Here is a 57,671-nt window from a genome sequence, read left to right as displayed (position 1 = left end):
CCGAACGGCGGGCAGCCGCCAGAGAGGCTGCCACTCTGGCCGATTCCAGCACGCTGAACGCTTCCCGCACCGCGCTGCGCGAAACGGCAAGACGTTTGGCCAGATTGCCCCCGCCGCAAACACCTGATTATTGCGAATATATTGAATATGTTGGAAGGAGGCGCGTCAACGCCATCCATCCTATTGCATCCACAGCCTGAACAACCCCTCCGTATAGCCGAGGTTGTACATGTAATACAGGCCAAACGCGGCACTGATCCCTCCTGTCATTTTCGTCAGCACGCGGCTTATCTCGATGTTTTTCGCGCTGATCACGAAGGGAATCCCGATGATCGTCGTGGTCAGGAGCATGCCGATAATGGTGCCGGCACCGAACACCAGGATATACAGGGCGCCTTCCCATACACTGTTCACCGCAGCCATTGTCCACAGGACAAGGGCAGCGCTTCCCGCCAAGCCATGAACCAATCCGATCAGCAAGGACTTCCAGTACGACACCCGTTCATGCTGGTGATCATGGGACTCGCTCTGTTCATGCGAGTGAAAATGTTTGTGCGGAACCCCATCATGTTCGTGCTCATGCACGTGGATTTTCCTTTTCTTATAGGGAAAGAGGCTTGTGATGCCCAGGTAAACAAGCATGATACCGACAAGGAACTCCAGAGACATTGACACTTTTTCGGGGATTCCGTTCTTTACCAGAAGGAATACCATGCCGACGACAAAAAGTGTGGCGGTATGTCCAATTCCCCAAAACAAACCGGCCAACGATGCATTCCACAATCGCTTCGTCTGCGTGGCGACCGTGGATACGGCTATCACATGATCCGGTTCAATCGCATGTTTGATCCCCAAGACAAAGGCAACCGCCAACACCGACAACAAACTTGCTTCCATAACGCGATTCCGTCCTCTCTCCCATTTATCATGTAAAGGATTTTCCGCTGTGTTGGTCATAACGCAGCTTCCGCAGCGACTGCAGGTATCGAGTCATCTGTAACGCCTCTCGTTCACGAAAAGGGGCAGCCATATCTTTCCTCCTCTTTCCTTGTTTTCACCATGATAAACGTTTTGTACATGTTGCGAAAGAGAACACAGGGGCGTTTTTTATCTGCCTGCGATTCCCAACGATTTCAAACCGCCCGATAGGTGACTACCCTATTTTCATGCGTGAAGGCTGACGGCCTATGCAACCGTGTCAGAACGTGAATATACAGGTATGGTAATGCCAGAATCAAGAAAAGAGGGTGACGTGAATGTACTATTATCCTGGACAATGGCCTGATCAATCGTCCGAACAATGGTCCGCACAATCGCCATCTGATTGGTCGGCAGAATCGCAGGAACAATGGTCTTGGCCAGCACAATCTCCAGCACAATTTCCGCCGGGTCGGCGACGCTGTCCGGACTTTTGCAGACGCTGTCCTCCAGAATGCTGCCGCCGTCGCAGGAGAAGAAGTTACTGACCACCGCTGCAACGTGCAAGCAGCGAACAGGTCGGACACCCTTGCTGCTGCAGCCGTAAGCAGGTGATGGTTCCGGCCGAAGCAGCCCACATGGATGGTGGAGCCACATCCCGCCCAAAGCGGGTGTGGCTCTTTTTCCCTCTCTCTCATTTGCAGCCGGCTATGCCTTTGCCACGTTGACTCGTCCCGAAAAGAAGGTGGCTCCGCCGCCCATATCCGCGAGACGGTCCGGCGTGAGCGCGTTCACCAACCGTTTCGTTCCCGGCATATCCGCCCAGAGCCCCTGGCTTACCACTACGCCGGGCAGCACATTTTCCCCCACAGAGGCGACCAGTTCACACTCGCCACGCTCGTTCCAGATCCGCACGTTATCCCCGTTTTCGATTCCGGCCCGTGCAGCATCGGCGGCATTCATGTGCAGCCGAGGCATTTTTTCCAGTTGAACGTGCTTGTCATTATGGGAGAAGGTCGAATTCAGGAAGTTGTGATTCGGCGCCGGAATAAACAAATACGGATAATCCCCGTCGTCGGCAAGCGGTGCATACGTTGGCAGCGGCGGGTATCCTTCCCGCTCCATCTTTTCCGAATACAGCTCGATTTTCCCGCTGGGCGTAGGGAGGCGTCCCGGGAACAGGGGTTTTACATTCGCCTTGACATACTGCTTCTCGACAAGCGTTTCATAGTCGATTCCTTCCAGATACGGGTTCCGGTGGTTGTGAAGCGCCTGACGAATCAGCTCTTCGTCCGTATCCTGAAACGCCTGGTCATCAAACCCCATCGCTTTCGCCAGCAGGCGGAACACCTCCACATTGGACTTGCTTTCTCCATACGGCGGAATCACCGGCCGCTGCAGGTGGATGAAGTGATGCCAGTAGGAGGTGTAAAAATCCGTGTTTTCAAAGGAAGACGTCGCCGGAAGCACGAGATCGGCATACACGGCCGTCTCCGTCAGGAACATGTCATGCACGACGGTAAACAGATCGTCCCGGGCCAGTCCGCGGCGCACCTTGTTTGCTTCCGGGGCCACTACGGCCGGGTTGCTGTTGTACACAAACAGCGAACGTACCGGCGGGTCAAGCTCAAGCAGGGCGCGGCCAAGCTGATTCATGTTGATGACGCGCGTCTGTTTGTTTGCAAGCAAATCGGGGCGCTGCAGCGCCTGCTTGTTGAACAGCAGGTATCCGCCGTTTCCCTTGATCGCTCCGCCTCCTTTTTTCAGCCATTGGCCGGTAAGGGCGGGGAGACAGGCAATCGTCCGTATGCACATGCCGCCGTTGTCATGATGCTGCAGCCCGTTTCCGATGCGGATAAAGGAAGGGGATATCTGGCCGTACATGCGGGCCAGCCGGACAACATCCTCCACAGGAACACCCGTAATGGCGGAAACGGAAGCGGGATCGTACTGCTTCACATGCTCCCGAAGCTCCTCATGCCCCACGGTATATTGTTGAAGAAAATGTTCGTCCACCATGTTTTCGGCAAACAGGACATGCATCATGCCAAGGGCAAGCGCGCTGTCCGTCCCGGGCATAATGGGAATAAACCAGTCTGCCCAACGGCCGGTCTGGTTTTTGTGCACATCGATCACGACGACCTGGGCCCCGTTTTTGCGCGCTTTCTCGGCAAGCGCCACCTGGTGCATGTTTGTGCTGACCGCATTGATCCCCCACATGATGATCAGCTTGGCATGAACCGTATCCTCGGGGTCCGTCCCGAAGCTGCCGCCCATGGTATACTCGTACCCTTTTGTTCCGGCCGAGGTGCAAATCGTTTGATCCAGCCTGCTTGCGCCCAGGCGGTGAAAAAACCGGCGGTCCATCGATTCCGCGCTGAGCCTGCCCATGTTGCCGTAGAAACTGTACGGCAGGATGCTTTCCGGCCCCTCGGTCCGAATCAGTTCCTTCCAGCGGGCAGCGATCGTTTCAATCGCTTCCTCCCAACTGATTCGTTCAAATTTGCCTTCCCCCTTGGCGCCGATGCGCTTCAACGGATATGAGAGCCGTTTTGGGTCGTAGATCCGCGCTGTCATGTTGCGAACCTTGTTGCAGATGGCTCCCTGGGTGACGGGATGGTCAGGATCCCCCTCTATTTTCACAATCTTTCCATCCTTTTTGTGAACAAGCAGACCGCATTGATCAGGACAATCCAGCGAGCAGACAGACGGAAAAACTCCATTCGGCTGATTGGCGTAGTGCTCCACGGTGCATCTCCCTTTCACGTTTGAACGATTGAAAACAACTGCTTCCGATACGCAGTTGACCTGTGTGACAATCACGAATATTTTGCTTCTTTGTTCATCTTATCACGATACGCGCTCCATTTCGCACCTGTCAACACCATTGTCGCATACGGCGCCTGCCGTATCCGCTCCCGCCCGGTCGGCGCTGCTCCGGTTCGCTTTGACAATACGCCGTCAGACGCCGCACTCAGGCCCGAACGCTTCATTGCTTCCATGTACGGGGTGGGATATGATGAAGGGGAATCCGGACATGAAAGGAGCAGGCTGATGACGATGACACCAAACCTATCGTCAATCTATTTTGAATTGAAGGTGGTTTCGGACGGCGTGTACGCCGCCATCGCAAAGCGGGGCACGGGTGCGGTGGGCAACGCCGGGATCATCGATCTGGGTGAGGAGACGGTGCGCTCATGAGCACGATGCACACGCCCGTCAGCCACCCGCGGCCTCCCATCAGACTGCCTGCAAACACGGCTGCAGTCCCCACCAGCATTGTGCCAGTCATCTCGACAGCCCGCTGCCGTATCGTGCCGCCGGACGAAGCCCCACTCACGACCATGGCACCGAAGGAAGCCAGCAGTCCGAGTCCCGCATGTCCGCCGCGATGCCAAGAGCAATCGGCCCGGCCATCCCCATCATCCCTGCCACGATTTGCGGAAGATCGACCGAACCATCCTTTGACCCATGCAGCATGCCGGCTGTCATCGCCTTCACAAAGCGGTGCCGCAAAGCCGCATCGTGTTTGCTGTCCACTCCCCGGGTTTCCTGCTTGTTTGTCACCATGATTCCCCCAACTTCCGAACAAGACGTTTCAGACACCTCCATCATATAAAAAACGCGGAAGCCCGAACATAAAAACGTTCGAGACTGCCGCGTTTTCCTGTACGATCGATTCCCGCCAGGCGGGCGCTTTTCCGCGAAAAAGGCAGCCTTCACCTGTTCCGTCGGTCGCGCTGAATCATCGGGGAGTCCTCCGCTTTCTTTTTCTTGCGCGTTCTCAAAAACGTGGGACGCGTTTGCAGCTTTTTCATCGGAATTCGAACCAGCATATCCGTCCAATCCCGCATACGCAGCGGCGAAAGCGGAGCCAGATAGGGAACGCCGAAGGAAACAAGCCGGGCTACATGGGCGTGGATGAGGAGCAGGCCCAGGATGAATCCGTACGTCCCCAAAAAACTGCTGCATACCAGCAGGAAGAACCGCAGGATCCGGTACGTGATGCCGAGATAATACACAGGCGCCGTGAAGGAGGAGATCGCGGTCAGCGCGACAATGACAAGCGTCACGGGACTGACCAGGTTGGCGTCTACAGCCGCCTGCCCAATCACAATCCCGCCGACGATGCTTACCGCCTGTCCGACCGGCTTGGGCAGCTTGACGCCGGCTTCCCGTATGATCTCAATGATGAGTTCCATGATAAAAATTTCCATAAAGATGGGAAACGCTACCTTGACACGCGCGGCGTCCATGGAGATGAGGAGCCGGGTGGGAATCAGCTCCGGGTTGTACGCGACCAGCGACAGGTACAGCCCGGGCGTCGTGATGCTGAGAAACAGGGCGATCATCCGCACGAAGCGGATCAGCGTGGCGTACTGCCAACTGGTGTAGTAATCGTCGACGGTATCCAGCAGTTGAAAGAACGTGATCGGCAGAAGCAGCGCATATGACGCCCCCTCGACCATGACGGCCACGTTTCCCTCGATCAGATAGGAGCAGACGACGTCAGGCCGTTCGGTGGGGCGCAGTTGGGGAAACAGGGAGAACGAGTCGTCCTCCAGATATTCCTGAAGCTGCATCTGGCCGATCAGGCTGTCTGTTTCGATGCAGGAAAGACGCTGCCTCACTTCTTCCACGATGCTCGGATTGGCCACGTCTGTTAGGTACAATACGGCGGTTTCCTGCTTCGTCCGTCTTCCCACCATGACGGATTCCACCCGCAGATACGGGTCGCGCAGGCGCTGGCGAACCAGTCCGATATTGGTGTTGAGGGCTTCCACAAAACTTTCTTTCGGGCCAATGACGCTAATTTCCGTCTCCGGCTGCTCGATGTTCCGGCCGTTTTCCTTCTTGACTCCCACAGCCAACCCGGCTGTCTCGCCGTCCACCAGCAGCAGCGCTTTGCCGTGCAGGATCTGCTCGATCGCGGTCTGCCAGTCCTCCACCCGATGTATGTCACTTGCGGACACGATGCTCTCCTGGATGAGCAAGAGCAGGTCTCTCTCCTCCTTGTCCCCGGTCAGGTGGGACGCCTGAGCGGTCGGGAGCAAGCCCGCTCTCTGCTGCAGGGGCGTTATCACCTGCCGGTTCAGGCGGTCGGAATCTGCCAGACTGCGCAGGAAGAACAGGCTGACACTCCTGTCCAAACACGTGAGGTGGCAGGCGGCAAAATCGCTGCTGCCGCCCAACCGCTCCGTCAGCTCCTCCGCGTTTTTGACCAGCGACGCGTGAAGGGCCGTTTTCCCGATCGTGTTCACCGCTTGTTTTTCGCGTAACAGAAACCGTTTCGATCTATCCACCGATTTGCGCCAAAACAGGTTGAACTTCATGGTCGTTTGATAGCTGTCCTTCCACATATCCCGTAATAGGCATAGTATTGCTTAATGGAAGTTCTTCTATCATGTGAAAGGGATTGGGTCGGCTGCGTCTGGCTCCGCCTCATCCATGCTAACCTTTCCATTTCAAGTAAGAGGAAACGGCATAGTTCATTCGTAAACCAAGCCCATTCAAACAAAAAAAGGCCCTTGTCAGAAAGATTTCAAGGGCCCCGTGCAGCCAATGGTCAACGCCTGGCCAGAGAGCGGGCCATGGTTTCCCCGCCTCCACATGATTCCCCGAGTACAGAGCAGTCTCCTTTCCAAAATCGGACGAAGCGACAGTCGATCTCGTTTACGGCAGCATCCAGGCGAGGATGTTTGTCTGCAGGTAGGTCAGCACGCAAATGATCAGCAGGAGCAAAACGCTGTGCTTAAACGTAAACCGGAACAGATCGGCGTCTTTTCCCGCCAGCCCCACCGCCGCACAGGCGACGGCGATCGATTGCGGCGAGATCATTTTGCCTGTGACACCGCCGCTGCTGTTGGCTGCGATCGCCAAGGCCGGGTCCATGCCCAGTTGGATGGCCGTCACCTTTTGCAGACCGCCGAAGAGCAGGTTGGACGAAGTGTCCGATCCCGTGAGAAATACCCCCAGCCAGCCCAGGATGGGCGAAAAGAACGGGAACAGGATCCCTGTCGCCGCCAAGGTCATCCCCAGGGTCGTGCTCATCCCGGAGGCGTTGGCCACATAGGCAAAACCGACGACGGAGGCGATCGTCACGATGGCAAACCGCAGTTCGCTCAGCGTCTCGCCAAACGTCTTCCCCCACTCTCTCCAGGAAAGGCGGCCGATGAACTTGGTGATGACCGCCGCAAACAGGATGGCCGTCCCTGCCGCCACCAGCAGTTCGAGCTTGAACACCGCGTCGATCGGCTTTCCGTTCGCGCCGATGACAAGCTGGTGCAATCCGGGAACCGGCGGCGAAAAGGTGAGGGCCTTGCCGATGGGATTGATGGCAGACAGAAGCGCGTTGGCCCCTTCGTATTTGCCGATCAACGCCTTTTTTACCGAAGGAATCCCCCACAGGGAAATCAGCGCGGTCAGCACCAAAAACGGCGACCAGGCGAACAGAACCCGCCCCGCCGAATGGGTTTCCCCGTTTTTCCCTCCCGACGGCCCATCCCCCCCGGCCGTTCCCGCTCCGGCCTGATCCGCTTCAAAGCGGAAGATCGATCGGGGCTGCCACACCTTCAAAAAGAGCGTCAGGCAGACAATCGAAACCAGGGCGGAGAGGATATCGGGAAGTTCCGGTCCCATGTAGTTGGAGGTGAAAAACTGCGTGACCGCAAACGAAATGCCGGAAACCAGAATGGCGGGCAGCACTTCCATCGTCCGCCGAAACCCGCACATCAGCACGACGAGATAAAACGGTACAAAGATGGAGAGCAGCGGCAGTTGGCGGCCGACGATCTGGGAAATGTCCATGGCCGGAATGCCCGTCGGACCGGAGACGGCGATGATGGGCGTTCCGATGGCACCAAAGGCGACCGGCGCCGTGTTGGCGAGAAGGCAAATGCCCGCCGCATAAAGGGGATGAAAGCCGATCCCGGCCAGCAGTGCCGCCGAGATGGCGACCGGCGCTCCAAAGCCGGCCGCTCCTTCCAGAAAGGCCCCGAACGAGAAGGCGATCAGCAGGGCCTGCAGGCGGCGGTCTTCCGTAATGGACACAACGGACGAACGAATGATGTCAAACTGCCCCGACTTTACCGTCAGCTTATACAAAAAGACGGACGCGATAATAATCCAGCCGATCGGCAGGATTCCGTAAACGGCGCCTTGAATGGCAGACATGACAGCCATGCCGACCGGCATCCCGTACACCAGGATCGCGATCAGCACAGCGACCAGCAGCGTAGTCGAACCGGCCACATGTCCCTTCATTCGTTTCACGGCCAGCGCCCAGAAAAAATAGAGAATCGGGATCAACGCCACCAGGGCGGAGAGACCCAGGCTCCCTCCCACCGGGCTGAACATCTGTGACCACGTCATCATAACGCCACACCCTTAATTCAGAATAGTTTGATAATTCAACGGATCTCAACTGGTGCCGCCCTCATTTCCGCGCAGCGGCCCGGTTTGGGAAACATTTTGTCCGGATTGAGCAGATTCCGCGGATTGAATACATCGCGAATCTGCAGTTGGGCCTCCAGCTCGTCATCCGTAAAGACGTACCGCATCTCCTCTTTTTTCTCGATCCCTACTCCATGCTCGCCCGTGATTGAGCCTCCCGCGTCCGCGCACACCTTCAGCACTTCCGATCCCACCCGGACCGCCAGTTCCGTTTCGCCCGGAATTCTGGCGTCAAACAGGATCAGCGGATGCAGATTGCCGTCCCCGGCGTGAAACACATTGGCGATCCTCAGCCCGGAACGTTCGCTGATCTGCCTGATTTTCTCCAGCACTTCCGGCAGCCGACTGCGCGGAATGACGCCATCCTGCACGAGATAATCGGGTGAAATGGAGCCCATCGCGGGGAAGGCCGTTTTCCGGTTGGCCCACCATCTCGCCCGTTCCTCCTCGGTCGCGGCCACCTTTACCTCCGACACCTTTCTGCCCTGGCAGACGGACACGATCTTTGCAATCTGATCGTCAATGCCGGCGGCAATCCCGTCCACTTCGATCAACAGGACCGCTTCCACCCCCTTGGGGTGCCCGACCGGATACGTGCCCGCTTCCACGCCTTCGATCGCCGTTTTGTCCATCATCTCCAGCGCCGCAGGCATGATGCCGGCAGCCACGATGTCGGAGACGGCCTGGCTTGCTTCTTCCACGCTGTCGAAATAGGCGAGCACCGTCTTTTTCCCTTCCGGATTTTTCAAGATGCGCACCGTGATCCGGGTGACGATCCCCAGGGTTCCTTCCGATCCGGTCAGAAGCCCCATCAGGTCGTAGCCCGGCGCATCGGGAACGCCGCCGATTTCCGCGATCTCTCCGTTTGCCAGCACCACCTCAAGGCCGAGCACGTGGTTGGTGGTCACGCCGTACTTGAGGCAGTGGGCCCCACCCGCGTTTTCCCCCACATTGCCGCCGATCGTGCAGGCGTATTGGCTGGAAGGGTCGGGGGCGTAATAGTAGCCTTTGCCCGCTACGGAATTGGTCAGTTTCAGATTGACGAAGCCCGGTTCCACCACGGCCAGACGGTTTTCGTAATCGACGTGAAGCAGCCGTTTCATCTTCACCAGGCTGATGATCACTTCGCCGCCCAGCGGTACGGCTCCGCCGCTCAACCCGGTTCCCGCCCCGCGGGGTATGAACGGGATGTTTTGGTCGTGCAGATACTTCACCACCGCGGCAACCTCATCCGTGCAGGACGGAAAGACGACGGCCCGCGGCGGGTGTTTGTGCACGGTGTAGCCGTCGCACTCGTAGGCCGCCAGATCCTCCCGTTGATAAAGGACGGAATCCGCTCCCACAATCCGGGCCAGTTCATGGACAATCGGGTCGATGGCCGGCATGGGTCATTCCCCCTTTTCCGCTTCCGATTGGCCCGCGGCCTGCCGCGCTTCCCGCTCGTACGACCAATCCAGCAGTTGTACGGTATGGACGATTGCTGCCGTTCGCCCGTGCTTCCTCGCTCCCATCATCAACTGCAGCATGCAGCCCGGATTGCCCATCGCGAGCAGATCGATCTGATCGGGAACCGCTTTCATTTTCTCGTCCAGAATTTTGCCGGCCATCTCGGGGTTGGTCAGATTGTAGATGCCGGCGCTGCCGCAGCAGCGGTCCGCGAGCTCCATCTCGATCCACTCCACACCCGGAATCTCACGCAGAAGCTGCCGCGGCTCGGAGCGCACGCCCTGCCCGTGGGCGAGATGGCAGGCATCATGATACGCCACCCTCGCCTCCACCCTGCCGCGCGGTTTCTGATAACCGCGGGCAACCAGGAACTGGGAGATGTCTTCCACTTTCTCCGCGAAGCGAACGGCCTTGTCGTGATACTCGGGATCGTTGTGCAAAAGTTCGGGGTATTCCTTGAGTGCACACCCGCAGCCCGCCGCGTTCACGACCACGCTCTCCACATCCGCCGCCAGAAACGCGTCGATGTTTTGTCTGGCCAGCGCCTTGCCCTGCTCCCGGTCGCCCGCGTGAATGTGAAGCGCTCCGCAGCATCGCTGTCCGCGCGGCACTACCACGTCGTACCCGTTTCGGGTCAACACGCGTATCGTCGCCGCATTGATCTCGCCGAACATCACGTCCATCACGCATCCGGCGAGCAGGGCGACCCTCCCCCTGGCCGAGCCTTCCGCCGGAATCACCTCCGGGTGCGTTTTCATGACGGGATCGGAGACAGCCGGCAGGACGCGCTCCATCTCTCGCAGGTGCCTCGGGAGCAGATTGAGCAGCCCCGTTTTTCGGAGGAACGACTGCAGGCCGCTTTTCTGGTACACCTTCATCAGTTTCCCCAACACGTGCAGCCGGGATGGATGCGGAAACACGCCTCTCAGGAAAAAGGAATGAAGGAACGCTTTCCACCCCGTGAGCGGAATGGCCTTGCGAATCTGTCCGCGTGCGGCCTCAATCAGCGATCCCACCTGTACGCCGGACGGGCAGGCGGTTTCACAGGCGCGGCAGTCCAGGCAGGTAAAGACAGGGTTTTCGAAACCCGCAGAGATGGACAGCTTCCCTTCCGCCACGGACTTGATCAGGTGAACCCGGCCGCGCGGGGATTGCTGCTCATGCCCTGTCTCCAGATAGGTGGGACACGACTCCAGACAGAGCCCGCAGTGAACGCAGGCGGAATACTTCTCCTCGTCCGGCGGATCTTCCCACCGATAATTGCCTTTTGCATGAGATACAGGCGCACTCACGTCAGATCCCCCCTATGAATCGGTTTGGGTTTAACACACGACGCGGATCGATGGAGCGCTTGATGCCCTCCATCAGGGAAAAGGCGGCAGGTTTTCGCCCCCACACGTCCAGCTCTCGCCTCCGTTCGAGCGAAGCGTGCTGCACGACCGCATACCCTCCCCTGCTTTCGGCCAGCGAGCGTATCTCTGTCAGGTACGAAGCAAAGAGCGTCGGGTTTCCCGTTACGTAGACGCGGGTGATGCCGTGACCGACCCCGCCGTGGGCCTGGGCGTCCAGGCCGTACCGCTCGCCAAGGTCATGGCAGGCCCTGACGATTTCGAGCACATCGAGGTTTTTGCTGCCGATTTTTACCGCCAGCGTTTCCTCGCGATCCCCGGAAGAAACGCCGGAGGGGGGCAGTCGGGCAAAACGCATCCACCACTCTGCGGCTTCCTCCTGTTCCCATGACTGGATCTCCGCATCTGCCGGCAGTCGCGCCTTTACCCACTCTTCCTGATAGCGGACTGCTTTCTCCTCATCTTCAAAGGCGATCGCCAGCGCATACCCGTGCCCTCCATTCATGTTCCGGTGGACAGCGGGACTGAGGAATTCCATCGAGACGGGCTCCAGCAGGGAATCGAGGAGAGAAACGGCAAAGGATCGGATCAGGGTAAAGTCGGAGCGGGAGAATGCGAGGAGCAGCAGGGTTTGAAAGGGCGGGAGCGGGCGCAGTTTCATCGTGATTTCGCTCATGACGCCCAGCGTCCCCATGGAGCCGATAAACAGCTTGTTCATGTCGTAGCCGGCTACATTTTTCACCACCTTGCCGCCTGTTCGAATGAGGCGGCCATCGGGATAGACCACGCGCATCCCGATGACGTGGTCCCTGGCCGAACCGTACCGCAGGCGCTTCGGCCCGCTGTCATTGGCAGCCACGACGCCCCCGATGGTCGCCTGTCGGGGCCAGTACGGATCGAGCGGAAGCATCTGGCCATGGGCAGCCAGATGCGCATTGATCTCCTGGATGGTCGTCCCGGGCTTGACCGTCACGGTCATGTCCCCCGGCGCGTATTCGGCAATCCCCCGGCAGTCGGAGAGACCGAGCAGAATGTCCGCTTTTTCTTCGGTCCCGCCAAAGCCTCTTTTCGTCCCGCCGCCCATCGGAATGACGGTCCACCCCTGTTCGTGGGCCGCCCGCAGCACAGCCGCGATCTCTTCTTCGGATTCCGGAAAGACCTCGTGCGAGCCGTGATTGCCGAGGACGTGGGATGATTCCGCCGCCGGCCGTATTCTTCCCGTACCGATGACCTGTGTGATCAGCGCCGCGTCCATGTTCCTCCCTCCCTTGCACGCAATGTCATAACGTTCCGTTCAACAAGGCTTCCACATGGGCCAAATGCTCCACCATCGCCTGTCTCGCCTGATCCGGTTCCGCATCGCGGATGGCCTCGAACACGGCCACATGCTGCTGAAAAATCGTCCGCTCCTGCTCGGCATCGGCCAAAATGATCCGGTGGCAGTCCATGATCCCCTTGCGGATCGCCGACGAAACGGTCTGCATCAACTGCACGAGGTGCTCGTTTTGCGTGGCTTCCGCGATGGCGAGATGGAAGTCGAGATCCGCTCTCCACCCTTCCAGCGTATCCGCCTGGGCCAAACGCTCCAGCGCCTCCTTCATCCTGTTCAGGTGGTCCGTTTCGCGGTGAACCGCCGCCAACTCGGCCGTCCCCGCCTCGAGGATTTTCCTCACCGCAAACAGATTGCGGATATCCTCTTTGCGCACGAGACTGACGCCCTGAAAGACCCGGGAACAGTCAAACTGGCAGACGAATGTGCCGTTGCCGTGGCGGACTTCCACCATTCCTTTTCCTTTCAGCGTCGTGATGGCATCGCGGACAGCGGTTCGGCCCACATCAAACAGTTGGCACAATTCCCGAACAGATGGAAGCTTGTCGCCGGGCCGCACATGTCCTGCGGTAATCCACTGCTCAATTTGGAGAGCCACCCTGTCGGAAATCTTCTGGCTGTCGATTTTGGCCGCTTCCATCTGCTCACTCCTTCCTTACTCCAGTACCTCATAGCCGGGGAGCGTCAGAAACTCGACGAATTCATCGGCCAGGACCAACTGGGTAAACAAACGGGCAGCCTGCTCGTAGCGTCCCGCCTCATACGCCTCCCCGCCGATTGCCTCCCTGATCTTCTCCAGCTCTTCGTCCCGGATCTGTTCTGTCAACGCGGCCGTAACCTTCCGCCCGTCATCGAGGATGCCTTTCGGATGGCGAATCCACTGCCAGACCTGCGCCCGCGAGATTTCCGCGGTCGCGGCGTCTTCCATCAGGTTGAAAATGGGAACGGCGCCGGAACCGTTCAGCCAGGCCGCGATGTATTGAATGGCGACGTGGATGTTGGTGCGGAGCCCCGCTTCCGTGATGGGCCCTTCCGGAACCGCGAGCAGCTCCCCGGCTGTCACGTTCACGTCTTCCCGCTTTTTCTCCACTTGATTGGGGGCAGGCATGTGCTCGTTGAACACTTCCATCGCGACAGGCACCAATCCCGGATGAGCGACCCACGTGCCGTCGTGTCCGTCGCGCACTTCCCGGAGTTTATCCGCCCGGACCCGTTTCAGGGCCTCCTCGTTTGCCGCCGGATCGTGTTTCACCGGAATGTGGGCGGCCATTCCGCCCATCGCGTGGGCATTGCGCTTGTGGCACGTCTGGATGGTCAGGAGGGAATACGCCCGCATGAACGGGACCGTCATGGTCACGACCGAACGATCGGGCAGAATCACATCCGGGTCGCGGCGAAACTTTTTGATGTAGCTGAAGATGTAGTCCCAGCGTCCGCAGTTGAGTCCGGCCATGTGCTCCCGCAGCTCCCAGATGATTTCGTCCATCTCGAAAGCGGCCAGAATCGTTTCGATCAGGACGGTCGCCTTGATGGTTCCCCGCGGGATTCCCAATTGATCCTGGGCCCAGACGAACACGTCGTTCCACAGCCGCGCCTCCAGATGGCTCTCCAGTTTGGGCAGGTAAAAATAGGGGCCGGAACCATTTGCGATCAGCGTTTTGGCATTGTGGAAGAAATAGAGCCCGAAATCGACCAGACTGCCGGACGCCGCTTTTCCGTCGATCAGCAGGTGCTTTTCATCGAGATGCCAGCCGCGCGGCCGCACGATCAGAGTGGCTACCTGATCCGTAAGGGCATACGTCTTGCCTTCGGGACTGACGTACCGGATCGTGCGGTTGACCGCGTCCCGCAAATTGATCTGCCCCTGGATGGTATTGGCCCACGTCGGCGAATTGGCATCTTCCAAATCGGCCATAAACGCTTTTGCTCCCGAGTTCAAGGCGTTGATCACCATCTTCCGGTCTCCGGCGGGCCCGGTTATTTCCACCCGGCGATCCTGGAGATCCGCCGGAATTGGCGCAATCGTCCACGAACTCTCGCGAATGTGCTTCGTCTCCGGCAGGAAATCAGGCTTTTTGCCGGCGTCCAGTTCCGCCTGCCGCAGGGCCCGCTGCCGCAAAAGCGCGTCCCGCCTCTCGGCAAATGTCCGGGTCAACCCGGCCACAAACCGCAGGGCCTCCGGCGTCAAAATCTCGGCAAACGCCGGCGTAACCGTCCCGGCAATCTGCACTCCGTCCAACTGTTGTCCTCCTACCGCCACCATTGTCCTCACTCCATTCCTGATGGGGAATCAAATCCTGTTCAGTTATCAGATATGTGATGAGCGGAAAAATCATGTCACGTGGTTGCTCCAGACCACGCCGAAAAAAAAGCGCGCCAGGATCAACTGTCCCGGCGCACTCTTTGCGCATGCCCGTCCATGCAGGCCAACACGCCTCAAGGCTTCACCGTTTTCTTTCGCAGGATCGCGGGATTGATGTTGACCGCCGCCTGGTACGCAACCCCAAGTCGTCATCGGCATGAGCCGCCCGTCGCCGGTATCCCATGCGTCTGCGCCGTTTGGCTTTTCCTCACCATCGAATGCCTTCCCTATCCCTGTGTAGAAACGGAAGATGGAACGCGATGGGCAGTCCGGGTGAGCAGCAATCCAATCACGCCGCACAAGATCAGCCCGACGCCTGCAACCTTGTAACTGTCAGCCGCTCCCAGCCACCCGATCAACGCACCGGCCAGCAGGCTGGAACCGGACTCACCGATGAAGGCGGTCGTCGATTGCATGCTGAACACTTTGCCAAGCCGGTCGTTGGGCACAGAGTTCTGCACGAGCAGAATCTGCGGCATATCGATCAACGATTCCGCCGCGCCGGCCAGGAAGGCGAAGCCGACCGCCAAGACAAACATGTCTGTGGAGCCGATCAGGAAATAAAACACGCCCCAAAGCGCCCAGCCGCTGAAAATGACCCTTGCGAATTTCTTGATCTGGACTTTGCCGAGCAAAAGCGTCATCAGCAAGTTGCCGACCGCAAACGCGCTCAAAATGATCCCATACCCCTTGGAGCCCATGTCCCACACCTGATCGGAAAGAATGGGAAGGCCCAAACGGTCAAGACCGACAATCAGACAAAGACCCACGCCGAAGAAAAAGATGGACCAAAACAGCGGACGAACGGTTTTGACGAAGAGGTACGTGTCATAGATGTCCCGGAATACCGATACGTGCACATTCTTCTTTTCAATCGGCGGTATCTTGGTCGGCAACAGGGCCAGGATCGAGACGACGTAGCTGGCGGCGGTGATCAGATAGATGAAAATCGCGCTGGTCTGCGCGATCAGCACGCCCCCGATCATCGGCCCGATGGCGCGCATCAGTTGGAAGGACGCCTGCATGAACGAGTTGCCCGCCGACCAGAGTTCCTTCGGCATAAAGGTCGTAAGCGACGCCCTCATCGCCGGGAAGAAGAAGCATCGCACCGTACTGAGGACAAATGCCGTAATCGCCAGATTCCATACGTGCAGCAGATCGAGCCAGTAGAAGAAGGGAACGGTGAGGAGGGAAACGAGGCGGATGATGTCCCCGTACACCATCACGCGTTTGCGGTCCCAGCGGTCGGCATAAGCGCCGCCGATTAGTCCGAAGAAGATGTACGGTGCCGATGTTGCGAGAACGACAAGGCCCGCGATGAATGAGGAGTTGGTCATTTTGTAGGCGAGCCAGAAGAACGCAATCTGGTACAGGGAGTCCCCGAAATTCGCGGTCGTTTGGCCGATCCACACCAACACGTAGTTCGGGTTTGCGAACAAATGCTTATACCCGGCTTGACCTTGAGCCATGGGATCATCCTCCTCAGCTTCAGATGACAATGTGCCCCTCCTGCACCTCGGCTTCGTCAACAAACTACGTCGGCGATCCTGCGCCCTTTGCACAGATGCAATTTTTCCCTAATCTTACATCTTGTCCAAACTGTTGTGAAGTCCATTTTTTGCCGCTTCTTGGCCTTTTTTTCGACATCCCAAACAGAAGGCAGGGCACATCATACCGAAACCTGCAAAACAGACCCATTCCAGACGGTCTGGTGACGTTCCCCAGTAAAGGTCTTTCTGCAAGATCCTCTGGTCGAACATCATCTGCTCCGATTCAACAAACCCAAACAAAGAAGGCCAGCCGGATGCTGTCCGCTGACCTTCTTCTGTTCACGCTTCGTCCCGAGCCTTGCTGCATGGAAGGGAAAGGGGCTGCCCGTTCCCCGCTCACCTGCCTACCTTTTTACAAGCACCCAGACGATCTCACACGCCTCATCGCCGTCGTTATACGCCCAGTGGGCTTCGCCCGCAGGGATCAGGGCGGCGTCACCAGCCGACAGCCGGTATTCCTTGCCACCCACCCCCGTAATGATCGATCCTTTTACGACCAGGGAATACTCATCTTCCGCGTGGCTGCCCGTGCCATGCAGGGGAATCCTTGCCTGAGGCGGGATGGTCACCACCCCGAATGTGGCTCTGCCGCCTTCTATGTGTGTTTCCGAAAACAATGTCTTGATCAAGACGTCCGGGCGGTCATCCGCTTTTACGGAATCCGCGTTCACAACGATCATGCCCGTTCCTCCGATTTTGCTGTTTGCCGTTGCGAGGTGACACCCTCCACTTCAAATGTGTGCGGATTGAGCACAATCCCGTAAATGTCTCTGGCCTGTTCCACGGAAATATAGCCATTCTTCGCATCCCAGGCCACTTTTTCCGCCGGGCGGTTCAGCGGATTTCCGTATCCGCCGCCGGTAGCGGTCATCAAGCGAACCACATCGCCCTTGTTGAGCGGGAAACGGGCACACTTTCCAAACGGACCGGCGACTTCCCCGTTCGCCTTGACAATAACAAACTCATTGCGGGACCCGTCATGCCCGCCGTTGAATCCCCATGGCAGGAATTTGTGACGTCCGAAGGTAGCTGTCACCGTTTGCCCGTCGCTCATTGCCCGGTAAGCGCGGACAACGCCGCAGCCTCCCCGGAATTCGCCGGCACCCGCGCCGTCCGTTCGAAGGCTGTATTCATCGACCATGATGCCGTAGCGCGTTTCGGCCACTTCCACCGGGACGTTGTAGGTTTCACCGTCACCGATGCAGAACTGTCCCGATGCGCCGTCCAAGCCGTCTCCGGCCCCCCACCCGCCGACGGAAGGCTCCACGATCAGGAACGGCTCGTTCGTATCCGGGTGGATACCGGACAGCACCACACCGCAAACGGACAATAAGTGTCCGGCGTTCAACCGGTGAGGAACAACCGGCGCGAGCGCCTTCCAAACCAGGTCGGCCCCGTACAGCATCGTTTCCCAATACGTCGATACGGCAGCCGGACGTTCCGCGGAGAAAATGGAGCGGTCATCCGCGATGACTTTCAGCGGGCGGAACACCCCATCATTCACATCTTGAGAAGGATTGGTCACGGCCAAGAAAATCGTGCGCACGGCGGAGACAAGCGCGGTATAGGAACAATTCACCGGACCGAGCACTTGCGGATGGCTTCCGCGGAAGTCGCAGATGAACTCGTCATCCGTGATGGTCACCTTCACCTGCACGTGGAAAGGCCCGTTTCCAAGCCCATCGTCATCGATGAAGTCCTGCGCTTCAAACGTACCCTTGGGCAGCTTGGCGATTTCCTTCAAGGCGAGCTGTTCGCCGTGCCGCAAGAGGTGGTCAATCGAATCCATCACCACGTCCTTCCCGTACTTGTCGCATAGTTCACGGAAGCGCTTTTCGCCGGTACGGAGTGCGGCCACCTGCGCCCACATATCCCCCAGCGACAAATCCGGGAAGCGCACATTTGCGGCGATGATGTCCACCAATGCCTGGTTCAGCTTGCCTTCATCGAACAGCTTCACGCACGGGAATTGGAGCCCTTCCTGGAAGATCTCGGTCGAATCCGTTGTCCATGATCCCGGATCTTTTCCGCCTACCTCCGTCCAGTGCGCTTTGTTGGCGGAAAAGGCCACCAGTTCCCCTTCATGGAAAATCGGCATCACAAGCCCGACGTCGGATAAATGGGACCCTCCACCCCCGTAGGGATCATTGATGATCAGAATGTCGCCGGGTTTCAGCTCTCCTTCTTTCCCGAACTTCTCCAAGGTTTGCTTCACCATAAAGGTCAGCATCCCGATAAACCCGGTAACCCCGTTTCCCTGGGTCAATAGCTGCCCCTTTGCATCGGTCAACCCGCTCGCAAAGTCAAGCACTTCATAGATGATCGGGCTCATGGATGTCCGGGCGAGCGTGTGAAACATCTCGTCCCCGATGGCAATCAACGAGTCTTTTACAATCTCGAGTGTAAATTGATCACGCTTCACTTTCGTCTCCGTCATGCCGTCACACCCCCGTGTCAATGATCAAGTTGCCGTACTCGTCTACAACCAGGCGCTGCCCCGGATACATGACCGTGGAAGAGGATGGTTCTTCGACAATCGCCGGTCCTTCGATGACACTGCCGGCGTTCAGCACTTCTCTGGCGTAGACCTTGGTGTCGATCCATCCATGCTCTTCGAAAAATACGGGGCGAACCTCCTTCAAGGCTTGTTCCGCATTGTCCCCTGCCTGTTCCAGCCGCGCGATCTCCGGCTTTTGCACCACACCGAATGCGGTTACGTGCAGGTTCACGATTTCCGTGGGGGCCCCCTCCAGTTTAAAGGTGTAGTGCTTCTCGTGAAGATCATGGAAACGGGCCACCATCTCCTGAACAGCCGCTTCATCCATGACGCCGTTCGGCACCGGAACTTTCACGGCATGCTCTTGGCCCACATAACGCATGTCGGCATAGCGGACAAACAATACGCTGTCTTCGGCAACTCCCTCCTGGGCGTATTGCCGTACGGCTCCTTCCTCCAGCCGGCTCCACTCACCGTTCAATTCCTCCACGTTCAACCCGTTCACCCGACGGATGTACGTTTGAATGTAGTCATGCCGGAGATCGGTCATCAGCATGCCCCACGCGGAGAATACGGAAGCAGCAATCGGAATGATCACTTTCTTCACGCCCAATTCCCTGGCCAGGGCCAAAGCGTGCATCGGACCGCCGCCTCCGAATGCCACCAGGGAAAACTCGCGGGGATCGTACCCTTTGCGAACGGAAATCAGCTTTAACGCATTCAGCATGTTGGAGTTGGCGATGCGAATGATGCCGAGAGCCGCCTCTTCTACGGAGATGCCAAAATGACGGGCCACCTTTTCCTCGATCGCACGCTTCACCGCATCCATATTGACTGTATGTTGAAAATTTTTCGGAGATAGACGTCCGGTTACGAGATTGGCATCCGTTGTCGTCGGATTTTCGCCGCCGCGACCGTACGCGACCGGCCCCGGCATGGCACCGGCAGATTGCGGTCCGACTTTCAGCGAACCGGCATCATCGATCCAGGCAATGGACCCTCCGCCGTTCCCGATTTCCACGATGTCCACCACGGGAACCTTGATTGGATAGCCGGCATTGCGGTCATCACGCTCAATCTTGTAGTCCGTCGTCACCTTTACTTCGCCGCCGTCGATCAAGGAACACTTGGCGGTCGTTCCGCCGATGTCAAAGGCGATGATGTTGTCTTCCCCAAGGATTTTCCCCAACATGGCTGCACCAAAAATTCCGGCTACGGGCCCGGACTCTACCATATTGATGGGGGTTTCTTTCGCTTGTGCAAAGGTAGTCGTTCCGGAATTGGACTGCATGATGTACTTGTTTCCGGTCACCCCGATCTCCCGGAGGTGCTTGTCCAATCGATCGATATAAGAAGAGGCAATCGGTTTCACATAAGCGTTCAAGACAGCCGTGCTGGTACGTTCGTACTCCCGCCACTCCTTGGTTACCTCGTGAGAAGCGGTTACGGCCACTTCCGGCCAAACCTCCTTGATCACTTGCACCGCCAACATTTCATGAGCAGGATTCGCATAAGCGTGCAGGAAGGAAACGGCGATGGCTTCGACGCCTTCGTTGCGCAGTTGTTCGACGGCCGCCTTGACCTCGTCCACCGCCAATTCGCGCAGTACCTCTCCCTTGTAGTTCAACCGTTCGCTCACTTCACAGCGCAGATGACGCGGGACGAAAGGCGTCGGTTTCTGATAGCGCACATTGAACAAATCCGGGCGGTTGCCGCGAGCGATTTCCAGAACATCCCGGAAGCCCTTCGTGGTGATCAAGCCGGTTTTCACCCCCTTGCGTTCCGTCAGGGCATTGATGATGACGGTCGTGCCATGAATAAACGCAGTGATCGCTTCGGGAGAAATCCCGCTCTTTCGAATGACATCCATCACGCCTTGTTCAAAGTGGGGCGGAGTCGTATCGCTTTTCGCGGTTCCGATCCGACCGTTTTCATCCAGATAGACAAGGTCCGTAAATGTTCCTCCGATATCAGTTGCTACCCGCATAAAAACCACCTTTCTCACCGTAGTCGCAAACATATGGGAACCCGGCTGTTTTTAAAAAATAACCGGTGTCAGCACGCAAAGGATCTTGGACGTCTGGTTGAGAGGGTTGGACCAGAAATGCGGCAATTTGGACGGGAAATGGATCGAATCGCCGGCTTTCACCAGATACTCGTGTCCATCCACGTGAAAAATCACCGCCCCCTCCAATACGTAATAAAATTCCTCGCCAGGATGGTTGAACACATTGTCCTGAATCATGTTCGGTGACAGGGTGACAAGGAGGGGCTCTAGTTCCCTGCCGTAAAAGTCGCCTCCCAGACGGGTGTATTCGGCACCGGAACCCTCAATCCGAAACGGCTTTTGACTTTCCGCCTTGACGACAAAATTTTGATTGCTTTCATTCTCAAAAAAGGCGGTAATCGGAACCTCGAAGGCATCCGCGATTTTCTTCAGCGAAGTAATCGCCAGGGATGTCGTTCCCCTTTCCACCTGGGAAAGAAAGCTGACGGATAATCCGGTTTTTTCGCTAAGATCCTTCAGCGTGAAATCGTGATGTTTGCGCAGTTCTCTAATTTTTTTGTAAATTTCGTCCATGGCATCTCCTATTTGATCATGTATGGTTCTTGAGCATTAGTATATCTCACAATAATTGAAACATCAATTCAAAAAATATCACTTTATCGTAATTTTTTCGATATAGACATAATTGCAACAACAAGAAAGTGGATAAACCCTCAATCACCCGCTTGTGCCACCCCTTTTCCGCAGACCAGGGGCACGCTTTCCGATTACCGCAGGATTTCGCCTTCCATTTCCTTCAGGAAGAGGCTGGCTACAAACGTCACCACCAGGAAGGCCGAGATGAAGGAAACCGTCGCCCAAAAGCTGGTATGTGCCGAAAGCATGGCGCCGATGACGCTCGGAGCAATCGCGTTGGCGACGCGCTGACCGGTAACTCCAATCGAATAGCTGACACCGCGAACTTCTGTCGGATAGAGTTCCGCCATCCAGGTATCCCATACCCCCCATGCTCCCAAGCTAAAGAACGACAGGACAAAGTTCCACAGATACAATTCCGTCATGGTGCTTGCGGAGGCAAAACCAAACCCTCCGATCGCGGCAAAGAGCACAAATGCGGCCATTACTTTTTTGCGGCCAAACGTTCCGGTCAAGTAGGAGGAGGCCATGTAGCCCGGGAACATAAACAAGGCGGACAGCGCCATGAAACCCAACCCTTGCGGAGTGCTCAGCCCCTTATTGGCCAGAAGCACCGGCATCCACGAGGAGAGAGCCCAATATCCCCACGAGAAACAAAAATTGATGATGATCTGCAGAACGGTTGGACGAAGGAAGTGCCCTTTGAAGATCTCGACAAACGACCCTTCCTTCACATCGTCCGCTGCAAGTTCGACCTGATCCAATTCCGTATCCATCCTGCCGGCGGAAAGCCTGCGAATGCACGCTTTGGCTTCCGCCTGGCGACCTTTGAGGGTCAGCCAATACGGGGATTCGGGGACAAGCGCTGCTACCACCAGGAACCAAAGACCGGCAAGCGAACTGATCCCGATCACCCAGCGCCAGCCCAGATCCAGAAACAGATACGTAACGCCGATGGCGATCAAGAATCCCACCGGCCAACCGGAAGCCAGGTACACCGTCGCTTTCCCGCGCGCTTTTACCGGAAGCAATTCTTCAAAGTAAGGAAACGTCGCGACCAGTACACCCGACAGACCCACCCCCGACAGGAAGCGCAGCCACCAGAGCATTTCATAGTTGAGGGAGAACGCACTGGCCAACGAGATCGCTCCGTACAGAATCAAACTGAAGATCATGGCGTTTTTCCGGCCGTATCGATCCACCAGTTTCCCCCAGATCAGACAACCCGGAATCATGCCGAGGAATATGGAGCCGATCAGCGAACCGATTTGCGCTTCGTCCAACTGAAATTCCGCGCCGATCGAAGCGCTGGCGAGAATCACAATCATCATCTCCCAGGCTTCAATGACAAAGGAGAAAAACAGCGCCAACCCCGCTTTCCAATGCCGGCTTGTCACCGGCATGTGTTCAAAAAGTTCTCCGACCCGCACGACTCTTTTGGGCTGCACGTGCGGCAACGCTTGATGACTCATGATGATCTCCTCCATTCATCCGTTTTTAATCATGCGAGTATTTTGAATTGTGATTATTGTATGATAGTTACTGTATCATTTCAATAATTCTTGCTATACCATAAAAATTTTTATAAATAAGAATTTGTTTTTTCTTTACCAAAAAAATGACCCTTCCGAACAAGAAGGGTCAGACTGCTGATCGATGTACCGGTTTCCCAAGATTCCATACCGTCTGAATCAGCCGGTTCATCACTTCATGATATTTCCATTTGTGTTATCATCTTTGTAACGCTGATACGTATTGAAGGTGACGGTTGATGCTTTTTGAACTATCCATCGTCTTGATTGTCATTGGATTTATTTTCTCCACCTTGTTCGGAGGATTCGACAGCTTTTCAAGTAGAACCTTTGTCGGGAACCTGCTGATTCTAGCCGGGTCACCGGAAGCACTTGAACCGTTTCGTGCAACCCGTTTCACATGTGTGGTAGATTCATTGGATGAATATGTCACATACTTTACGCAATTGGGGTTATCATTCATCCGCCAGCCCAAGCAAGTTCCTACGGGGAAAAACATGACTGTCCAACATCCTGATGGGACAATCGTCGAATATGTGGAACATACCCACGCGTAACGATTCTCTTTTCCTTCCGGGCATAAACAGGGCCCCCGAACGAAAGCGTTCGCGTGTGTTCGTTCGGGGGAGGGACAGAGCGGACGGCGGAAACGTGCTCCTTCTCCGCTGCACACGCAAGCAGCGATGCCTTTCGGTTCTTATCTGGTTCCTTTACGTTATTTCTTTCAGTTGTTGATGCTCAATGACATAGATATGATCCGCTACACGCTCAACAAACCTGCGATCGTGTGATACGAGAAGGACAGTGCCTTCATACCCTTTTATAAAGCGTTCCAACGCTTCAATGCAAAACACATCCAAAAAATTTGTCGGCTCGTCCAACACCAGCACATTGTACCTTCCCAAAAAAAGCTGACACAATACCAAACGGATCGCTTCGCCACCGCTTAGATCGCGCACATTCTTTCTCAAGTCATTTCCCGTAAAGTTCATGGCGTGAAGGACTGCACGAATCCGGCCTTCTTCATAGTCGCTTCGTTGTTTCATATATGCAAGTACGGTTTCCTCTTTCTCAAATTGATAGCCCGTTTGTTCGTATGCTCCGATGACAACTTTGGGAGATAGGATCACCCCTTCACCTTTTTGGATGATATGACGAAGGAGCGTTGTTTTCCCGGAACCATTTTTTCCGGTAATCGCGATGGTGCTGCCTAACGGAAACTGGAAACTGGCTTCTTTGAGCAGGATCTTCTCCCCTGCCTGCAACGTCAATCGATCCGCCATAATCGGAAACTTATTGTGTAACGTTAGCGCGATTGGTTGAGGAAAAGAGAGTGTTTGTTCCTGCTTGGGCGCTTCTACTGCTTCGAGTTGCTCCACGCGCTGCTCCATCGCTTTTGCTGCGCGCTGCATCGCCTTTTGGCTCGTATCTTTTGATTTTGTCATAAACATTTTGTTGGCCTTTGCTCTGGTTTCCTTTTTTGACATCCGGTGATTGGCCTGCGTAATGGTTTCCGCCTTTTTCCTTTTCTCCTCTGCGGCCTTTAACAGGCGCGCTTTTTCTTTTACGTACTGTTCGTACTGTTCCTGCTGCTGTGTTCGCCTGCGTTCTTTTTGTGCGACGTAATCCGAATAGTTTCCGGCATATTCCATGACATGACCGTCCTCGATTTCCCAAATTTTCGTGACGAGTTGATCCAATACATAACGGTCATGACTCACAAGAACGAGTGCACCATCATAATGAGTCAATTCCTCTATGAGAAGCTGTGTGCCCTCTGCGTCCAGATGAGTGGTCGGCTCGTCGATCAACAAGCACTCGTGATAGGTGGAGAACAATTGGGCCAGCTTCATACGCGTTTGCTCGCCGCCACTTGCATGCGCCATTTCTGTCCGTGAGACAGAAAACCTCCTGGACAGCTCATCATCCGCTTCTCGTTCATCCGGCTTTGCCATTTGCGCGAAATAGGCGGCATCCACATATCGGATGACCTGCCCTTTATCCGGTGCGATCTGCCCAGCCATCACTTTCAATAACGTACTTTTTCCCGCCCCGTTTTTTCCGACAATCCCGATTCGATCAAACTGATGCACGGCCAGTCGGGGGATGGCTAGTACCACTTGATCCAAAAACGTGACTTCAACATTTTTCAATTCGATGCATACTTGTCCCATTTTTTCACTACCTCCAGTTTCCTTTCATTCCGCTTGCTTCCTTGATCCCACCGAGAACGGTTACCTCCACGGCGGTCCGATCCTCAAATAAAAAAATCACAGGCGATCTGCCTGTGATTCAGAGTAAAGGGAAGACCCATCCGTTTCAGAACGGATGGACGTCAAGAGTGCCGTCACCAACCACCCCTCCTTTTTGCTGCACAAAAGGAGGGAACCTATACAAAAAAGAAAGGCAGATCCATCTGCCTTTCTGTACATTCCATCTTTTTCCATTCAACTTGAGAATTATGAAAAAAGGGCAGACTGGTCCCGTTTACTCTGCACACACAAGCAGAGCCTTTGAACAGTATTTACTTACTTGTTCAAAGTCGGGAAACGCAATCTGATGAAGCACATGTTTTCATAATCCTCCTTCAGCAACATGAAACATTGGGGTTATTGTAGAGCTCCTTTTCGAAAAAGTCAACCCCTGCGCACATCCACAACCTCAGCCAAGCGTCGCAACCAGTGAGTCGAGCATCTTGGTCCAGGCGTCCTCGGTGCGGCTCCGGTAGTCTGCCCAGTCCGGGGCCAATTGGTGGGTCAAGGTGAGCTCGCACCCGCTCCCCCGCGGAACAATGTCGACCATCACGCGAGAGCTGTCGATCGGGTCCGGCGCAACCGCCCAAGTGAACACGAGACGGCGGGGACGGTCGATCTCGAGGTACTCGCCTATGTGGTCGATTTCAACGCCCTGCCGCCGTACAACAAAGGAAAATGTGCCTCCCACTCGCGCGTCGGCCGCAATCTTCACCACTTCTTCTTCACGGATGGCGGGTCCGAACATCCATCTGCCGATCATCTCCGGGTTCAGCCAGGCGTCAAACACGCGCTCCGGCGATGCGTCAAAGCGCCGGGTAACGCGTGCATAGACATGGGATTCAGTGTTCATGCAAATTCTCCTTTCTTTTCAGGGGGGCGGATCAGTCAACGCGCAAACGACGAGCGCGCTGCCTCACATCTGTACACAACCCTCACCTATCATCTTACACAATTCTACCCGTTCATTGTTGACCCGGCGAAATGTGGTTCGCGTGTATCACTACCTCTGCAGCCACGGTTATTCTCCCAAAAACATTGGAATCATAGGTGATTCAGCAGGTGGAGGGCTGGCGCTCGCCTTGCTGTTACGACTCAAGGAGTTGCATACAGAATTGCCGGCAGCGATCGGCTTGTTGTCGCCTTGGGCAGACCTGAATCTTGGCGGAGATACCATGACCACCTTGTCAGAAGATGATCCCATCTTGCGGAAAGAACAGTTGTCAGCATGTGCGAAGTTGTATGTCCAAGAAGAAGATGTCCAGAATCCGCTGGTTTCACCGGTGTATGGAGATTTCACAGGATTTCCGCCCATGATGATGATTACCGGCAGCCGCGAAATCCTGTTGAGTGATACGCTGCGTATCGCACAAAAGGCGCTGAACGATCAGGGCGGGGGCCGTTTCGAAATAGTTGAAGGACTCTGGCACGTCTTTTGCGCAAATCCCTCCTTGCCTGAAAGTCATGATGCCATCGGAAAACTGGCTTCGTTCTTTGCCAAGCACCTCACACAGGAGGGATAATCAACCAGAAGCCAGGCGCCGCTTTGGCGGGCTCACGGACATGCGGGAGGTTGAACAAAACGGTGGGGAATCCGTCATGCCAGCAAAATTAGGATGAGCCTGACGGGCAACAGTCGGGGACTGGGCGAATAATCTGCTTGTGACTACAAAGCGCAAAAGGATGGTTCGCTGTGATTCCCATGTATCCGTATTACAGTTATGAGACACGCTGCCGGCAGGTGCCGCTCACCTTCCCGCCGCAGCATCAGGACGTGCAGCCCGGTTTGGAGTATCTGATGAACCCGCTCCCGATCTCCGACAATCCCGAATACAAGGGAAGCGGAAAGCTGGCTGGCAAAGTCGCCATCATCACCGGAGGCGACAGCGGTATCGGCCGCGCCGTCGCGATCGGCTTCGCCAAAGAAGGGGCGGATACGGCGATTGTCTACCTGTATGAACGCGAGGACGCCGAAGAGACCAAGCGGCTGGTGGAGTGTTACGGGCGCCGCTGCCTGTTGATCGAAGGCGATTTGCGCTGGCCCGCTTTTTCCGCGGAAGTGGTACGACGAACACTGGAAAGGTACGGGCGGCTTGACGTGCTTGTTTTGAACCAAGGCGTTCAGTTCCCGCAGGAAAGCATCCTGGACATTTCCAACGAGCAGCTCGAGAATACGTACCGCACCAACATTTTTCCGCATTTCTACATGACGAAGGCAGCGCTTCCTCACCTGAAGCCGGGGAGTTCCATTATATCGACGTCATCCGTAACCGCTTATGCGGGTGCCCCTTTGCTTGTCGATTATTCCTCGACAAAAGGGGCGATCGTCTCATTCACCCGTTCATTGGCGCTCCAATTAGTCAGCAAGGGCATCCGGGTCAACGCCGTGGCGCCCGGCCCGATTTGGACTCCGCTCATCGTCTCGAGCTATTCGGCCGAATACGTCAAAACGTTTGGTTTGGAAACTCCCATGAAACGGGCCGGACAGCCGTTCGAACTGGCACCGACCTACATTTATTTGGCGTCAGATGATTCATCCTTCGTAACGGGACAGGTGCTTCACGTCAACGGCGGCATCATGACGGAAACCTGAACAGGAAAAGGCGTATTCGATCGGACTGTCATTTTACCGCAATCCGAACATCATAATCGGGAGCGCACCCTTGGCCAGCGAATCAAAAAGCACGACTGCATCATGGGTACACCAACAGGAGAAATCGGGGGAATGGACATCAAAGCCCTGCTCGGACGAGAAGGGCTTGATTTTTTATTCGCAGGCGATTCTTCATCTCCTTACCCGGTTGCGCCCCATCGCGAAAGAAAAGATTCTTTTACTTTTAACGGACACTTGTATGGCTAAAACAAGGGATCATGACGTCGCTTCCGCTTTCGATTTATAAATCGAATTACAAGGGAAATGTGATAGAAGAGAAGCGATGGGATGATAAAGATAAGATAACGATCTAAATCGAATACTCGATGAAGAACATTTTCGCTGTTCATCAGCAAGAAAATCAACGCCACTGTTATACCCGCCAAGGTAAACAAGCCCACCTGCATGAAATACCTTTTCACCTTGGAGCGGATGAATATTTTTTTATCAATGGATTCTATCAATAGGGAAAGTGGAATCCCTGCAACGATTGTAATGGGAACTGCATAGATTAAATAAATCATCAGTAAACTGGAAAATGTGAAATAGTAAGTGTGTTCATCACGCTCGTGACCAGGCGTGTATTCCATAAAAGCAAGCAGTAGGCATAAACATAAGGATGTGAGTAGAGCCGACAAGAGTTTGTTTACCATGTTCCTCCTCCTACTCCCCGTTAAATGGGCGATACGCTCATCCTCTGAATCCATCGTGGCAGGGGTACAGGTGTCGTTCAGCTGCAGCTTCCCTTGATTGGGCAAAGGCGGCTCTTCCTGCGCAGATCGATGTTTCTGAGGTGGGCGGCATCGAAGGAGAACCGCCCGACATACTGATAGATGCCGAGATAGCGGAACGCCACGAACGAAATTTGGAGGACCAGTCGGATGATAAGGAACAATGTGTTGCGCAATACTGCCCATTCGTTCTCCTATGACCAGGGATTCCCGATAAGCCGAGGCCCCTCCTCCGTCCGAAGCAACATCGGGGGATCATCGCGGGAATATTCGATCAAGGAAATGGCTCCCTTCGGTGTCTCGAGCTGTGGATCGATCCTCACCGGGGACTTGCTGAGCTCGCAGACAATTTGTTTCGCTGTCTCCACAGACAGAAAATGGGGCGCACGCACAACTATATCCACGTCGCTCTTGTCGGTCACCGTGGGCACGCCGCTGGCAAGCTCAAAACCGACGCTGCCTGTTGGTCCCCAGGAAAGGTGATACGTCAAGAAAACGTCCTCGATGAAATCAAGTACGCGCAGCGCTTTAATCCGCTGATAGCGCGGGCTCTTTTTCCAGGCTTTTTGCGAAACGAATTGTTCGGGCGCAACATGCAGAGCGACCGCATTCCGTTCCAGGAAGGCTGCGATTCGTTGGGTCCGGGACTTCCCGCGAATTCCCACGGGGATTTTCCCGTTTTCAATGGGAGCCCGGCGCACCACGACAAAGGGAGCAAGCGTCAGCGCTTCGTTCACCCATTCAGGTTCAGTCGGCCTTGTGACCAGTCGGGTGATATCTGTAACGCGCAGCAAATCGTGCGGCTTTACATCCATTGCTCGGCCAACCTTTTGCGCACCAGGATGGAAGCGGCTCGCCCACCCTTTTGCGCCTCATCAGAAGACAGACGACTGCTCAAATCACGTGAAGCGGAACGTGCGCTGATGATCGCCTCGCAGAGTTTGGCCTGGATGACCGCCCGATCTTCTTCCCCTGGCGCATCGGCATTCACTCCCTCAATCAGTGCGTGCAAGGCTCCCAGCGTGGAAAAAGAACGAATGTCGTACGCAATGGCCGGTACCTTTTTCGCTGCTTCTTCCAGTTCCTCCAGATGGCGCCGGGTAATCCGAGCGGCCGACTGTTTGGACATGACGTGCACGTGAACGGCGTGATCGTCAATCGCCAGAATGCGGTTTGCCTGGAGGCCATGTGACAGGAACGCTCCGGATATTGCGTGTCCCACCAGCAGCGCGATGACGGGATGGCCGGCCAATCTGGCAGTCGCATACGCATCTACTGCCGCTGCACATGCCTGGTGAATCCCCATGAGTTCTTCCAGATACCCGTATGCCTGACTCGGCACGTCTACAATCGCTACGATCGCGCGCCGATCTCCGTCCTGATCCGCTTCAACCGCTTCACGGACGTATTTGGCGAGGGTCCACCCCTCTTCCAGTCCTACCTCCCCTTGACGTGCACGAGGGAATCGGCTGACCGGATTGGGTACGACCGCGATGTAGCGAACGCGTTCCTCTCCGATCCTCGCATCTGCGCACAATACGGACGGCACCTCTCCAGCCAGGGGCTGTGATCGACCTGTCAACAGGTTGAACCACACACGCCCTCTGCTTGCCAACTCCCCGTCTTTCGGCGATGGTTTCGTCCCTTCCCTTCTTTTGTGCGTATAGCTGTTTCCGCCTTTCACTTTGTTCCACATCTCGCGGAATCTCACAGGCGTCATCGGTTGAGCAGGGTCAATTTCTCGTAACAGCGAACCGTACAGATCAACGTGGGAACTTCGCGGTTTGTCGTGACATCCTTTCTCACATGCAGCATGGATCGCTTTGCGAATCGCGTCGACATCATCTTCTACAAGTTCATCCACAAACCCGGCAGCATGGCGCTGGGCCCCGCCGATGGTGTTCCAAATCAGTTCCCGATCACTTGCGTCAAATTCTTCGATGCCGGCCTCCTGCTCGATCACCTCCGGACCGTTCAGGCCAATCCGGCCTTCTCGTGTCATGATGAGCGCACTGCACAAGCCCGCGGTAATGGACATGCCGCCAAACGATCCGATTTTCCCCGGGATCACGCCGACCACAGGGACATACCGGCGGAGCGCGACAATGGCCGCCTGGATTTCAGCAATGCACAGCAGACCATAATTGGCTTCCTGAAGACGCACGCCACCTGTATCCAACAAGAGCACCGCACGGGTCCGAATCCCTTTTTCGTTGTCGCGAAGAGCAAATTCCAATGCGCCGGCAATTTTGGAACCGCTTACCTCTCCGATGCCTCCCCCCTGGAACTTTCCTTCTATGGAAATGACAACTGCCGGCTCTCCCGCGATTTTTCCCCGTGCCACGATAACCCCGTCGTCACTTTGGGGCACGATGCCCTGCATGACCAGGTGCGGGGATTCCACCCGATCAAACGGTCCCACGATTTCCCGAAAGGTGCCTCGATCGAGAACGGCTTTTGCTCGGTTTCGTGCGTCACGTTCAACAAAACTCTCCTTGATTCTCCTCATGGCCGCGACTCACCTCCAGTGCCTGGGCCAATCTCATTGTCACAACGCCTGGCGTCGCACCAAAGTCGTTAATGGTGACGGTTGCCGCCACGTCATTCGCAGAGAAAAAACGGTCCAACACCAATTTCCACGTGTCGCCAAACCCTTCACATCCCGTTCGCACCACGATGTGCGTACGGGGTTCCGGTGACGGTTCGAGTATAATTTCCAAATCCCCGGATCCGACCACACCGACGTGTGCACGACGGGGGACTGTCTTGGCTGCCGGATATTCGAACAACAAGGTTTCCACCTTTCGCACCTCCAACTATTGGATATGTGTGTTGGCTACACATTCGCCGCAACGGTTTCGTTTGAAACGGGGAGACCGTCCGCATCACGGTGCAGCCGATCAAGAAACAAGGTGGCGGCCAGCAGATCAGCGCTGCCTCCCGGTGAAGCATTCCGTTCCAGCAGCGCGCGATCCAACCGGTGAAGTGCCTTCCAGCCTGCCGCAGTGGATACCCCGCCAAGCGCTGCAATCTCCTTTGCCATTTCCTTTGCGGTCCGCAAGGCGGCCATCCCGCCTCTATGCAGCAAACAGGTGTCATCGAGATGGGCGATAAGGGCCACCAGCGCATCCAACCGTGCCAGATGCTCCGGAATCCCTTGCTTCCGCGCCTGGTGCAGCGTTGGCAGAGCGATCATTGTCACATGGGGAAATCCCTGCTGAGCCTCTCCCTTTGCCCCCGTTACGCCGTAACGCAGTTGTACACGCGCGCCATTCGTACGCTGGTCGGGTGCATAACGATCCGGATAGCGGGCGAGTTCTCCCGCTGTTCGGGCGATATCGCAGGGAGATGCTCCCGGTAGAAGCATGGCAGCACCAGCGGTCAGCAATCCGACTGCCCAAATGGCTCCTTTATGGGTGTTTGTACCGCCCGTTGCTTCCAGCATGATTGTTTCGCCATGGCGTCCAATTTCGGCAATTTCCTCACGAAGAATCTGACTGGGCGTTCGTTGAAAAGCGGCGCGAGCGATATTGGCAAACGTACTTCTCAACGCATGGGCAGAACGAATCATAAGCTCAAAATGGAGGTCGGTGTGAGCTCCTGCATTCTGTTTATCCACAAGGCCCGGTTTCGGGGTAAGTTCGGCCTCCTCGATGAGAGCCGCAACCGCCCGTTGAGCTAGATATTCGCTGCATGCAGCGGCAGTGTGCCACATCAATCCATCCCCCCTTTACCAACTGCGAAATCGAGCCGGCGGTTCATACAATCCGCCGGACCAGTCCACCAAGTCTTCCACACTCTTCGCTGCAAGCAGGGACCGCTTTGCATCCGTACGGCGTATCCCCAAATCTTCCGGAAAGGCAATGAGGCCGTCCCTGCGCAATTGTTCCGTACGTGTTGAATCGTGCTCCAACCCGATCGGGGTGACGCCGGCAATCGCGGCGATCGCCTGGCGTCGTTCTTCCAAGCTGTTTGCTCGATACAAATATGCGATCCCTTCCTCGGTTACAACATGGGTGACATCCTCCCCGTAAATCATGACCGGCGAGGTTGCCAAACCGGCCTCTTGGCCAACGTGAAGAGCGTCCAGGGATTCAACGAATACCGGACGGTTTGCTTTTTGAAAGGTCTCCACCATTTGGACCACGAGCTTTCTGCCTCTGGCAAGCGGGTCATCCGATGTCATCATGTTCAACCAGGCCGGAGATGAATGCCGCCGACCGCGGGGATCATGTCCCATGTTGGGTGCTCCGCCGAATCCGGCCAGCCTTCCTGCGGTTACTGTCGAGGAGTTTCCGTCCCGATCCATTTGGAGTGTCGAACCAATGAAGAGGTCAACGGCGTACTGACCGGCCACTTGTGAAAAAGCCCGATTGGAGCGAAGACTGCCGTCGCGCCCGGTAAAGAAAACATCCGGCCGCGCCGCGATGTATTTTTCCATCCCCACTTCTCCCCCGAAGCAGTAAACACTCTCGACCCAACCGCTTTCAATCGCGGGGATGAGTGTAGGGTGGGGATTCAACACCCAGTGTTTGCAAATTTTCCCCCTGAGCCCCAACGACTCTCCATACGTGGGCAGCAATAATTCAATGGCAGCCGTATTATAACCGATGCCATGATTGAGCGACTGCACCTGATGGCGTTCATAAATCCCGCGAATGGCCATCATGGCCATGAGAATCTGAATGTCCGTAATATGACGGGGGTCTCTCGTAAAGAGAGGCTCCAATTGGTAAGGGTTGTCGGCCACGACGATAAAATCAATCCACGATCCTGGAATATCTACGCGCGGCAGCTCATCTACCAATTCGTTTACCTGCGCGATCACAATTCCATCGCGGAAGGCCGTCGCCTCAACAAGCACAGGCGTTTCCTCGGTATTGGGACCTGTATACAGATTCCCGGCTCCATCCGCCTTATCAGCGGCTATTAACGCAACAGAAGGAATCAGGTCGACAAAGAGCCTGCCATACAATTCAAGATAGGTGTGGATGTCGCCCATTTTCAGCTTCCCGTCTTCCAGCATCTGGGCGACGCGCAGACTCTGCGGTCCGGCGTAAGAAAAATCAATGGTTTCCGCGATTCCCTTTTCGAAAATGTCCAGGTGCTCCGGTCGAGAAATACTGGACATGATCATGTGCAGCCGATTCACCTTGCCTGGGTCTACGCGGGCCAAGGCTTTCGATAGAAAAGTGGCCTGTTTCTGGTTGTTTCCTTCCAACACAACCCGATCGCCGGGGATTAGAAGTAATTCCAACGCTTCCACAATGTTGTCGGTGGGAATCACTCGCCCCTTCGTTACTCTTGCGGCTCGGGCAAGGCGCTCTGCTTTTGCGTCACGACGGGTGGTCCACGATTTTTCTTGTCTGGATCTCTGATTTACCGGGTGCATGCCCCAACTCTCCTTTCCGTTTCTGCAGCTCACGTCACTCATCACTCCATGGTCTTTTCGCGTTTTACCAGGATACTGGAAGTTTTGATACCGCTGTCTGAGACGGAAACGGCGCGTGCTGCGGGAAAAGCTTGGCGGGCAAGGTCTGTCAGCACCCGACCAGGAGGCATTTCGATGAATAACCGAGCTCCCATTTCAAAAAGGAGTGATGTTGCTTCGTGCCAACGGACAGGATGGGATATGCCAAGCGCCAAATCTTCTCGAATCGCTTCCGGATCTAGTAAAGCACGGGCCGTGCGGTTTCCCGCATAGGGAATGTCAGGTCGACGGAACGGTATCGTTTTGAGTGCAGCGGCAAGTTCGGCGGATACAGACTGAAGCAATCTGCAATGGGAGGGAACCTTTACTTTCAGGAGTTCGGCCTTTCGGGCTCCTTCTTTCCGGGCCAACGCAAGAATTCGTTCGATCCCGCGGATGGACCCGCTGATCGTAATCTGGTCGGGGGAGTTTCGATTCGCGATAAACACAGGGGCATCATTTGTGACATGTTTTTCCACAATGGTAGCCAGTTTTCGTTCCTGAATGCCGACAACAACTCCCATCCCATACCCCTGCGGATACGCTTTTTCCATCAGTTCTCCACGAAGTTTCACCAATGGTACAGCATCCCGAAAATGCATCACATTTGCCACCACGGCTGCACCAAAGGCTCCTACGGAGTGACCGGCCGCCATATCCGGTTGTGCCCCTTCTGCCACCAATGCACGGGCAGCGGCCACTCCAGCCACCAGCAGAGCAACCTGTACGGCAACCGTGGAGGTCAGCGCTTCCTTGCTATCCCATACCAGGATGTTTTCATTCAGGGCTTCACTGGCTTCATCCAGCGTCTCAGCCACTGCCGGATGACGGGGGAGATTGTGAAGCATACCAGGCTGCTGCGAGCCTTGGCCGGGAAATAAAAATGCGGTACTCACGCAACCCCCTCCTGTTCCTAGATCAGGTCCAGTTCCATCCGGTCGATCGTCGACCGAAATGACGAAAAAAGAAGTGATTCGGCCATCTCCTTATGGCCTGATGCCGTCGGACTGCGCGCTTTTTTTGAGACGTTTTTGAATGCTCGCGATGACGTCATGATTATGTTTGTACAGGATTTCTGCCGCTTCCGAGATCTTCCCGCTCTTTAAGAGATCCACGATGATCGCGTGTTCAGCGACAGATTTCTCAATGTTTCCTTCGTTCGCAAAGGAAACGCTCTGTATGCGCAGGAGAGGAAATTCCAGGCGCGCATACAGGTTTTTGATCACGTCACTTTTGCTCATTTCGATGATGCACATGTGAAACGCATGATTGAGCCGCGTGTAATTGCCTATGTTCTTCTCATCCTGCATCTCCTGCAGGATGTGCTCCATGTCGGCAATCCGTTTCGGATCGACGCCATATTCCGCCATGCGTTTCATTGCCAGCGTTTCCAGTGAAATGCGAATCTCAAGCAGATCGTAGATTTCCGTTTCGCTGTATCCTTTTACAACGGCGCCTTTTCTTGGAATTCTTTCAACCAGTCCTTCTAATGTCAGTAGAAAAATCGCTTCCCGAACCGGCGCTCGACTGGTGCCGTATTCTTCTGCATACGTGTGCTCGATCAATTTTTCTCCGGGCTTCAGTTCTCCGCTGATAATTTGTTGCGCGATATGCTCCGCAATCTTGTTCGAAAGCGCCAGCTTGCTCAAGTCCAGTGTATTCATTCTCCTGACTCCTTTGATGAAAACATCCGTCAGTCGTAGTCGACTGTCGATTATCTGATGCTATTGTATACCGACAATACTGAATTTTCAATCCATTTGTTATCGAATATTATGAAATGTTAGTAAATTTTTAATATATTGACTATTTAGAACGATGGTGGTATTTTTTACATTGTCGACAATCGACCTTCGCCACCGGCACATCAGGAGTCGCCATCGGGTATTTCATCCTCAACGGAACGAAAGGGAGGTAGCAAATGTGCCCATGACGCAATTGAAAGCGGTTACATTTCCGGGTTTTCATTTTTCCTGTAGGGGGAGTCTCACATGAGCTTTGAAGTCATCGCCATCCTCATCCTTTTGACGATGTTCGTGGTCGGCGCGATGCTGCCCATCAACCTCGGCATCATGGGCTTCGTGGCCGCTTTTGTCGTCGGTTCGCTCATCAGCGGAATGAAAGTCGCGGACATCTTTCGCGTCTTTCCAGCCGACCTGTTCGTAACGCTTGCAGGCGTGACCTACCTGTTTGCCATTGTGCAGAACAACGGTACGGTTGACCTGATCACGAAATGGGGGCTCCGCATGGTCAGAGGCAACCGCGGCCTCATCCCATGGGTCATGTTTGCGCTGAGCACCCTGCTTACCAGCGTCGGCACGTTGGGGCCTGCCACTGTTGCGATCCTTGCCCCCATCGCGCTGCGGTTCGCCGCCCAGTACAGCATCAATCCGATTCTGATGGGCGTATTGGTTGTGAACGGATCGGTTGCGGGCTACTACTCGCCCCTGAATCCCTTGGGGTTGATCGTCAACGGGATGATGGAAAAGGTGCAGATCTCCCATTCGCCAGCGATGCTGTTTGCAAACGGGCTAATCTTTTGCACCATCGTCTCGGCGCTTGTGTTCGCCGCTTTCGGCGGGTTTCGCTTGCTGAAAAGTGCGGCCGCCGTTCAGGCTGCTGATGAAATCGCGACTGCAGCGGCAGACCACTCGCGAAATCGTGAGGACGGGTTTACGCTGTATAAAGGCGTTACGCTTGCGGGCATCGTCATTCTTGTCGTGCTGGCTCTCGCGTTCCAGGTACACATCGGATTTGCGGCGTTCGCGATCGCGTTGGTACTGGCATTGCTGGCTCCCAAGAAACAAGCCGGGGTCCTCGGGCGCATGCCATGGTCCGTCATCCTGATGATTTCGGGCATCGTGACGTTCGTGGGCGTCCTGGAAAAGATCGGTGCCGTCGACTACGTGACCGAGCTCATCGCCAGTGTGAAGAATCCCGTAGTCGCCGCTCTCGCAGCGTCGTACGTGGGCGGGATTGTGTCATCCTTTGCCTCCACGACAGGCTTCCTCGCGGCCATCATTCCGCTTGCGGCACCCATTATTCAGGACCCGACCATCTCATCCATGGGCGTCATTTCAGCGATTTGCATCGCCACCGGCATTGTGGATGTAAGCCCCTTCTCGACAAACGGATCGTTAATCCTGGCGAACGCGCAAGGCGTTGAGGAGCGTGTATTTTTCAGGTAGCTCTTGATCGTTTCCGCTCTCCTTATCGCTTTCGGACCAGGGCTCGCTTGGGCGATATTCGTATTGATCGGCGGATGATTCAAAAGGCGATTGCCTTCCCCTCGTGGATGAGGGAGACAATCGCCTTTTGCAGACGAATTGGCGGTCAACAGCCTGTTTTTCCGGTTACGGGTCCTATCCCCTATTCGTTAATACCCTGTTTGTTGATCAACAGCCGTCTTGGTGACGATTGCTACGCCAGCGCTTGTGCCGATCCGATTGGCTCCCGCTTTGATCATCGCGAGGCAATCTTCATAGCCGCGTATGCCTCCTGAAGCTTTCACTCCCACATCAGGTCCAACGGTTTCGCGCATGATGCGGACATGCTCCGCAAGCGCTCCGCCGGTTCCAAATCCCGTCGATGTTTTGACGAAGTCAAGGCCTGTTTCCCTCGCCAACGTGCACACCTGAACGATCTGTTCTTCGGACAGATAGCAGGTTTCCAGAATCACCTTGATCACAAGAGGCGTTTCGCTGTCGGAACGAAGCCGAACGAACCGTTCCATTTCCCTTCCGACGCTGGCATATCTGCCGTTTACGACATCGGTGATGTTGATGACATAATCGATTTCATCCGCTCCGTCCCTGATCGCCCGGCTTGCCTCGAACAGCTTCGTTTCCGCAGTTGCTGCCCCGAGCGGAAACCCAACCACCGTGCAGATTTTTACACTTGTTCCTTGTAAAGCGGCGCGCGCCAACGGCGAAATAGTCATCGCGTTATGCCCCCGTCGCTGTCGTATCAATGGGCTGGTTTTGCAAGAAACGCTCCACCTCTTCTCTGGACGGCATGGCAGGAGCGGTGCCGATTTTCGTCACAGAGAGAGCGGCCACTGCGTTCGCATATCGAAGCGCCTGGCGGATGCTGCGCCCTTCCGCTAAAGCATGGGCCAACCCGCCGTTAAACGCGTCTCCGGCGCCAGTTGTATCCACCGCATCCACGTGGAAGCCGGGGTATAAAATACCTGATGGGCCGCCCTCGTAATAATAGCATCCTTTTTTTCCAAGGGTGATCACGACATGCTTCACACCCCTCCGGTAGAGAACGGAAGCCGCCCGGTATGCGCTCTCTTCATCCGTGATTTCGATTCCGGTTAAGAGAAAGGCTTCCGTTTCGTTGGGGGTGATGTACGTGACGCCTTTCAAGAGCTCCTCGGGAATCGGCTGGTACGGGGCTGGATTCAGAATCACCGGCACGCCGTATGTCCCCGCCAGCTCCAACGTTTTCCGTACCGCCTCCATGCTGGTCTCAAGCTGAACAAGAACGACTGTCGAGCGCTTGATCATCTGCTCTGCCTGCGCCACATCCTCCGCCGACAGCTTGCCGCAAGCTCCCAAAGCAACCACGATCATGTTCTCCCCGTTATCGTCCACGGCAATCAAGGCTGCACCGGTTGCTTCCGCATCATCAACAAACACATAATCCGTTGAAATGTGTTCCGCCTGGAAATGTTTCACGGCCGCCTGACCAAACGGGTCATTTCCGACTTTTGTCACCATGCACACCCGAGACCCTTGTCTGGCCGCCGCTACGGCCTGATTCCCGCCCTTTCCGCCGGGCCCCATGCGAAACGGGCCTCCCAGGACGGTCTCTCCCGGTTTCGGCATGTGCGGAGTGCGGCTCATCAAATCTACGACGTAACTCCCGACAACGGTAATGATTCCACTGCTCACTCCCGATCACTCCCCTGTGTTATCTCGTTTTCACCTGGTCGATGTTCTCCTTGGTAACCAATGTGGAGTCGAGAATGACCGATTTTTCCACCGACTCTCCCTTGGAAATGGTCACGGCCGTCTGTACGGCTTCTTTTCCCAAGAAGAAGGGAGGTTCAGCAATCGTGGCTTCCAGCTTGCCCTGGCGGATCGCGTCCAATGCCGGATCAACCGCATCGCAGCCGATCACCGTGATTTGATCCAAACGCCCGGCTGCTTCAATGGCTGCAAGGGCCCCCAGCGCCATTTCATCATTAGCCGCATATACTCCATCGATTTCCGGGTTCGCTTGCAGAATGTTTTCCATGACGCTTAACGCCTTGCCGCGGTCAAAGTCGGCTGCTTGCCGGGCAATGATTTTCATGTCGGGGTATTTGGCAAGTACTTCGTTAAATCCCTTGCTTCTGTCGCGCGCTACATTGGTTCCCATGATTCCCTGGATTTCCACGATGTTCCCTTTTCCGTTTAAGGCTTTGGCCAGAAATTCTCCGGCGATGTTTCCGGATTTGATCGCATCAAAACCAATGTGGGTGACCACTTCTCCCCCGTTCGATTGACGGTCGATGGTAAATACCGGAACCTTCGCATCATTCGCTTTTTTCACGCCTTCCACAATGGCGTCGCTGTCGGCGGGATCAATAATCAGCACATCCAGGTTTTGCTGCAGAAGATTTTCCACGTCCGCAAGCTGTTGACCGGGATTGTTCTGGGCGTCCGTGACCACCAAATCGATGCCCAGCTCTTTTGCCTGCGCTTCCGCTCCTTCCTTTACAGCAACGAAAAAGGGATTGTTTAGCGTATTCATGGCCAAGCCCACTTTCAGTTTTTTTCCTTCCGCCGTCTGAGGCCCGTTCGCGGCTGTTTCTTTTTGTTCGGGGCCTCCGCAGCCGGCAAGCAGGAACGTGAACACGAACACGAAAACGAGAATGGAAACGACACGTTGTTTCATGTGAACCCCTCTTTTCTTTCATTATTAAGCAATTTTCAATTTTGCAAATGTACGGTCGGCCAGCACGGCCGCCAAGATGACCAGCCCTTTCACGATGCTTTGGTAAAACGGGGAAACGTTCATTAAATTTAAAACGTTGTCTAGAATCCCCATAATCAACGCACCGATCAGTGTCCCGGCTATCCCTCCCTTCCCGCCTGCCAGACTTGTGCCGCCGATGATAACGGCAGCAATCGCATCCAGCTCAATGCCCGTGCCGGCCGTCGGTTGGGCGGACATTAATCGGGACGTGTACACAATGGCCGACAAGGCAGAAAGCAGACCGCAAATTCCAAAGACAGCCACTTTGATCGTATTCACCGGAATCCCCGATAAACGGGACGCTTCTTCATTGCCGCCGATCGCATACACATATCGTCCAAAGCTGGTGTTGCGCAGAACCCAATACAGGGAAGCGTAGAGGAAGAGCATGATCAAAATGGGCAAGGGAATTCCCAGCATTTTACCGTTTCCGATATAGCGGAAAGATTCATGGCTAACCACCAGCGGATACCCCTGGGTGTACACCAGCGTCATCCCTCTCGCGATCACCATGACGGCCAATGTCGTGATAAAGGAGGGAATGCCCCATCTGGTTACAAACAGACCGTTGATGATTCCAAATCCCAGGCCGACCAGCAGCGCGGCGATGAGGGCGACGCCAAGCGGCCATTGGGCAGTCAGCATGCCGGCGGCTATCGCTCCCGAAAAGGCCATCACGGATCCCACCGACAAGTCAATGCCGGCGATCAAGATGACCAGTGTCATTCCGGCCGCAATAATCGCGGTAATCGAAACCTGGCGCGCAACGTTAAGCAGGTTGTTGACGGTCAGAAACGCATCGGAAAGCATGCTCGCAGCGGCGCACAGGGCGATGAAGATGATCAGGACGCGATACTTGTTTACCAGATGGAGCCGTGCTTCCCTGTTCATCACCACGGATTGCAACGCTTCTTGTCTCACTTTCGAACTCCCCCCGTCGCGTACAGAAATATTTTTTCCTGCGTCGCTTCTTCAATCGGCATCTCTCCGGTCACTCTCCCTTCGTGCATGACGAGAATGCGGTGACTCATTCCGAGCAGCTCCGGCATCTCCGACGAGATCATGATGATCGCGATACCCTCTTCTGTAAGCGATTTCATTAGTTGATAAATTTCAGCTTTCGCTCCGACGTCGATTCCGCGGGTAGGTTCATTCAGGATCAATACCCGCGGGTTCATTTGCAGCCATTTTCCCAGCACGACTTTTTGCTGGTTGCCGCCGCTTAATGTCCCTACGGCAACTGCCGGATCGTGCACTTTGATTTTGAGATCGGAAATCCATTTTTCGACGATGCCCGTCTGTTTTGATTTTTCCAACAGCGTTCCCATGGAAGAAATGCGGCGGTAGCTTGGCAGGAGAAGATTTTCAAACACAGACATCATCAACACCAGGCCTTCGCCTTTCCGATCATCCGTAACCAGTGCGATGCCTGCGTCAATCGCATCCCTCGGCGAAGTGATCCGGCTTTTTTCCCCGATCATGATCTTCCCCTGCAGATGGGGATACAGCCCGAACAAAGCCTTGGCCAACACGCCGCTTCCGGAACCCATCAATCCCCCTATGCCGAGAATCTCGCCTTCGTGGACGGTCAGGTTGATATCATGCAGGCGGTTCTTCAGCGACAGGTTTTCCACCCTGAGCACAGGTTTTCCAATTTTCTGATTTCTGGTCGGGTACAAGTCGGTAATGTCCCTGCCTACCATCATGCTGACCATTTGCTCCCGGGAGACGTCCCCGATCTTGGCGCTGCCGATATATGTCCCGTCGCGAAGCACGGCGATGCGATCCGCGATCTGTTCCACTTCTTCCAAACGATGGGTGATAAAGATGATGGACATTCCCTGTTGTTTCAGATCGAGCATGATCTCAAGCAAATGGCTGGCATCTTCGCCGTTCAAAACGGCTGTGGGTTCGTCCATAATCAATATTTGCGAAGCGTACGAAATAGCTTTCGCGATTTCCACAAGCTGCTGCTCCGGAATGGTCAAGTCACGGATCAGGGCTTTGGGGGACAAATGCTTCAGCCCCACCCTGTTCATGATCGCCGCTGCCTGCTGATCGAGCGTTTTCCAATCGATGACTCCCTTTATTTTCCTTGGTTCTCGGCCGAGAAAGATATTCTCGGCAACGCTCAGGTGGGGAATCAAGTTAAACTCCTGGTAGATGATGCTGATCCCCAATTCCTGGGAAGCGCGCGGTCCATCAATCACCACCTTTTTGCCGTTGACGTAAATCTCGCCGGAGTCGGGTTGATGCACGCCTGCCAACACCTTCATGAGTGTGGATTTTCCCGCGCCGTTTTCTCCCAACAGCGCAAGGATCTCACCTTTTTTCACTTCGATGCTTACTTGATCCAATGCTTTCACGCCTGGAAAGTGCTTGCTGATCCTCTCCATTTTTAAAGCGGCTGTTTCCAACGATGACATCCCCCTTCCGTCCGCCGTATCAATAAGCGACTCCCGCGACAAGAATGACATTGGCGTAGGGTGTAAATTCACCGGTGCGGATCAATCCGCGCGCCTGCTTTGTCCGCTGCTTGAATTCAACATGCGGCAGGTACTCTACGGGAATACCGGGAAATCTGCGCAGGATTTCCTCATTCATCTTCGGGCTGATTGATTTGATCTCTTCGGCAAGGATGATTTTCTCCACGATCAGATCTTCCAGTACGGCATCCAATGTTTCCAAAAATCCGGGCGTCCCTTCTTTTAACGCCAAATCGATGCGAGTGTTGACGTTTTCCGGAATCGGCAGCCCCGCGTCGGTCACGACAATCCAATCAGTATGACCGGTTTGGGAAATCAGCTTGTTCATGTCCGGATGTAAAATGCCGCCTTTTTTCATTGCGATTCGACCTCCAAAATGTAAACGTTTAGATTTTTACATGCGAGAGCCACTTATTTTAATCGGCACGATTGGCGTATTTTTAATTCGGGCGAAAGCACGTAATGCCGTTTTGCTCCGTCCCAGCCTTCCGTCATCCGCTCATACAACATTTCAAAGGCAACCTCCCCCAGTTTCCGCATCGGACGGGAAACCACGGTTAGAGGCGGGTTGACGAAAGTGGCAATATCGACATCATCAAAGCCGATAAACGAGACCTCTTCCCCCAGCTTCCAGTCCAGTTCATACAGCGCTTTCATACATCCCACCGTCATCAGGTTGTTGGAAGAAAAGATGGCGGTCGGACGTTCCGGCAACTGATACAACTGCTTCGTCAACCGTCGTCCGCTCTCTTCCTTGAAATCCCCCTCGAGAACGTATTCCTGCACAACAGGGATGCCGTAATCGTCCAAGGCCTTTTTATAGCCGACAAAGCGCTCGTAACCGGGGGTGGTATTTTGCGGACCGCAGATAATCGCGATCCGCTTGTGCCCCTGCAGGATGAGATGACGGGTCGCCTGGTACGCCCCATCCACATTGCCCACCAGCACGGTGTCCACTTCAAATTTCTTGATGGCCCGGTCAACTGCGACAACCGGAATTTTGGCATCCATCACGGTTTGAAGCTGATCTCCCGCTTCATCGGCCGTCGTGATGATCAGCCCGTCTACGCTTCGCTCCAACAAGATGGTCAACAGCTCGCGTTCGGTGTCGGCTGATTCGTTCGTATTGCAGAGGAACGTGAAGTATCCTTTTTCCCTTGCTTTCTGCTCGATTCCCGAGACGACGGTCGGGAAAAAGGGGTTATTCACGTCGGGGATAATAATCCCGATGGTGTTTGTCGTTTTTTTTACCATGCTTCTCGCGACAGCATTGGGAATATAGTTAAGCTCCTCAATGGCTGCCAGTATGCGGGCCTCGGTTTTTTGCCTCACTCCTCCCTGCCTGTTGATCACGCGTGATACAGTTGCGATGGATACGTTGGCTCGTTTTGCTACATCTTCAATCGTTGGCTTGTGCAACTTGAATCAGCTCCAAAATGTAAACGTTTAGATTTAGAACGCCAAAAACACAAGCTGCTCACCCATGTTTTCGAGCAGAAATGTACAATAAAGCGCTTTCTTTTGCTTGTATTTTAAGAAATATCACAAAACTTACAAGAAATCAATCTAAACGTTTTCATTTTTTAAAAATTTCATGACCTTCCCGCTCCGCTGTTACAAAACCCCCGCCCGGCCTGATCTGTCGCTGCGCCGGGCGGGGCCTCGAACCCTTTTCAACATGCCGACGAGATGTTCAGACGTATCCTTTCCGGGATTGTCAGAATCGAATCCCCTCATTCTTCCACATACGGAATCGTCAGGGGCCCCAGCGGAAGAACAGCCACCGTCATGTTTTCTCCGTATTTTTGCTTCAACTCTTCCAGGATTTGCTCAATGTCGTGGGTGGGGGTAAACATCGCCTTGGCCACATCCTCATCCGACAGCGTCGAATACACGTAGACATCCGCCCAGACCTGAATCACCGCCTGCTTTTGCACCTGCCACTGATCAAAGACTTCAAAGGCAGGATCGTTGATCATCGCCAGGAGTTCACGAGGGGTTTGTCTCATCTGCAGGATCTTGGCGTAGTTTCCGTGATTGGGCAAACCGTCGGAACACTCCGCCGCACAGATGATCGCGCCTCCCTGTTTCACAATCTTGTGGGCCGCGCTCATCCCTTTTACCGCTTGATACAGGTTTTGATCGAGCGGATACCCGGAATTGGACGTAATGACCACGTCAAAACGGTGGTCACAACGGATCATCGCGTGTTCCCTGGCGAAGGCGCAGCCCCGGTCATGCGCCTCAAACAGTTCCCCGGCAAACACGGCGGTAATCTCTTTGTCGCGATTTAACGTCACATTCACCATGAAATCCGGCTTGCACATGCGGTTCACTTCCCGGGCCATGTCCTGAACCGGGTTGTTCACCATGTTTCCCCAGGTGGACAGCGGGTCGCCAATCATTCTGGCATTATGAAACGTCAGGATGGTTTCGATTCCGGCAATGCCCGGCATGATCCCTTTGGGGCCGCCGGAAAAGCCGGCAAAGAAATGCGGTTCGATAAAGCCTGTCACAATTTTGAAATCGGCTTCCACGTACTCCTTGTTCAAATACACCTCGCAGCCATACCGGCTTTTCCCGACTCGCACCAATTCTTCCCGGTTCTGACAGTGATGGTTGATCACGCGAACATGCTCAACCACCCATTCCCCCAACATGTGAATGAATTCTTCTCGTGTCTGGTCGCGGTGGGTTCCCGTACCGTTGATGATCACAAACTGATCAAGCGGTACATGGGACAGCTCCTTGAGAATCCAGGGAATCAGCTTGTGGTTGGGCGTCGGACGGGTGATGTCGCTAATCACAATCGCCACTTTGTCCGTACGTTTTACCATGTCCCGCAAAGGCGGCGTTCCGATCGGGTTCCGGAGCGCCGTTGCCACCGCCGCTTCTTCATCCCGCAGTCCGGGAAGATGTTTCGGCTCCAAGATGACCGAATGTTCAGGCACTTGAACGGACAACGTTCCTTTCCCGTACAACAGCGCAGTATTCATGAATCATCTTCTCCTTGGTAAGGATTGGGCAGAGCGCATTTCTCGCCAACGCGGCTTTTTTGTGAGTGAGGCATGCCAAGCAGCGATCAGAAGCAACGACCATTGGTTTGCTTGATGTCACGCTGCATCCCTCCTTATGATCTTGTCACACGGAAAGGATGTGCCAGATACGTGCGAAGAACCTGCTCCGCCGCTTGAGCCAGCAATTCGGCGGCTCGTTCCATCGCTTCCGGAAGCGTCATGGGAGCGTTGAGAATGCTATGAATGCTGGTAATGCCGTATGGATAAAGGGAATCGATGCCGGGGCCAATCGAGCCTGCAAGCACAAACACAGGGATCCCCCGCTTCATGGCTACCGGAAAAAAGGCCTGAAACGCTCTGCCGATCCCGCCGGCCGCACCTGCCCCGGGCCGATCGTGAAGCCGCACCCCGGTTTTGGCTTCGACCAGATCTGCCCACCTGCGCAGGCAGCGGTCCAATCTCTCCACCATGTCAGGAGTCGCCCCTTTTTGCGGGCCAAACACATGGGACGCTCCCTGGGGACCGACGAGAGGATTCTGCACATCGGAGGCGATCACAAACTGCGACTCGTTGATGCGAGGGTCAAAATCCCGGTCATCGATTGCGGCGATCCGTTCGATTTCCCCTCCGCCAAAACCGACCTGGTTTCCCTGGGAGTCGAGCAGCTTCATGCCAAGCGCTTGCAGCATGCCAATTCCGCCGTCATTGGTCGCGCTGCCGCCAATGGCTAAAATGAAACGCCGGCAGCCGTCATCCAGCGCCCGCTTGATCAATTCGCCCGTACCGTACGTTGTCGTCACCATCGGATTGCGCTGCTCGGGCGGCACCAGACAAAGTCCCGAAGCACTGGCCATTTCAATGACACACGTCTGCCGATCTCCCAGTACGCCGTAAGCCGCGTCAACCGGCAGACCCAAAGGTCCGGTGACAGAAACGTCGACCATTCGCCCTTTCGTTGCCCCAACCAGGCTTTCCATCGTTCCTTCCCCGCCGTCTGCGACCGGAACCAGCACCGTCTTCGCATGGGGAAGAACGCGAAGCACCCCTGTTTCGATGGCGCTGGCTGCTTCAAACGCGGAAAGGCTTCCCTTGAACGAATCCGGCGCAATTACAATCTTCATGCCCACTCCCCCTTCCATACAAAACAAAGCGCCTTCTTGACCTTGCTTTCATTATAGCGACAGGCGGCCCCCAAAGCATCGTGCCATGTGCATGATAATTGCGGCAATTTTCGATACCTTTTGTTTGTGTATCGACAAAAGTTCACCCACTGATAGCTGCATTGACGACCAACGGAAAAGTTGGTAATGTACAGAAACTTTCGCCCCATGACTGACAGTATGGGAGTACCCCCACCAACTCGAACCTTCGCTTTGCGTTATGTGCGAACAGAGGACAAGGTGCAAATGATTCAAATGAAACAGGAAAAGACTTCCTCATCGACTGATTTTGTTGTAAAATACAGGAATAAATAGATATTTTATGTATTACGGTATGGGGGAGTGCTTATATGGGGTTACAAAAGGGACATCGGTCCTTGCGATCTGAAATTGAGCGTCACTTGAAGGAGCGGGGTTACACGCTGAGTAAACTGGGTGAATTGACCGGTATAAATCCGGGACACGTAAGTGAAATCCTGAATAGTAATCCACCACGGGCTATTACGATAAGCCAGCTCGATGCAATGGGGGCGGCCTTTGAGCAAGCTCCAGGGTGGCTGTACGAACTGTACGAAGAAGAGTGTTTCTCCGAGGGAAAAGTGTCGCGGCCCCGAATTGTCCCATATTTGGTTCGATGTGCCGAGATCGGTCGCCGTGATTGTATTGAGTCAGTTGTTTCCAAACTCTTGGAGAATCCGAAAAACGTGTCGATTCTCTTTTCCGTGGCCGAACAGCTCTTTGAAAGCGGGAATCTAGAGAAGTCGGTCCCTTTTTATCAGTTCGTCATCGAAACCGAAAAAGATAGTTACGCTGAGCGTTTTGTGTTGAGTCAATACCGGTTATTCCGAGCGTTACAGGGAACCGATTCAGAGAAAACCTGGGAGGCTGTTATCCGGTTTGACCCTTATCGAAAGAGATTGCCGGAGAATTATCAGTTGGATGCGCTGCTGCAATTGGCCAATGTATGCTACACGTTACGGAGATGGGAAGATGTTGAAAAATACGCTGATGAGTTAAGGGAATTGGCGCATATTGTTTACGAAGACCAGTTAATCAAGCGGAAGAGCAAGAAGAGCGTCGAAGCACTACATACAGAGCGGCATCTCGTCGTGTACTACGGACAGGGGTATCTGCTAAAAGGCATCGCATTGGAAAGTCAAGGGAAGTACGAAGAAGCGAAGCGGTATGTAGATGCTTACGCTGATTTAACTTGGTTTGAGATCATGGACGAAACCGGCGAAGCAGAAGTAGAGAAGTTTCGGTTATGGGCAACAGCTAATTTGTATACGTTGGACATGCTCACGGGAAACACTGACATTCTTCCAGACTACATCCGATTTCTTGACGACTATCCAAACGAGATTTTGCCTGGCTTGGTGACGATAGTAAAATCAGCTAACGAGTTCGACTTTTCCATCGACTCCGTATTGGAACATTTTGCGGCAAGCATCGCCCATTTTTATGAACAACAAGATGCCATTAGTACTTGTCACCATATGCAATTCCGGTATCAACTAGCCAACTATTTGTTTAAAAAAGGGAAATTTACAGAAGGGCTAGAAGAAATCTTAAGGTGCCTGGTTTTGTCTGATACGATGATGGATTATGACAGCTTCAAAAGATGTGCGGCATTGTTCTGGGCGCATCTCTCACATGCATCGGATCAGCAAAAAAGTACCTATCAAACCGTCATAACGAAAGGAGCGGTTAAGGATGAAGGGATTTTTACTGTCGCTGGTTCTGGTTTTGGGATTGTGTAGTCTCGCAGCAAATGGCCAGACAGCCGTTGAAACAAATTCAACCGTATCTCCATACGGCCATGGTGTAGGCGGATAACCATTTGAACGCACTCCTGGAAGGGTGTTGGTCAAATAAGAAAGCACTCCCCTGTATCTGATGATCAGCGTTCACAGCAGCAAGGATCTGTTCTCATGTACTTCTTCCAACGGAGGCTGAAAGGCGGTTCGCTGACAGAAGCGTGCGAACGCTCTGTCGCCTATAATGGGGAAAACCACTCATACGGTAGGCATCATGCAGAAAAAATGAGGATTATTAGACAGCATCCTTCAAGGGTGCTGTTTTTTTATCCCATTTTTCGCAGAACAGGATTTTTCGGGTACTGGTGTATAGTTATAATTGTCTATTTTTGTTGGAAACAGGAGGCGAAACCCACAGGAGCCATGACGGATGAAAAGGACGTTCCTCTCCCTCACCAGGTCAAAGGAACGCCCCCACGCAGAGCAGTACATACCGCTCAAGTTACGTGCATCATGGGGAGAATTGACCAGCAAATGTACCTTCTCCAAACAACAGAAGAACTGCGCCGGCAATTGATTCAATTGGTTCAGGAGACGGGCAGCCTGTCAAATGATACCGTTGTGGAGCTAAGCCAACGCTTGGACCAGTATATTCTGGCGATTCAAAACAGGATGAATGAGGGAAAGAAGCAGACGTAGAACGAATACTACCCACCCTCTAGGGAACCAGGATGAGCGGCTGGTTCTCGATTTTTTTACCGGGCTTTAACGATATACGCCGTCCCACTTCTCGGCGTTGTTCCTCTCCAAAGCTGTCCGGGCCGCCTTTTTCCCCGGGGACAGATTCACGCTGAATGGGTCATGGTCATTCCGGCAGCCCCGTATCAATCATATCCCGGCGGTGACACCGCAACACGGTGATAAACCCATCCAATATGTCATGACTGACCGAAAATCCTTTTCGTTTATAGAATTCCAAGGCGTTCGTATTGCCGTTTGAGACAAAGATAAAAAAATCGTCGACATCATCAAATTGTTTCAACCACTTCATGGACATATGGAAAAGCTTGGAGCCAATCCCCTGTTGTCTGTACTCTTCTTTCAGATAAAATTGGGATAGACACCCGACATTGTTTCTACGAACAGAAGACAGGTCAAAAAACGTGGCAAAATCGTTTGCATATGTTTCCTTGGGCGAAATGTTTGAATACACGTACCCTACAGGTCTATCATCGTCTTTCACTACTACAATATGATTGTGCAGTGCACGTTTTACGGAAGGAATCATCCGTGTTTCAAAATTCATGTTGTCAAACAATTCCGGCTTTATGTAGGCTTTCGACTTTTGATAGGCCATGAGTTCATTGCATAAATCTCTGCAGCATTCAATGTTTTCAACAGGGATACTTTCATATCGGATATTCATGAAGTTCACTCCTCACCTGTGCGAATGCGTAACGCCCTGCAAGTGTTGCAGATCCTCGATTCCCTCCCTATCATTGTAATTCATCCTTCCATGAAAACAAGTGAGCCGTATTGGAATCCCACGTGAGCCAAAAACGTCTGATGCTTGCACGACATTCGCCCTTCCTTGTTATGTTGCAGCGGAACCTGTTGGTCACCAGGCAGCCCCTGCTTTCCCTTGCACGTAAAAAAAGCCCTCCCCAACGTGAGGGCAGGGGTGAAAGAGTGCTGCTGCAGCGTTCTTGCGTCTTATTCTTACACAATTCCCCTCTGCTGTGTGAAGGAGAAGCCAATCGCAACGGTGTTTCACAGACTGAAACATGTGAAAAAACAAAGGGAGGAACCGATTCTCCCTTTGCATAACCATTGATGCATGTGAATCCATCCTAATTGTCGCAAGAACAACCTACGATGACCAGCAGAATGAACAGTACCAGGATCAGCCCAAACTCGTCGAAACCGTTGAAGATTCCACTCATGGTTGGATGCACCCCCTCCCGTTGATTCAGTACTATGCTATGTCGTGAGGAGAAATCGGGTATAGACCGGTATCATGAAATGGAAACAATTTTTACGGAGCAGTTACAAGGGGATGAAGAGTGCCCGATTCCGGACACCCATATAAGCCCGCCGACTGGTCTGTCGTTTGGCACGCATGCGGTACCTCCAGCGCAGGAATGGATGTTGGCAATGAAGGCAACGAAAAAGCGTGTAGGCTGTTGTCTACACGCTGAAGGCTGTGCGCGATTGCGCCGGTTTTTGTGAGGATCTGCTCCTTTAGCAGAAGCGGTCTTCCCCTAAGAGAAAGAAGAATAGGAGCAGGATCAGAATGAACCCAAAGATCCCCCCTCCGAAAAAGCCGCCCTTTCGGAAATCGCTCATGTGGTTCCCTCCCTTCCATCCCGACATGAGCAGGACGTACAGTGATTGTCCCTGCCATGGTTATACTATGTAAAGCGGAATCGGCCCGTCTCGATTCTCGTCTACCTGGAAGCCAAAACAGGCGGGGACACGTCCGGTTTCACCATACAGAAAAAATAGGGAAGCTCTCGCGGGAGCCATAGAACCCGCAGAGACAAGCGGGAAGACCACTACTAGAACCCCTACAGGATTGGGCACAAAATGTCGGATGGGTCCATTCCACTCCTGCTATGCTATGGATAAAGGAGGTCAATTCAATGGATTTGCTGACGAACATGAACAAGGCAATCAAGTATATCGAAGAAAATCTAACGAACGACATTGATTGTAAGGAAGCGGCACGGCTGGCTTTATGCTCCGAATATCACTTAAAACGGATGTTTTCCTTCCTTGCAGGGATTACCCTATCGGAATACATCCGCCGCAGGCGCCTGACACTTGCTGCATTTGAGCTTCAAAACAGCAGCGCAAAGGTCATCGACATCGCGATGAAATACGGGTACAACTCGCCTGATTCGTTTGCCCGCGCGTTTCAGAACCTGCATGGGATCACACCGTCGGAAGCCAGAACGAACGGCCATTCCCTCAAAGCCTATCCACGAATGACCTTCCAATTATCCATTAAAGGGGGAAACGAAATGAACTACCGCATTGTAGAAAAAGAGGCATTTCGCATTGTGGGGATTATGAAAAGAGTTCCCATCATTTTCAAAGGGGTGAATCCGGAAATTGCCTCCATGTGGAAAAGCCTGGATGCCGAAACGATCCATACCCTCAAAAGCCTTTCGAATGTCGAACCGATGGGACTGATTCAAGCATCCACGAACTTTTCCGAAGGCCGCATGGAGGAAAAAGGAGAGCTCGATCACTACATTGGCGTGGCAACCACGAACGAGTGCCCGGATGGCCTCTCACAGCTTGAAGTTCCTGCCTCCACCTGGGCTGTATTCGAAGCAGTCGGCCCCTTTCCCGACACGCTGCAGGATGTCTGGGGACGCATCTATTCCGAATGGTTTCCCACCTCACACTATGAACAAACAGAAGGTCCGGAAATCCTGTGGAACGAGCATGCAGATGTAAGTTCCCCAACGTTTCGAAGTGAGATATGGATTCCGATTGCGAAAAAGGAATCGATTGCGTGAGATAGGGAGACGAGGTTGTCCGTTCATCCTCCCGCCGCAGCATCACCGGATTCCGGTCGTGGATGTCGAGGACAACCTGTATCGACGCTTGGCCAGGAATTATGTGTTGCAAAGAAACAACGGGTATGATACCATACTTGTAATTTATGGATGGGGGTTGAAACAGGATCATGTAATCTTTCTTGCAAACGATAAAGAATAAAACATCAAAGCGAAATGTTTCGCCTGTTTTATTTTTTGTATGCAAGAAAGTTACAATATCCTATCACGCAAACCCTGGATCCTGATCTGACTCCGTCTGGGGTTGGATTTGCTGTATGGATGTGAGCTGCAGGAATGTAACTTTCTTGCAGCTTTTCTATTTTTCATACAGGAGGATCCATTCATGTCATTGATCAACGTGACAAACCTGACGTTTGCCTATGACGGCAGCTACGATACCATCTTTGAGAACGTCAGTTTCCAAATCGACACCGCTTGGAAACTGGGATGTACGGGAAGAAACGGCAGAGGCAAGACAACCTTGCTCAAATTGCTGCTGGGTGAATACGAATACAGCGGAAACATTTCGGCCCCTGTCGACTTTGACTATTTCCCGTTCCCTGTCGAAAACAAGGAACATCTTACCCTTGATGTAATCAACGACATTCTGCCGGACTACCAGCACTGGGAACTCATGCGTGAACTTTCGCTGCTGCAGGTTTCTGAGGATGTGTTGTATCGCCCCTTTGCTTCACTGTCCAACGGGGAGCAGACGAAAGTGCTGTTGGCTGCGTTGTTTCTCAAGGAAAACCGTTTTCTGCTCATCGATGAACCGACCAATCACCTTGACATGCACGCCCGAAAACTTGTCAGTGATTATCTCAACACCAAAAGCGGATATATCCTGGTGTCTCACGACCGAGCATTTCTGGATAACTGCGTCGATCACATCCTCTCCATCAACAAGACCAGCATCGACATTCAAAAAGGAACGTTCTCCGATTGGTGGGAAAACAAAAAGAGACAGGATGCCTTTGAGCTTGCCGAAAACGAAAAGCTCCGAAAAGAAATGAAGCGCTTGTCGGAGGCTGCCAAACGTACGAGCAACTGGTCGCACGCAGTGGAAAAAACGAAAAACGGCACAAGAAATTCCGGTTCCAAGGTAGACAAAGGGTATATTGGCCACAAGGCCGCCAAAATGATGAAACGCTCGAAAGCCATTGAGCACAGACAGCAATCGGCTATGGAAGAAAAGTCTCGGCTCCTGAAAAATATCGAGACCTCTGACAGCTTGAAGATTTCACAGCGCGCCTTTTATAAAAACCGACTGGCCGAACTTGAGCATGTATCGATTTATTACGGAGAGAAGAAGGTTTGTGCCGATATCAGTTTTACGATTGAGCAGGGCGAGCGGATTGCGCTTTCCGGTAAAAACGGTTCCGGAAAATCAAGTATTCTCAAACTGATTTGCGGTGAGGATATCCGCTATACCGGCACGTTCAGAAAGGGAAGCCAGCTTACCATCTCCTATGTTTCGCAGGACACCTCACACTTACAGGGCAATCTGACGGACTACGCCCGAAACAATGGGATAGATGAAAGCCTTTTGAAATCGATTTTACGAAAACTTGATTTTTCCCGAGATCAATTTGAAAAGGACATGTCCACGTTTAGCGGCGGCCAAAAGAAGAAAGTGCTGATTGCCAAAAGTCTGTGTGAACCCGCTCATTTGCATGTTTGGGATGAACCGCTTAATTTTATTGACATCCTTTCCCGCATGCAAATCGAAGAGCTGCTGCTTGAATACTCGCCAACCATCCTGTTTGTGGAGCATGACCGTGCCTTCTGCGAAAAGATTGCCACCAAGATCATCGAACTCTAACGGAGAGCGATCGCTTCATCTCGGCAGCGGCAGTCTGGGATTTTCTTTTTTTCGTCCAAAGACTGCCGCTTGTCTTTCGCTTGTATTTGTAACAAGTCAGTTTCATACGTATGTACAAAAGCTGACAATCCATGACCGCGGGTATTTTTAACGAGGGGGTCTCTGGGATGGATCCCCTTGACCGCTTCTTCCTGAAACGCGACCTTCTCGATGGACAAGATTCTTTGGGGATCACTTGGAGAATTCATCGCTTCCGTTTGGGAAGATTCATTTCGGAAAATGATCAAAGCCCTCCTCACAAACGAGAAGGGCTTTGACAGCTTTTTGCGGCTGTTTTCGTCTGGTTCAGGGCAGGTGACCCGGCAAAAACACGCGGAAACTATATGCCAATACTTCCGCTGGGAACATGCAGCGCATCGGCTCGTCGGCGGAAAGACCTTTACGTCCGAAACTTGCCGATCAGACCGTTCAAATCGTCCGCCATTCTGGACAAAACACCGGAAGCGGCAGACACTTCTTCCATGGACGAGGATTGCTGTTCGGCGGCTGCAGCGACATGTTGAGAGTGCGCGGATGTCTGCTGGGAAAGGGGCGTAATATTGCGGATGGTACTCACCGCATGTTGGGAAACCTGTTCGATTTCCTGCATGGATACAACGATTTGGCTGATTTGGCGCAAAACATCGTCAATCGCCGAGTGAATTTGCCTGAAGGCGTGATCCGCCTGATCTGTCATTTGCAGACCTTCGTCCACCGCTGCTCTGCCCTCGTTCATGCCCATCATGGTATTCGCCGTTTCGTTCCGAATCTGATCAATCAAGTGTTGAATGTGATTGGCCGCCTCCGCAGACTGCTCCGCCAACTTGCGAACCTCGTCGGCCACCACTGCAAACCCTTTTCCGTTTTCGCCGGCCCGGGCCGCTTCGATGGCGGCATTCAGCGCGAGCAAGTTGGTTTGCTTGGCGATGCCGGAGATCAGGGAGACAATTTCGCCGATTTCGTTCGATTTCGCTCCCAGTGCATGGACGGCATCCACCATGCCATGAACTTTTTCGGCGATCATGCGCATGTGGCTGATCGCCCGTGACACGGCACGCGTTCCGTCGGAGGCCGTGTCGGTGGCGTGAAGGGCCGCTTCTTTCGCCTGGTTCACTGCCGTTCCGATCTGCGCCATTTTGCCTGACACATCCAGCACCATGTCCTCGGCTGTACTGATCATTTCCACCTGATGGGCGGCATCGGACGCCACCTCTGTAATCGCCGACGAAATCTGTCTGGCAGCCTTGTTGGTCTCATCGGCACTCATGTACAGTTCTTCCGATGCGGAGGCCATTTGTCGCGCGCTGTCGGACACTTTGTTGATAACGCCTCGAATCTCGTCCTGCATGGTTTGCAAGGACCGGGCCAGGGAACCGATTTCATCGGTGCGGGCAAGCAGGCGGGAAGGAAGCGTTTGCGTAAAATCGCCGGCCCCGATTCGCTGCATGTGTTGGATGGCAAAACGAAGCGGTCCCGTGATGCGGCTCGCCAAGATGAACGCGAGGACCGTCGCGACCAGGACTGCCAGAACGACCAGGGCGACGATCAAACGGTTCAAGGCGTTCAGTGTCGCGTACAGTTCATCCTTCTGAATAAAGGCGATGTACTTCCAATTCGTCTTGTCGGATGTGTAGACATTGGCGAGGAAATCCACACCGTTCACCTTCACGTCATACTGCCCGGTTGTCAGCTTGCTGGCGTCCCCCCATCCAGAAACATTCATCTCTTTGAGAGGTTTAAAATTCATCTCCTCGTGTTTGGGATCAGCCAGAATCGTTCCGTCCTCCTGTACAATCACGACATAGCCGTTCTCCCCGATGCGGATATTCCGAATCATGTCCGTCAGTCCTTTCAAACTGACGTCAAGCCCCTGTACCCCGATCACCTCCCCCTTGTCGTCTTTGATCGTTGTCACCGTGCTCACGATGACGGTTTGGTCTTCCTTTGCGTAATAGGCACTCGTCCGGATCACGTTTCCCTGGTTTTTCATCGCTTCGATGTAATAAGGGCGCTCCGCCGGATTGTACGGCAGCGTAATGGTGTCGCCGTCCGGCCATTGAACGTACCCGCCGTACTTGGTCGCCATGTAGACGTAAGCGGCATTCGGGTGGGTCTTGGCGTAGAGTTCGTAAACCTTGTAGATTTCGGATTCGATCCCGCCGTTTTTCGACGGCGTGAAATCTCTCGTTCCCGTTCCTGTCAGGTAGCTGGTAATCGTCTGATCCGCTTTTTTGACAGTGGGATGTTCCGCAAGCATGGCGGTATTTTGACTGACTCCTTCAAAAAACGAATGGATTGTATGATCCACATGAATCAGTTCTTTCGATGTCGAACGGATAAACTGCGCTACACTTTCTTCTTCTGCTTTCTGTTGAAGAACGGCACTCAAAAGCAGGATGGGCGTAATGCTTACCATCAAACATAGAAAAATCAGCTTACCTTTCATGCCGAATCGAATGTGCAAAACCGGTCACCCCGTCATTCCTCGACTATTGGAAAAGCCGTTGCCACTCCGGCATGTTGTCGATTCTGGAGGACTGAACAGCGGACAGTCCGGCGTGGCACTCCCAAACACAGTCTTCTCAAAAACGCGGCGGGCGAACGCCAGGAAGCGGCGCCGCCCGGCCAGTTTTTTTTCTCGCGACTGGCTAATGATTGGTCAAAAACCCGCCGCGAAATCCCTTCGGTTCATACGCAACCACAAAGGCATGCGGCTCAATTTCGTAGATTTCCTGAAACATGCGGTGCTGATGCTTTCGCTTGAGGACGATGGAGAGGATCAGCCGCGGCCCTCCCCTGCCCTCTCCGGTCCAGGTGGTTACCCCGTATCCCTTTTCCCGCAAACGCTGCGGCAAGGGGGAATCCAGGGATGGAGTCACCACGTTGACGGTGATGTAACCAATGGCCAGCCGCTCCTCGATCCTGACTCCAATCAGGACCCCGGCCCCGTAACTCAGGCAATACACCAGCAAGTGAAGCGGACGGTCCAGGTTGTCCAGCACCAGCTTGAATCCGACGAAATAGATGCCGATTTCCACGGAGCTGATCACAGCCGCCAGATAGCGGATCCCCTTGACCATCAGAATAAAGCGGACAGACAGCAGGGAAACGTACAACATCTGCAAAAGGATGATCAGCAGTACGGTTTTCATCGCGACAAGATCGCTTCCGCCAGCCGCCGCAGATCCTCCGTGGTGGAATCGCGGCAGTTGTTTTGCCGCATGGGCGCGTTTTCGACCGACTGCATCACCTCTACCAGCCGGTCTTGATCCGCCAGTGACAGCCCGTCGTCTTTCAGCGAAAGGTTCAAACCGGTCGATTCCACCAACCGGGCGAACGCCTCCGCTCCGGCATAGGCCAACGCCCGTTCGTCCTGCCAGGTGTCATGTACGCCCAGGGCGCGCGCGATCTCCGCGTGCACCTCCACCGCTGCCTCCGCGTTCCAGGCGTAAGCGTGATACAAAGCAATCGCCACCGCCCGACCGTGATGAATTCGCGCCAAGGTCCCCAGGGCGTGCCCGATGCAGTGGGCGATTCCGGTACCTCCCTGTTCGATGGCAAGGCCCGCCAGCATCGCTCCCACGCTGAGGCTGCCGCGAGCCTCCAAGTCGCCAGGCTCGCGGATCGCCTGCAGCAAGTTCCGGGAGATAAGCTGAATCGCCTTCATG

52 protein-coding genes (1 of these 52 cut by a window edge) are annotated in these 57,671 nt (G+C 54.2%); 10 read left to right on the top strand and 42 right to left on the bottom strand.

Features of this window, described 5'->3' with window-relative positions:
- Positions 1–180 precede the first annotated feature (180 nt).
- The 3 genes from M516_RS0109090 to M516_RS0109075 all read right to left on the bottom strand — a co-directional run bounded on the left by M516_RS0109090 (position 181) and on the right by M516_RS0109075 (position 3,666).
- The gene (locus tag M516_RS0109090) at positions 181–897 is read right to left on the bottom strand and encodes a HoxN/HupN/NixA family nickel/cobalt transporter (RefSeq protein WP_029098831.1); all 717 of its coding nucleotides are present in this window, start codon (positions 895–897) and stop codon (positions 181–183) included.
- A 288-nt stretch (positions 898–1,185) separates the two neighbouring features.
- Complete coding sequence (locus tag M516_RS0109080; protein WP_029098830.1) at positions 1,186–1,470, bottom strand: hypothetical protein; 285 nt, start codon at positions 1,468–1,470, stop codon at positions 1,186–1,188.
- A 156-nt stretch (positions 1,471–1,626) separates the two neighbouring features.
- On the bottom strand, positions 1,627–3,666 hold the full coding sequence (locus M516_RS0109075) for a molybdopterin-containing oxidoreductase family protein (protein WP_029098829.1): 2,040 nt from the start codon (positions 3,664–3,666) through the stop codon (positions 1,627–1,629).
- A gap of 312 nt (positions 3,667–3,978) precedes the next feature.
- On the opposite strand from M516_RS0109075, the gene M516_RS25530 reads away from it, so the two are divergent.
- Positions 3,979–4,119 (top strand): hypothetical protein, encoded by a 141-nt coding sequence (locus tag M516_RS25530; RefSeq protein WP_193746960.1) that lies wholly within the window; start codon positions 3,979–3,981, stop codon positions 4,117–4,119.
- Positions 4,120–4,254: 135 nt separating this feature from the next.
- Here M516_RS25530 and M516_RS25190 read toward each other — a convergent pair whose 3' ends face one another.
- The 14 genes from M516_RS25190 to M516_RS0109000 form a co-directional block, all read right to left on the bottom strand.
- Positions 4,255–4,488, bottom strand: coding sequence for a hypothetical protein (locus M516_RS25190; RefSeq protein ID WP_152523375.1), 234 nt, complete (start codon positions 4,486–4,488; stop codon positions 4,255–4,257).
- Positions 4,489–4,637: 149 nt separating this feature from the next.
- Positions 4,638–6,251: a spore germination protein gene (locus tag M516_RS23175; protein WP_051188166.1), complete on the bottom strand. Its 1,614-nt coding sequence runs from the start codon at positions 6,249–6,251 to the stop codon at positions 4,638–4,640.
- Between the two features lie 340 nt (positions 6,252–6,591).
- Positions 6,592–8,289 carry an L-lactate permease gene (locus M516_RS0109055; RefSeq protein WP_029098827.1) on the bottom strand — a complete coding sequence of 566 codons (1,698 nt, stop codon included), beginning with the start codon at positions 8,287–8,289 and terminating at the stop codon, positions 6,592–6,594.
- A gap of 38 nt (positions 8,290–8,327) precedes the next feature.
- Positions 8,328–9,755, bottom strand: a complete 1,428-nt coding sequence (locus M516_RS0109050; protein ID WP_029098826.1) for an FAD-linked oxidase C-terminal domain-containing protein — start codon at positions 9,753–9,755, stop codon at positions 8,328–8,330.
- Between the two features lie 3 nt (positions 9,756–9,758).
- Positions 9,759–11,108, bottom strand: coding sequence for a (Fe-S)-binding protein (locus M516_RS0109045; protein WP_029098825.1), 1,350 nt, complete (start codon positions 11,106–11,108; stop codon positions 9,759–9,761).
- 1 nt (position 11,109) lies between these two features.
- Entirely contained in the window at positions 11,110–12,420 is a 1,311-nt protein-coding gene (locus M516_RS0109040) for an FAD-binding oxidoreductase (protein WP_029098824.1), read from the bottom strand.
- Positions 12,421–12,445: 25 nt separating this feature from the next.
- Positions 12,446–13,135 (bottom strand): FadR/GntR family transcriptional regulator, encoded by a 690-nt coding sequence (locus tag M516_RS0109035; protein WP_029098823.1) that lies wholly within the window; start codon positions 13,133–13,135, stop codon positions 12,446–12,448.
- Positions 13,136–13,150: 15 nt separating this feature from the next.
- Positions 13,151–14,758 carry a malate synthase A gene (gene aceB, locus M516_RS0109030; protein WP_029098822.1) on the bottom strand — a complete coding sequence of 536 codons (1,608 nt, stop codon included), beginning with the start codon at positions 14,756–14,758 and terminating at the stop codon, positions 13,151–13,153.
- A 326-nt stretch (positions 14,759–15,084) separates the two neighbouring features.
- The gene (locus M516_RS0109025; RefSeq protein WP_029098821.1) at positions 15,085–16,326 is read right to left on the bottom strand and encodes an MFS transporter; all 1,242 of its coding nucleotides are present in this window, start codon (positions 16,324–16,326) and stop codon (positions 15,085–15,087) included.
- Between the two features lie 425 nt (positions 16,327–16,751).
- The gene (locus M516_RS0109020; protein WP_029098820.1) at positions 16,752–17,087 is read right to left on the bottom strand and encodes a cupin domain-containing protein; all 336 of its coding nucleotides are present in this window, start codon (positions 17,085–17,087) and stop codon (positions 16,752–16,754) included.
- Positions 17,084–18,844: a hydantoinase B/oxoprolinase family protein gene (locus tag M516_RS0109015; RefSeq protein ID WP_029098819.1), complete on the bottom strand. Its 1,761-nt coding sequence runs from the start codon at positions 18,842–18,844 to the stop codon at positions 17,084–17,086. The genes M516_RS0109020 and M516_RS0109015 overlap by 4 nt, the downstream gene beginning before the upstream one ends.
- Before the next feature lie 4 nt (positions 18,845–18,848).
- The gene (locus M516_RS0109010) at positions 18,849–20,891 is read right to left on the bottom strand and encodes a hydantoinase/oxoprolinase family protein (protein WP_029098818.1); all 2,043 of its coding nucleotides are present in this window, start codon (positions 20,889–20,891) and stop codon (positions 18,849–18,851) included.
- 51 nt (positions 20,892–20,942) lie between these two features.
- A complete protein-coding gene (locus M516_RS0109005) occupies positions 20,943–21,485 on the bottom strand; it encodes a helix-turn-helix domain-containing protein (RefSeq protein WP_029098817.1) in 543 nt (180 codons plus the stop codon).
- Between the two features lie 194 nt (positions 21,486–21,679).
- Positions 21,680–23,020, bottom strand: a complete 1,341-nt coding sequence (locus M516_RS0109000) for an MFS transporter (RefSeq protein ID WP_035289377.1) — start codon at positions 23,018–23,020, stop codon at positions 21,680–21,682.
- Between the two features lie 299 nt (positions 23,021–23,319).
- Here M516_RS0109000 and M516_RS23170 point away from each other — a divergent pair, with 299 nt between their 5' ends.
- Positions 23,320–23,637 (top strand): VOC family protein, encoded by a 318-nt coding sequence (locus tag M516_RS23170; RefSeq protein ID WP_051188165.1) that lies wholly within the window; start codon positions 23,320–23,322, stop codon positions 23,635–23,637.
- 153 nt (positions 23,638–23,790) lie between these two features.
- Here the strand turns inward: M516_RS23170 and M516_RS0108990 are convergent, their stop codons facing one another.
- Together M516_RS0108990 and M516_RS0108985 are read right to left on the bottom strand one after the other, a co-directional pair.
- Positions 23,791–25,254 (bottom strand): Msr family ABC-F type ribosomal protection protein, encoded by a 1,464-nt coding sequence (locus tag M516_RS0108990; protein WP_029098815.1) that lies wholly within the window; start codon positions 25,252–25,254, stop codon positions 23,791–23,793.
- Positions 25,255–25,741: 487 nt separating this feature from the next.
- Positions 25,742–26,185: an SRPBCC family protein gene (locus M516_RS0108985; protein WP_029098814.1), complete on the bottom strand. Its 444-nt coding sequence runs from the start codon at positions 26,183–26,185 to the stop codon at positions 25,742–25,744.
- On the opposite strand from M516_RS0108985, the gene M516_RS23165 reads away from it, so the two are divergent.
- The 3 genes from M516_RS23165 (at position 26,184) to M516_RS26145 (ending at position 28,192) form a co-directional block, all read left to right on the top strand.
- Positions 26,184–26,855, top strand: a complete 672-nt coding sequence (locus M516_RS23165) for an alpha/beta hydrolase fold domain-containing protein (protein WP_081656495.1) — start codon at positions 26,184–26,186, stop codon at positions 26,853–26,855. The two genes, M516_RS0108985 and M516_RS23165, sit on opposite strands and share 2 nt — an antisense overlap.
- A gap of 170 nt (positions 26,856–27,025) precedes the next feature.
- The gene (locus tag M516_RS0108975) at positions 27,026–27,925 is read left to right on the top strand and encodes an SDR family oxidoreductase (protein WP_029098813.1); all 900 of its coding nucleotides are present in this window, start codon (positions 27,026–27,028) and stop codon (positions 27,923–27,925) included.
- A gap of 132 nt (positions 27,926–28,057) precedes the next feature.
- Positions 28,058–28,192: a hypothetical protein gene (locus M516_RS26145; protein WP_271139688.1), complete on the top strand. Its 135-nt coding sequence runs from the start codon at positions 28,058–28,060 to the stop codon at positions 28,190–28,192.
- Here the strand turns inward: M516_RS26145 and M516_RS0108970 are convergent.
- From M516_RS0108970 to M516_RS0108930, 8 genes are all read right to left on the bottom strand, one after another.
- Positions 28,189–28,638, bottom strand: coding sequence for a hypothetical protein (locus tag M516_RS0108970; RefSeq protein ID WP_029098812.1), 450 nt, complete (start codon positions 28,636–28,638; stop codon positions 28,189–28,191). The two genes, M516_RS26145 and M516_RS0108970, sit on opposite strands and share 4 nt — an antisense overlap.
- A 272-nt stretch (positions 28,639–28,910) precedes the next feature.
- The gene (locus M516_RS0108960) at positions 28,911–29,531 is read right to left on the bottom strand and encodes a malonate decarboxylase holo-ACP synthase (protein WP_029098811.1); all 621 of its coding nucleotides are present in this window, start codon (positions 29,529–29,531) and stop codon (positions 28,911–28,913) included.
- Positions 29,522–31,225 (bottom strand): biotin-independent malonate decarboxylase subunit beta, encoded by a 1,704-nt coding sequence (mdcD, locus tag M516_RS0108955; RefSeq protein WP_029098810.1) that lies wholly within the window; start codon positions 31,223–31,225, stop codon positions 29,522–29,524. Before mdcD ends, M516_RS0108960 begins: the two co-directional genes overlap by 10 nt.
- Complete coding sequence (locus M516_RS0108950) at positions 31,197–31,517, bottom strand: malonate decarboxylase subunit delta (protein WP_029098809.1); 321 nt, start codon at positions 31,515–31,517, stop codon at positions 31,197–31,199. The genes mdcD and M516_RS0108950 overlap by 29 nt, the downstream gene beginning before the upstream one ends.
- Positions 31,518–31,552: 35 nt before the next feature.
- A complete protein-coding gene (locus tag M516_RS0108945) occupies positions 31,553–32,431 on the bottom strand; it encodes a triphosphoribosyl-dephospho-CoA synthase (protein WP_035289374.1) in 879 nt (292 codons plus the stop codon).
- A gap of 15 nt (positions 32,432–32,446) precedes the next feature.
- Positions 32,447–34,108 carry a malonate decarboxylase subunit alpha gene (gene mdcA / locus M516_RS0108940; protein ID WP_029098807.1) on the bottom strand — a complete coding sequence of 554 codons (1,662 nt, stop codon included), beginning with the start codon at positions 34,106–34,108 and terminating at the stop codon, positions 32,447–32,449.
- Between the two features lie 41 nt (positions 34,109–34,149).
- Entirely contained in the window at positions 34,150–35,082 is a 933-nt protein-coding gene (mdcH, locus tag M516_RS0108935) for a malonate decarboxylase subunit epsilon (RefSeq protein ID WP_029098806.1), read from the bottom strand.
- A 90-nt stretch (positions 35,083–35,172) separates the two neighbouring features.
- Positions 35,173–35,850 carry a GntR family transcriptional regulator gene (locus tag M516_RS0108930; protein ID WP_029098805.1) on the bottom strand — a complete coding sequence of 226 codons (678 nt, stop codon included), beginning with the start codon at positions 35,848–35,850 and terminating at the stop codon, positions 35,173–35,175.
- Positions 35,851–36,177: 327 nt separating this feature from the next.
- Here M516_RS0108930 and M516_RS23160 point away from each other — a divergent pair, with 327 nt between their 5' ends.
- The gene (locus tag M516_RS23160; protein ID WP_051188163.1) at positions 36,178–37,374 is read left to right on the top strand and encodes an SLC13 family permease; all 1,197 of its coding nucleotides are present in this window, start codon (positions 36,178–36,180) and stop codon (positions 37,372–37,374) included.
- A gap of 188 nt (positions 37,375–37,562) precedes the next feature.
- Here the strand turns inward: M516_RS23160 and deoC are convergent, their stop codons facing one another.
- The 9 genes from deoC to M516_RS0108880 form a co-directional block, all read right to left on the bottom strand.
- The gene (deoC, locus tag M516_RS23155; RefSeq protein WP_081656494.1) at positions 37,563–38,126 is read right to left on the bottom strand and encodes a deoxyribose-phosphate aldolase; all 564 of its coding nucleotides are present in this window, start codon (positions 38,124–38,126) and stop codon (positions 37,563–37,565) included.
- 4 nt (positions 38,127–38,130) lie between these two features.
- Positions 38,131–39,084, bottom strand: coding sequence for a ribokinase (gene rbsK / locus M516_RS0108915; RefSeq protein WP_029098804.1), 954 nt, complete (start codon positions 39,082–39,084; stop codon positions 38,131–38,133).
- A 19-nt stretch (positions 39,085–39,103) separates the two neighbouring features.
- Positions 39,104–40,072: a substrate-binding domain-containing protein gene (locus tag M516_RS0108910; RefSeq protein ID WP_029098803.1), complete on the bottom strand. Its 969-nt coding sequence runs from the start codon at positions 40,070–40,072 to the stop codon at positions 39,104–39,106.
- Positions 40,073–40,096: 24 nt separating this feature from the next.
- The gene (locus M516_RS0108905; protein WP_029098802.1) at positions 40,097–41,044 is read right to left on the bottom strand and encodes an ABC transporter permease; all 948 of its coding nucleotides are present in this window, start codon (positions 41,042–41,044) and stop codon (positions 40,097–40,099) included.
- A 26-nt stretch (positions 41,045–41,070) separates the two neighbouring features.
- Positions 41,071–42,570, bottom strand: coding sequence for a sugar ABC transporter ATP-binding protein (locus M516_RS0108900; RefSeq protein WP_029098801.1), 1,500 nt, complete (start codon positions 42,568–42,570; stop codon positions 41,071–41,073).
- A gap of 28 nt (positions 42,571–42,598) precedes the next feature.
- The gene (rbsD, locus tag M516_RS0108895) at positions 42,599–42,997 is read right to left on the bottom strand and encodes a D-ribose pyranase (protein ID WP_029098800.1); all 399 of its coding nucleotides are present in this window, start codon (positions 42,995–42,997) and stop codon (positions 42,599–42,601) included.
- A gap of 53 nt (positions 42,998–43,050) precedes the next feature.
- Positions 43,051–44,058 (bottom strand): LacI family DNA-binding transcriptional regulator, encoded by a 1,008-nt coding sequence (locus tag M516_RS0108890; protein ID WP_029098799.1) that lies wholly within the window; start codon positions 44,056–44,058, stop codon positions 43,051–43,053.
- Positions 44,059–44,372: 314 nt separating this feature from the next.
- Positions 44,373–45,635 (bottom strand): nickel-dependent lactate racemase, encoded by a 1,263-nt coding sequence (gene larA / locus M516_RS0108885; RefSeq protein WP_029098798.1) that lies wholly within the window; start codon positions 45,633–45,635, stop codon positions 44,373–44,375.
- 134 nt (positions 45,636–45,769) lie between these two features.
- The gene (locus tag M516_RS0108880) at positions 45,770–46,777 is read right to left on the bottom strand and encodes a glycerate kinase (protein WP_029098797.1); all 1,008 of its coding nucleotides are present in this window, start codon (positions 46,775–46,777) and stop codon (positions 45,770–45,772) included.
- A gap of 389 nt (positions 46,778–47,166) precedes the next feature.
- Here M516_RS0108880 and M516_RS0108875 point away from each other — a divergent pair, with 389 nt between their 5' ends.
- Together M516_RS0108875 and M516_RS25940 are read left to right on the top strand one after the other, a co-directional pair.
- Positions 47,167–48,576, top strand: a complete 1,410-nt coding sequence (locus tag M516_RS0108875) for a transcriptional regulator (protein ID WP_029098796.1) — start codon at positions 47,167–47,169, stop codon at positions 48,574–48,576.
- 171 nt (positions 48,577–48,747) lie between these two features.
- Positions 48,748–49,272, top strand: coding sequence for an aspartyl-phosphate phosphatase Spo0E family protein (locus tag M516_RS25940; protein WP_238550950.1), 525 nt, complete (start codon positions 48,748–48,750; stop codon positions 49,270–49,272).
- A gap of 166 nt (positions 49,273–49,438) precedes the next feature.
- Here M516_RS25940 and M516_RS0108865 read toward each other — a convergent pair whose 3' ends face one another.
- Together M516_RS0108865 and M516_RS24710 are read right to left on the bottom strand one after the other, a co-directional pair.
- A complete protein-coding gene (locus tag M516_RS0108865) occupies positions 49,439–49,999 on the bottom strand; it encodes a GNAT family N-acetyltransferase (RefSeq protein ID WP_029098795.1) in 561 nt (186 codons plus the stop codon).
- Between the two features lie 424 nt (positions 50,000–50,423).
- Positions 50,424–50,516 (bottom strand): YjcZ family sporulation protein, encoded by a 93-nt coding sequence (locus M516_RS24710; protein ID WP_029098794.1) that lies wholly within the window; start codon positions 50,514–50,516, stop codon positions 50,424–50,426.
- Positions 50,517–51,215: 699 nt separating this feature from the next.
- Between M516_RS24710 and M516_RS0108850 the strand changes: the two genes are divergently transcribed.
- Both M516_RS0108850 and M516_RS0108845 read left to right on the top strand, forming a co-directional pair.
- A complete protein-coding gene (locus M516_RS0108850; protein WP_029098793.1) occupies positions 51,216–52,100 on the top strand; it encodes an AraC family transcriptional regulator in 885 nt (294 codons plus the stop codon).
- A 385-nt stretch (positions 52,101–52,485) separates the two neighbouring features.
- The gene (locus M516_RS0108845; protein ID WP_029098792.1) at positions 52,486–53,964 is read left to right on the top strand and encodes an Lsa family ABC-F type ribosomal protection protein; all 1,479 of its coding nucleotides are present in this window, start codon (positions 52,486–52,488) and stop codon (positions 53,962–53,964) included.
- On the opposite strand, the gene M516_RS0108840 is transcribed toward M516_RS0108845, so the two are convergent.
- From M516_RS0108840 to M516_RS0108825, 4 genes are all read right to left on the bottom strand, one after another.
- Positions 53,961–54,251: a hypothetical protein gene (locus tag M516_RS0108840; RefSeq protein ID WP_029098791.1), complete on the bottom strand. Its 291-nt coding sequence runs from the start codon at positions 54,249–54,251 to the stop codon at positions 53,961–53,963. The two genes, M516_RS0108845 and M516_RS0108840, sit on opposite strands and share 4 nt — an antisense overlap.
- A gap of 152 nt (positions 54,252–54,403) precedes the next feature.
- Positions 54,404–56,311, bottom strand: a complete 1,908-nt coding sequence (locus tag M516_RS0108835; RefSeq protein ID WP_238550949.1) for a methyl-accepting chemotaxis protein — start codon at positions 56,309–56,311, stop codon at positions 54,404–54,406.
- 340 nt (positions 56,312–56,651) lie between these two features.
- Entirely contained in the window at positions 56,652–57,155 is a 504-nt protein-coding gene (locus M516_RS0108830) for a DUF2179 domain-containing protein (protein ID WP_029098789.1), read from the bottom strand.
- Positions 57,152–57,671 carry the 3' end of an iron-containing alcohol dehydrogenase gene (locus M516_RS0108825; RefSeq protein WP_029098788.1) on the bottom strand. It continues 650 nt past the right edge of the window, so 520 of the gene's 1,170 nt are visible here — the last part of the coding sequence; its start codon lies beyond the right edge, outside the window; its stop codon occupies positions 57,152–57,154. The genes M516_RS0108830 and M516_RS0108825 overlap by 4 nt, the downstream gene beginning before the upstream one ends.

The organism is Brevibacillus thermoruber 423, from assembly GCF_000454065.1.
In the GTDB taxonomy this organism is placed as follows: domain Bacteria; phylum Bacillota; class Bacilli; order Brevibacillales; family Brevibacillaceae; genus Brevibacillus; species Brevibacillus thermoruber.
This window is presented reverse-complemented; position numbering and strand designations above follow the sequence as displayed.

Excerpts from the sequence above, each read along its gene's own strand:
- M516_RS0108875 (WP_029098796.1), top strand. The coding sequence starts at position 47,167 with ATGGGGTTACAAAAGGGACATCGGTCCTTGCGATCTGAAATTGAGCGT.
- larA (WP_029098798.1), bottom strand. The coding sequence starts at position 45,635 with ATGAATACTGCGCTGTTGTACGGGAAAGGAACGTTGTCCGTTCAAGTG.
- M516_RS0108910 (WP_029098803.1), bottom strand. The coding sequence starts at position 40,072 with ATGAAACAACGTGTCGTTTCCATTCTCGTTTTCGTGTTCGTGTTCACG.
- mdcD (WP_029098810.1), bottom strand. The coding sequence starts at position 31,225 with ATGAGGAGAATCAAGGAGAGTTTTGTTGAACGTGACGCACGAAACCGA.
- M516_RS23160 (WP_051188163.1), top strand. The coding sequence starts at position 36,178 with ATGAGCTTTGAAGTCATCGCCATCCTCATCCTTTTGACGATGTTCGTG.
- M516_RS0108985 (WP_029098814.1), bottom strand. The coding sequence starts at position 26,185 with ATGAACACTGAATCCCATGTCTATGCACGCGTTACCCGGCGCTTTGAC.
- M516_RS0108905 (WP_029098802.1), bottom strand. The coding sequence starts at position 41,044 with ATGAACAGGGAAGCACGGCTCCATCTGGTAAACAAGTATCGCGTCCTG.
- M516_RS0109020 (WP_029098820.1), bottom strand. The coding sequence starts at position 17,087 with ATGATCGTTGTGAACGCGGATTCCGTAAAAGCGGATGACCGCCCGGAC.
- M516_RS0108990 (WP_029098815.1), bottom strand. The coding sequence starts at position 25,254 with ATGGGACAAGTATGCATCGAATTGAAAAATGTTGAAGTCACGTTTTTG.
- aceB (WP_029098822.1), bottom strand. The coding sequence starts at position 14,758 with ATGGTGGCGGTAGGAGGACAACAGTTGGACGGAGTGCAGATTGCCGGG.
- M516_RS25940 (WP_238550950.1), top strand. The coding sequence starts at position 48,748 with ATGTACTTCTTCCAACGGAGGCTGAAAGGCGGTTCGCTGACAGAAGCG.
- M516_RS0108970 (WP_029098812.1), bottom strand. The coding sequence starts at position 28,638 with ATGGTAAACAAACTCTTGTCGGCTCTACTCACATCCTTATGTTTATGC.
- M516_RS0109025 (WP_029098821.1), bottom strand. The coding sequence starts at position 16,326 with ATGGCTCAAGGTCAAGCCGGGTATAAGCATTTGTTCGCAAACCCGAAC.
- M516_RS0109055 (WP_029098827.1), bottom strand. The coding sequence starts at position 8,289 with ATGACGTGGTCACAGATGTTCAGCCCGGTGGGAGGGAGCCTGGGTCTC.
- M516_RS0108865 (WP_029098795.1), bottom strand. The coding sequence starts at position 49,999 with ATGAATATCCGATATGAAAGTATCCCTGTTGAAAACATTGAATGCTGC.
- M516_RS23170 (WP_051188165.1), top strand. The coding sequence starts at position 23,320 with ATGCTTTTTGAACTATCCATCGTCTTGATTGTCATTGGATTTATTTTC.
- M516_RS23175 (WP_051188166.1), bottom strand. The coding sequence starts at position 6,251 with ATGAAGTTCAACCTGTTTTGGCGCAAATCGGTGGATAGATCGAAACGG.
- M516_RS0108880 (WP_029098797.1), bottom strand. The coding sequence starts at position 46,777 with ATGAAGATTGTAATTGCGCCGGATTCGTTCAAGGGAAGCCTTTCCGCG.
- mdcA (WP_029098807.1), bottom strand. The coding sequence starts at position 34,108 with ATGCACCCGGTAAATCAGAGATCCAGACAAGAAAAATCGTGGACCACC.
- M516_RS0109050 (WP_029098826.1), bottom strand. The coding sequence starts at position 9,755 with ATGCCGGCCATCGACCCGATTGTCCATGAACTGGCCCGGATTGTGGGA.
- M516_RS0109035 (WP_029098823.1), bottom strand. The coding sequence starts at position 13,135 with ATGGAAGCGGCCAAAATCGACAGCCAGAAGATTTCCGACAGGGTGGCT.
- M516_RS23165 (WP_081656495.1), top strand. The coding sequence starts at position 26,184 with ATGCAAATTCTCCTTTCTTTTCAGGGGGGCGGATCAGTCAACGCGCAA.
- M516_RS0109090 (WP_029098831.1), bottom strand. The coding sequence starts at position 897 with ATGGAAGCAAGTTTGTTGTCGGTGTTGGCGGTTGCCTTTGTCTTGGGG.
- M516_RS25530 (WP_193746960.1), top strand. The coding sequence starts at position 3,979 with ATGACACCAAACCTATCGTCAATCTATTTTGAATTGAAGGTGGTTTCG.
- M516_RS0109005 (WP_029098817.1), bottom strand. The coding sequence starts at position 21,485 with ATGGACGAAATTTACAAAAAAATTAGAGAACTGCGCAAACATCACGAT.
- M516_RS0108845 (WP_029098792.1), top strand. The coding sequence starts at position 52,486 with ATGTCATTGATCAACGTGACAAACCTGACGTTTGCCTATGACGGCAGC.
- M516_RS0108930 (WP_029098805.1), bottom strand. The coding sequence starts at position 35,850 with ATGAATACACTGGACTTGAGCAAGCTGGCGCTTTCGAACAAGATTGCG.
- M516_RS0108850 (WP_029098793.1), top strand. The coding sequence starts at position 51,216 with ATGGATTTGCTGACGAACATGAACAAGGCAATCAAGTATATCGAAGAA.
- M516_RS26145 (WP_271139688.1), top strand. The coding sequence starts at position 28,058 with ATGGACATCAAAGCCCTGCTCGGACGAGAAGGGCTTGATTTTTTATTC.
- M516_RS0109010 (WP_029098818.1), bottom strand. The coding sequence starts at position 20,891 with ATGCGGGTAGCAACTGATATCGGAGGAACATTTACGGACCTTGTCTAT.
- M516_RS0109000 (WP_035289377.1), bottom strand. The coding sequence starts at position 23,020 with ATGAGTCATCAAGCGTTGCCGCACGTGCAGCCCAAAAGAGTCGTGCGG.
- M516_RS24710 (WP_029098794.1), bottom strand. The coding sequence starts at position 50,516 with ATGAGTGGAATCTTCAACGGTTTCGACGAGTTTGGGCTGATCCTGGTA.
- M516_RS0108945 (WP_035289374.1), bottom strand. The coding sequence starts at position 32,431 with ATGTGGCACACTGCCGCTGCATGCAGCGAATATCTAGCTCAACGGGCG.
- deoC (WP_081656494.1), bottom strand. The coding sequence starts at position 38,126 with ATGACTATTTCGCCGTTGGCGCGCGCCGCTTTACAAGGAACAAGTGTA.
- M516_RS0109040 (WP_029098824.1), bottom strand. The coding sequence starts at position 12,420 with ATGGACGCGGCGCTGATCACACAGGTCATCGGTACGGGAAGAATACGG.
- M516_RS0108960 (WP_029098811.1), bottom strand. The coding sequence starts at position 29,531 with ATGGATGTAAAGCCGCACGATTTGCTGCGCGTTACAGATATCACCCGA.
- M516_RS25190 (WP_152523375.1), bottom strand. The coding sequence starts at position 4,488 with ATGGTGACAAACAAGCAGGAAACCCGGGGAGTGGACAGCAAACACGAT.
- M516_RS0109015 (WP_029098819.1), bottom strand. The coding sequence starts at position 18,844 with ATGACGGAGACGAAAGTGAAGCGTGATCAATTTACACTCGAGATTGTA.
- rbsD (WP_029098800.1), bottom strand. The coding sequence starts at position 42,997 with ATGAAAAAAGGCGGCATTTTACATCCGGACATGAACAAGCTGATTTCC.
- M516_RS0108830 (WP_029098789.1), bottom strand. The coding sequence starts at position 57,155 with ATGAAAACCGTACTGCTGATCATCCTTTTGCAGATGTTGTACGTTTCC.